Genomic DNA, 48,450 nt, shown 5'->3' with positions numbered 1-48,450 from the left:
AAGCCCGGCTCCCACATCCACCGCTGGTCTGCTAGGCTCCCGCCCTTCTTCGCCGCCCGTCATATGAGAACCCCCGCGTGCCCGACGCCATTTTGCGCCTCGCCCTGCCCTCGCCCCTGCGCCGCCTGTTCGATTATCGGGCCCCTGCCGGCGTATTGCGGTCGCAGTTGCAGCCCGGCATGCGCGTACGGGTACCGTTTGGCCGGCGGGAGATGATCGGCATCCTGGTGGAAGTCGCCGATCACAGCGAAGTGCCCGCCGAGAAGCTCAAGCCGGCCGTGGCCATCCTCGACAGCACGCCGCCGCTGCCGCCTGCGCTGTTCAAGCTGTGCCTGTGGACCTCGCAGTATTACCAGCACAGCCTCGGCGACACCTTGAGCTGGGCGCTGCCGGTGCTGTTGCGCCAGGGCGAACTGGCCGAGGCGCGCCAGGAGCGTTTCTGGTCGATGGTCCCGGGGGCGCGCATGGACGACCCGCGCATCGCCCGCGCCCCGCGCCAGCGTGAAGCCCTGGCAACCCTGGCCCAGCATCCCCACGGCGTCGCCCATCAGCTGTTAAGCAAGCTGATGCTGAGCAAGGACAGCCTGGACTTGCTGCTGGCCAAGGGCCTGGTGCAGGTGGAAATCCGCAAGCACGCCCCCGGCGAGCGCCACGAACACTGGCTGGCTCAGCCGGAATTGCCGCTCAACCCCGAACAACGCGCCGCCTACGAGGCAATTCGCGCCGGCTTCGACAGCTTCCACGCGTTCCTGCTGGCCGGCGTCACGGGCAGCGGCAAGACCGAAGTCTATTTGCAACTGATCCGCGAAACCCTCGAAGCCGGCAAACAGGCACTGGTGCTGATCCCCGAGATCAACCTCGGCCCGCAAACCCTGGCGCGTTTCGAGCAGCGTTTCAACGCGCGCATCGCCCTGGTGCACTCGGCGGTCAACGACCGCGAGCGCCTGGAATCCTGGCTCGCCGCCCGGGACGGCGAGGCCGACATTATTATCGGCACCCGTTCGGCGCTGTTCACCCCGATGAAAAATCCCGGGCTGATCATCATCGACGAAGAACATGACGGCTCCTATAAACAGCAGGAAGGCCTGCGCTACCACGCCCGCGACCTGGCGCTGGTGCGCGCCCGCCAGGAAAACATCCCGATTGTGCTGGGCTCGGCCACGCCTTCCCTGGAAAGCCTGCACAACGCCTACACCGGGCGCTACGGCCTGCTGCGTCTCAATGAGCGGGCCGGCGGCGCCAAGCAGCCCCGCTTCCTGCGCCTGGATGTAAAAAGTCGCCCGCTGGACAGCGGCATTTCCGGGCCGATGCAGCAAGCCATCGGGCAAACCCTCGCGGCGGGCCAGCAAGTGCTGGTGTTCCTCAACCGCCGGGGTTTTGCGCCGACGCTGCTGTGCCACGACTGCGGCTGGATGTCCGAGTGCAATCGCTGCGATGCGCGAATGACCGTGCACCAGCGCTCCGGCGAGTTGCGCTGCCATCACTGCGGCCATGTGGAACGGGTGCCGCGGCACTGCCCGCAGTGCGGCAAAGTCGACTTGCGACCGGTGGGCGCGGGCACCGAGCGCGCCGAAGAACGACTGGGCATCCTGTTCCCGGATTACCCGGTGCTGCGGGTCGACCGCGACAGCACCTCGCGCAAGGACGCGATGAATCAGTTGTTCGCCACGATCCAGAAGGGCCAGCCGTGCATTCTGGTGGGCACGCAGATGCTTGCCAAAGGGCATCACTTCCCACGGGTGACCCTGGTGTCGATCCTGGATGCCGACGGCGGGCTGTTCTCCGGGGATTTTCGCGCCAGCGAGCGCATGGCGCAGTTGATCGTGCAGGTCGCAGGCCGGGCCGGGCGGGCCGAAGAGCCGGGCAAGGTGATCATCCAGACGCACCTGGCCGACCACCCGCTGCTGATTCAACTGACAGAACAAGGCTACTTTGCCTTCGCCGAACAGGCCTTGAGCGAGCGACGCTCGGCAGGTTTGCCACCGTTTGCGCATCTGGCGCTGCTGCGGGCCGAAGCGCACAAGCCAGGGCAGGCCGAAGGTTTCCTGGATGAAGCGTGCAGCGAGGCTGAACGTTTGCTGGGGGAACTGGGTCTGACCGGCATCGAGCTATTGGGCCCGGTGCCAGCACCGATGGAACGCCGCGCCGGGCGCTACCGCGCCCAGCTACTCTTGCAAGCCAGTGCCCGCGCGCCGCTGCATCGTTTATTAAGCAGCTGGTTACTTGCGCTGGAGCAAATGCCCAGTGGTCGCCAGGTGAGATGGTCGCTGGACGTAGACCCGGTAGATTTGTATTAACCCCCTGTGGCGAGGGAGCTTGCTCCCGCTGGGCTGCGTAGCAGCCCCAAAAAAGCCGGGAGCGCTACGCACTCCAGCGGGAGCAAGCTCCCTCGCCACAGCAAGCTCCCTCGCCACAGGTTAATCGTCCGTCAAGGTCCCGCGAAGGTTGGCAAGCCCGCCCTCGCCACGGATAATGCCCAGTTTTTCCACCTGCGCATCGCGCGCCACCGCTTGCGGTCGAAAGAGAACACCATGAAAGACACCATTCGCCAGCTGATCCAACAAGCCCTCACCCAACTCGTCAACGAAGGTGTGTTGCCTGAAGGCCTGACGCCGGCGATCCAGGTGGAAAATACCCGCGACAAGACCCACGGTGATTTCGCCAGCAACATCGCGATGATGCTGGCCAAGCCGGCCGGCCTGAAGCCGCGCGACCTGGCGGAAAAAATCATCGCCGCGCTGCCGGCCGACCCGCAGGTAACCAAGGCTGAAATCGCCGGCCCAGGCTTCATCAACTTCTTCCAGAACACCCAGGCCCTGGCTTCGCGCCTGGACGCGGCCCTGGCCGACGCGAAAATCGGCGTGCGCAAGGCCGGCCCGGCACAGCGCGTGGCCATCGACCTGTCGGCACCGAACCTGGCCAAGGAAATGCACGTGGGCCACCTGCGCTCCACCATCATCGGTGACGGCGTGGCGCGGGTCCTGGAGTTCCTCGGCGATGACGTGATCCGCCAGAACCACGTGGGCGACTGGGGTACCCAGTTCGGCATGTTGATGGCCTATCTGCAGGAAAACCCGATCACCAGCAACGAGCTGTCGGACCTGGAGAACTTCTACCGCGCCGCCAAGAAGCGTTTCGACGAATCCGAAGAATTCGCCGACCGCGCCCGTGGCCTGGTGGTCAAGCTGCAAGCCGGCGATGCCGAATGCCTGGAACTGTGGGGCCGCTTCCGCGAGATCTCGCTGTCCCACTGCCAGGAAATCTACGAGCTGCTCAACGTCAAATTGACCATGGCCGACGTGATGGGCGAAAGCGCCTACAACGACGACCTGATCAACGTGGTCAACGACCTCAAGGCCAAGGGCCTGCTGGTTGAAAGCAACGGCGCGCAGTGCGTGTTCCTCGAAGAATTCAAGACCGCCGACGGCGACCCGCTGCCGGTGATCATCGTCAAGGCCGATGGCGGCTACCTCTACGCCACCACCGACCTCGCCGCCGTGCGCTACCGCAGCGGCGTGCTGAAAGCCGACCGTGCCCTGTATTTCGTTGACCAGCGCCAGGCCCTGCACTTCCAGCAAGTGTTTGAAGTGGCGCGCCGCGCCGGTTTCGTGACCCACCCGATGCAGATGGAACACATGGGCTTCGGCACCATGAACGGCGCCGATGGCCGCCCGTTCAAGACCCGTGACGGCGGCACCGTGAAGCTGATCGACCTGCTGAACGAAGCCCAGGACCGCGCCTACAACCTGGTGAAGGAAAAGAACCCGGAGCTGGCCGAAGCTGACCTGCGCAACATCGCCCGCGTCGTGGGGATTGGCGCGGTGAAATACGCCGACCTGTCCAAGCACCGCACCAGCGACTACAGCTTCAACTTCGAATTGATGCTCAACTTCGAAGGCAACACCGCGCCGTACCTGCTGTATGCCTACACGCGGGTGGCCGGTGTGTTCCGCAAGCTGGGCAAGGACTTCAGCGAAGTCGAAGGCCAGATCAACCTTGAGGCGCCACACGAGCAGGAACTGGCCGCCAAACTGGCGCAATTCGGCGAAGTGCTGAACAGCGTCGGCGAAAAAGGCACACCGCACATCCTCTGCACCTATTTGTACGAAGTCGCCGGTTTGTTCTCCAGCTTCTACGAGAACTGCCCGATCCTGACCGCAGACGACGAAGCCCAAAAGCAGAGCCGCCTGCGCCTCGCCGCACTGGCAGGACGGACCCTCAAGCAAGGCCTGGAATTGTTGGGCCTGGAAACTCTGGAGCGTATGTAAGTTGGCTGCCAAGAAAAAACCTGCACCCAAGCGCGGCGCCAGCCGCTATCAGGCACCGGCGAAGAAGCCTATTCCGGGCTGGTTGTGGATGGCCATCGGCCTGACGGTCGGCGCGTTTGTGGTGTTCCTGATGAAGCTCGACCCGGGCAAGGGCGATGACGTCAAACGGGTCAAGCAAGAACAGCAGAAGGCCACGAAAATGGCCGAGGCGAACAAGACACCGCCTAGCCCGACTGCGCCGGTGAAGCCGAAATACGACTTCTACACGCTGCTGCCGGAATCGGAAGTGATCGTGCCGCCGGACGCCGTGCCGGAGAAAACCCTGCCGACGCCGCAGCCGGTGCCGACTACGCCGGTTACCCCGGCCGAAGCAGCGAAGATCGACACGGCCCGGGCCCAGGCTGCGCTGGCCGGGATTACCCCGCCGCCACCGCCGCCGGTCGCCACCACCAAGGCCGCGCCCGTGACCAAGTTCTTCCTGCAGGCGGGCTCGTTCCCGAAACAGGCGGATGCGGACCGTGTGCGCGCGCAGATTATTTTGCTGGGGCAGGCGGTGACGGTGGAGTCCGGGACGGTTAAGGATGCGACCTGGTATCGCGTGCTGGTAGGGCCGTTCAGCAACCGTGAACAGCTGACCGTGGCGCAGAAGCAACTGGCCGGCGCCGGGTTTAGCAACCTGTTGTTACAACAACGCCAGAGCCGCTGATTCCGGAAACAGCATCGGGTTAATGTGGGAGCGGGCTTGCTCGCGAATGCGGTAGATCAGTCAATATTTCCAGTGACTGACACACCGCATTCGCGAGCAAGCCCGCTCCCACATTTGATTTTCAGCGGCCTCAGGACCGAGTCCGACACATAAACACCACTCGTCCGCCCTCCCGTCCTACAGTTGAAATCCCCCCCGCCACCCCCATATGAGTTCCATCAGGGCATTTTCGCCCCGCAGCGTGGAGACTCTCCCCTTGACCACCATCGTTTCAGTTCGCCGCCACGGCAAAGTCGTCATGGGCGGCGACGGCCAGGTTTCACTTGGCAATACCGTGATGAAAGGCAACGCGAAAAAAGTCCGTCGCCTGTACCACGGCCAGGTCCTCGCCGGTTTCGCCGGCGCCACCGCTGACGCCTTTACCCTGTTCGAGCGCTTTGAAGGCCAACTTGAGAAGCACCAGGGCCATCTGGTCCGTGCCGCCGTCGAACTCGCCAAAGAATGGCGCACCGACCGCTCCCTCAGCCGCCTGGAAGCCATGCTGGCCGTCGCCAACAAAGACGCCTCCCTGATCATCACCGGCAACGGCGACGTGGTTGAACCCGAAGAAGGCCTGATCGCCATGGGCTCCGGCGGCGGCTACGCACAAGCGGCGGCCAGCGCCCTGCTGAAGAAAACCGACCTGTCGGCCCGGGAAATCGTCGAGACTGCCCTGGGTATCGCTGGCGACATCTGTGTCTTCACCAACCACAACCTGACCATTGAGGAGCAGGACCTCGCCGAATAAGCCGCAGGCTTATTCCCGCTTGAGGACCGCCAATTACTATGTCCATGACTCCCCGCGAAATCGTCCATGAACTCAATCGCCATATCATCGGCCAGGACGATGCCAAGCGCGCCGTTGCCATCGCCCTGCGTAACCGCTGGCGCCGGATGCAACTGCCCGAAGAATTGCGCGTTGAAGTAACCCCGAAGAACATCCTGATGATCGGCCCGACCGGTGTCGGTAAAACCGAGATCGCCCGGCGCCTGGCCAAGCTGGCCAATGCTCCGTTCATCAAGGTCGAAGCCACCAAGTTCACCGAAGTGGGCTACGTGGGCCGTGACGTCGAGTCGATCATTCGGGACCTGGCCGACGCGGCCCTAAAGCTGCTGCGCGAACAGGAAATGACCAAGGTCAGCCATCGCGCCGAAGACGCCGCTGAAGAACGCATCCTCGACGCCTTGCTGCCACCGGCACGCATGGGCTTCAACGAAGACGCCGCACCGAGCTCGGATTCCAACACCCGCCAGCTGTTCCGCAAGCGCCTGCGTGAAGGTCAGCTGGACGACAAGGAAATCGAGATTGAAGTCGCCGAAGTGTCCGGCGTCGACATCTCCGCACCGCCTGGCATGGAAGAAATGACCAGCCAGTTGCAGAACCTGTTCGCCAACATGGGCAAGGGCAAGAAGAAAAGCCGCAAGCTCAAGGTGAAGGAAGCGCTGAAACTGGTGCGCGACGAAGAAGCCGGGCGCCTGGTCAATGAGGAAGAACTCAAGGCCAAGGCCCTGGAAGCGGTCGAGCAGCACGGCATCGTGTTCATCGACGAGATCGACAAGGTGGCCAAGCGCGGCAATTCCGGCGGCGTCGACGTGTCCCGCGAAGGCGTGCAGCGCGACCTGCTGCCGCTGATCGAAGGCTGCACCGTCAACACCAAGCTGGGCATGGTCAAGACCGACCACATCCTGTTTATCGCATCCGGTGCGTTCCACCTGAGCAAGCCGAGCGACCTGGTGCCGGAGCTGCAAGGCCGCCTGCCGATTCGCGTTGAGCTGAAAGCGCTGACGCCGGGCGATTTCGAACGCATCCTCAGCGAGCCGCATGCGTCGCTGACCGAGCAATACCGCGAGCTGCTGAAAACCGAAGGCCTGGGGATTGAGTTCCTGCCGGACGGTATCAAGCGTCTGGCGGAGATTGCCTGGCAGGTCAACGAGAAGACCGAGAACATCGGTGCCCGTCGCTTGCACACCCTGCTTGAGCGCCTACTGGAGGAAGTGTCCTTCAGTGCCGGCGACATGGCGGGCGCGCAGAATGGCGAAGCAATCAAGATCGACGCCGACTACGTCAACAGCCACCTGGGCGAATTGGCGCAGAACGAAGATCTGTCTCGTTATATCCTGTAAGCCTCACGCAGGAACCGCTCTGCTTTAATGTGGGAGCGGGCTTGCTCGCGAATGCGGTGGGTCAGTTTATGCAACGGTGACTGACCCACCGCATTCGCGAGCAAGCCCGCTCCCACAGTTTAAAGCCGGTTCCTTCAGGATCATCTCTGAGCGGTTCCCCAAATGACCAAACTGCCTACCGCCATCAACCTGCACAAAGCCTCCAGGACCCTGGGCCTCACCTACGGTCCCGACGAGGTGTATCAACTGCCCGCCGAATTCCTTCGCGTGCACTCCCCCTCCGCCGAGGTCCAGGGCCACGGCAAACCGATCCTGCAATTCGGCAAGCTCAATGTCGGCTTGACCAAGATCGAACCCGCCGGCCAATACGCACTGAAATTGACCTTCGACGATGGCCATGACAGCGGATTGTTCACCTGGGACTACCTCTATCAACTTGCCGTGCGTCAGGACGCGCTGTGGGCTGACTATCTTGCCGAGCTGAAAGCCGCCGGAAAAACCCGCGACCCGAGCCAGTCGGTCGTGCGGCTGATGCTCTAGCCCAGGCCTCTTGCTCATTAGTGGGCATTTTCTAATTCCATCTGCTTGAATGCCCCTCTGTCGTGGCCAACGATTGGCCCGCTTGCGAAAAAAATTAAACTCGGGTAACCAATGGAACTGGCAAGTTCCCTGCATTTGACGATGCGGTATTAACGGTCACCCGAGCAGTAGTACCAGGCTGTGCTGTGTGGCAAGTAGTGGTACACAGCGGTACCCGGTACTCGTCTGTCGGACAATGGAGCGTCGTAGATGAGTAACAAGAACAACGATGACTTGAAACGCCAGGCCTCGGAAAACACCCTGGGGCTGAACCCGATCATCGCGTTACGGAAAAAGGATTTACTGGCATCCGCTCGGATGGTGCTGACCCAGGCCATCAAACAACCGTTGCACAGCGTCAAGCACGTCGCCCATTTTGGCGTCGAATTGAAGAACGTGGTGTTCGGCAAATCACAGCTGACACCCGAGGCCGACGACCGTCGTTTCAACGACCCGGCGTGGACCCAGAACCCGCTCTACAAACGTTACCTGCAAACCTACCTGGCGTGGCGCAAGGAGCTGCACGACTGGATCGGTGACAGCAACCTGTCGGAACACGACATCAGCCGCGGCCACTTCGTCATCAACCTGATGACCGAAGCCATGGCGCCCACCAACAGCGCGGCCAACCCGGCGGCGGTCAAACGCTTCTTTGAAACCGGCGGCAAGAGCCTGCTGGATGGCCTGTCCCACCTGGCCAAGGACATGGTGCACAACGGCGGCATGCCGAGCCAGGTCAACATGGGCGCCTTTGAAGTGGGCAAGAGCCTGGGCACCACCGAAGGCGCCGTGGTGTTTCGCAACGATGTGCTGGAGCTGATCCAGTACCGGCCGATCACCGAGCAGGTGCACGAACGCCCACTGCTGGTGGTGCCGCCGCAGATCAACAAGTTCTATGTATTCGACCTGAGCCCGGACAAGAGCCTGGCGCGCTTCTGCCTGCGCAATAACCAGCAGACGTTTATCGTCAGTTGGCGCAACCCGACCAAGGCCCAGCGCGAGTGGGGCCTGTCGACCTACATCGAGGCGCTGAAAGAAGCGGTCGATGTGGTGAGCGCGATCACCGGCAGCAAAGACATCAACATGCTCGGCGCCTGCTCCGGCGGCATCACCTGCACCGCCCTGCTGGGCCACTACGCGGCGCTGGGCGAGAAGAAGGTCAACGCCCTGACCCTGCTGGTGAGCGTGCTGGACACGACCCTGGACACCCAGGTGGCGTTGTTCGTCGACGAACAGACCCTGGAAGCAGCCAAGCGCCATTCCTACCAGGCCGGTGTGCTGGAAGGCCGCGACATGGCCAAGGTGTTTGCCTGGATGCGCCCCAATGACCTGATCTGGAACTACTGGGTCAACAACTACCTGCTGGGCAACGAGCCACCGGTGTTCGACATCCTGTTCTGGAACAACGACACCACCCGCTTGCCGGCCGCGTTCCATGGCGACCTGATCGAACTGTTCAAGAACAATCCCTTGGTGCGGGCCAATGCCCTGGAAGTGTGCGGCACGCCGATCGACCTGAAGCAGGTCACTGCCGATATTTATTCTTTGGCCGGCACCAACGACCACATCACACCGTGGCAGTCCTGCTACAAGTCGGCGCAGCTGTTTGGCGGCAAGGTGGAGTTTGTGCTGTCCAGCAGCGGGCATATCCAGAGCATTCTGAACCCGCCGGGCAATCCCAAGTCGCGTTACCAGACCAGCGATACGATGCCGGGCAAGGCCCTGGACTGGCAGGAGAACGCCACCAAGCACACCGATTCGTGGTGGTTGCATTGGCAGGCGTGGCAGGCGGAGCGGTCGGGCAAGTTGAAGAAGGCGCCTGCGAACCTGGGCAACAAGACTTATGCAGCGGCGGAAGCGGCGCCGGGCACATACGTTCACGAAAGGTAGGCGGGAATGGGATCAAATGTGGGAGCTGGCTTGCCTGCGATGGCATCAACTCGGTGTGCCTGATACACCGTAGCGTCTGCATCGCAGGCAAGCCAGCTCCCACATTGACCGTATTCCCGCAGGGAAATAGCGCCATTTTGCAGGGTAAGCCCATGCCGCAACCGTTCATCTTCCGTACCATCGACCTGGATGGCCAAGCCATCCGCACGGCGGTACGCCCGGGCAAGCCTCACTTGACGCCGCTGCTGATTTTCAACGGCATCGGCGCCAACCTTGAGCTGGTGTTTCCGTTCGTCCAGGCCCTGGACCCGGACCTGGAAGTGATTGCCTTTGATGTGCCAGGCGTCGGCGGCTCGTCGACCCCCAGCCGGCCTTATCGCTTTCCCGGCCTGGCCAAACTCACCGCGCGCATGCTCGATTACCTGGACTATGGCCAGGTCAACGCGGTGGGCGTTTCCTGGGGCGGCGCGCTGGCGCAGCAGTTCGCCTATGACTATCCGGAGCGCTGCAAGAAGCTGATTCTGGCCGCCACCGCCGCCGGTGCCTTCATGGTGCCGGGCAAGCCGAAGGTCTTGTGGCTGATGGCCAGCCCCCGGCGTTATATCCAACCGTCCCACGTGGTGCGCATTGCACCGATGATCTACGGCGGCTCCTTCCGTCGGGATTCGAAACTGGCCGCCGAACACGCGAGCAAAGTGCGTTCGGCGGGCAAGCTGGGTTACTACTGGCAACTGTTCGCCGGGCTTGGCTGGACCAGCATCCACTGGCTGCACAAGATCAAGCAGCCGACCCTGGTGCTGGCCGGCGACGACGACCCGCTGATCCCGCTGATCAACATGCGCATGCTGGCCTGGCGCATTCCCAACGCCCAACTGCACATCATCGACGACGGCCATCTGTTCCTGATTACCCGGGCCGAGGCCGTGGCGCCGATCATCATGAAGTTTCTCCAGGAGGAACGCCTGAGGGCGGTGATTCACCCGCAACCCGCACTTTAGACGGCAGCGGTCAGGACGACCGCGCCGCGCAACTTGGCCAGAACCGACTATGGTTCTGAATTGGCGTGCTTGTTGATGGCTTGACGAAGGAGTGTTGGCGCATGCGAGAAAGACCCGTATCGAACCCGGTGCCCACACCCGCCGCGTTCATCAATATTGAAAGTGCGATCACCGGCCTGCGCGGCCGGGATTTGCTCTCGACCCTGCGCAGCGTCGCCGCACACGGCTTGCGCAATCCGGTGCACACCGCCCGCCACGCCCTGAAGTTGGGCGGGCAATTGGGCCGCGTGCTGCTCGGGGAAACGGTGCACGAGCCGAACCCGAAGGACAGCCGCTTCGCCGACCCGACCTGGCAGCTCAACCCGTTTTATCGGCGCAGCCTGCAAGCCTACCTGAGCTGGCAAAAACAGACCCGCCACTGGATCGACGACAGCAACCTCAGCGCCGACGACCGGGCGCGGGCGCACTTTGCCTTTGCCCTGCTCAACGATGCGGTGTCGCCATCCAACACCCTGCTCAACCCGCTGGCGATCAAGGAGCTGCTCAACTCCGGCGGCAACAGCGTGGTGCGTGGCGTCAGCAACCTGTTCGACGACCTGCTGCACAACAACGGCTTGCCGCGCCAGGTCACCAAGCAGGCCTTTGAAGTCGGCAAGACGGTGGCCACCACACCCGGTTCGGTGGTGTTTCGCAATGAACTGCTGGAGCTGATCCAGTACAAGCCCATGAGCGAAAAACAGTACGCCAAGCCGCTGCTGGTGGTGCCGCCGCAAATCAACAAGTACTACATTTTCGACCTGAGCCCGAACAACAGCTTCGTCCAGTTCGCTCTGAAAAATGGCCTGCAAGTGTTTATGGTCAGCTGGCGCAACCCGGATGTACGCCACCGGGAATGGGGCTTGTCCACCTACGTCGCGGCTTTGGAAGAAGCGCTGAACGTAACCCGCGCAATCACCGGCGCCCGTGAGGTCAACCTGATGGGCGCCTGCGCCGGTGGCCTGACCATCGCCGCGCTGCAAGGCCATCTGCAGGCCAAGCGCCAGTTGCGCCGTATCTCCAGCGCCAGCTACCTGGTGAGCCTGCTGGACAGCCAGATCGACAGCCCCGCCACCCTGTTCGCCGACGAACAGACGCTGGAAGCCGCCAAGCGCCGCTCTTACCAGCAAGGCGTACTCGACGGCCGGGACATGGCCAAGGTATTCGCCTGGATGCGTCCCAACGACCTGATCTGGAACTACTGGATCAACAATTACCTGCTGGGCAAGGAACCGCCGGCCTTCGACATCCTGTACTGGAACAACGACAACACCCGCCTGCCCGCCGCGCTGCATGGCGACTTGCTGGACTTCTTCAAGCACAACCCGCTGAGCCACCCCGGCGGCCTGGAGGTGTGCGGCACGCCTGTCGACTTGCAGAAGGTGACGGTGGACAGTTTCAGCGTAGGCGGCATCAACGACCACATCACGCCGTGGGACGCGGTGTACCGCTCCACCCAGCTGCTGGGCGGCGACAAGCGCTTCATTCTGTCCAACAGCGGGCATGTCCAGAGCATCCTCAACCCGCCGGGCAACCCCAAGGCCAACTACGTCGAGAACCTCAAGCTGAGCAGCGACCCGCGCGCCTGGTACTACGACGCCAATCATGTCGAGGGCAGCTGGTGGCCCAACTGGCTGGCGTGGATCCAGCAGCGCTCCGGTGTACAGCGCGAAACCCTGACCGCCCTGGGCAACCAGAATTACCCACCGATGGAAGCGGCGCCGGGCACCTATGTGCGAGTCCGCTGAGCCCCACGACGACTTTAAGAAGACTGGATGAAGACCCGCGACCGTATCCTTGAATGTGCCTTGCAGTTGTTCAACCACAAGGGCGAGCCGAACGTGTCGACCATGGAGGTGGCCAATGAAATGGGGATCAGCCCCGGCAATCTCTATTACCACTTCCATGGCAAGGAACCGTTGGTGCTCGGGCTGTTCGAGCGCTTTCAAAACGAATTGGCGCCGTTGCTCGATCCGCCGGAAGACGCACAACTGGCGGCCGAGGATTACTGGCTGTTCCTGCACCTGATCGTGGAGCGCATGGCGCACTATCGGTTTCTGTTCCAGGACCTGTCGAACCTGGCGGGCCGCTTGCCGAAACTGGCCAAGGGCATCCGCAACCTGCTGACGGCGCTCAAGCGCACGCTGGCCTCGTTGCTGGCCCGCCTCAAGACGGATGGGCAACTGGTCAGTGAAACCCAGGCGCTGGGGCAGTTGGTGGAACAGATCACCATGACCTTGCTGTTTTCCCTGGACTACCAGCGGATTCTCGACCGAGAAGGTGAGGTGCGGGTGGTGGTGTACCAGATCATGATGCTGGTGGCCCCGCATCTGCTGATGCCGGCGAGGCTGGCGACAGAGAGGTTGGCGCTGCGCTACCTGGACGACGCGGACTAAAATGTGGGAGCGGGCTTGCTCGCGAAAGCGGAGTGTCAGTCAATACATGTGTGACTGATCCACCGCTTTCGCGAGCAAGCCCGCTCCCACATTGGATTTGTGTTGTTCTGTAGATTCCATAAAAAACGCCCGACCTTCGCAGGCCGGGCGTTTTTATGTGTCCCGTAAAAATCAGGACTGACTGGTAGGCGTCGGGCTTGCCGGCGTTGCAGTCGGGGTAGCAGCAGGCGTCGGTGGCGTGACCGAGTTGGTCGCCGGCGCTGCAGTTGCAGGCTTGGCCGCTACCGCTGGCTTCGGCGCTGCTGGCTTTTTGGCTACGGCCGGCTTCTTCGCCGCAGCCGGTTTTGCAGCTGGCTTGGCCGCTGCAGGTTTTGCAGCCGCAGGCTTGGCGGCGGGTTTGGCAGCAACCGGCTTGGCTGCAGGTTTCGCAGCGGCTGGCTTGGCAGCAGGCTTCGCTGCAGCAGGTTTGGCGGCAGCGGTTTTCGCCGCTGGCTTGGCTGCTGCTTTTGCTGCCGGCTTGGCTGCAGGTTTCGCCGCAGGTTTTGCAGCTGCTTTAGCGGCCACTGGTTTAGCGGCAGGCTTGGCGGCCGGTTTAGCCGCTGCGGTTTTCGCCGCAGGCTTGGCAGCCGGTTTTGCAGCAGCTTTGGCCGGCGCCTTGGTGGCTGGCTTGGCTGCCGGTTTGGCGGCGGCCTTGACCAGCGGTTTAGCGGCGGTTTTAGCAGCAGGCTTGGCCGCTGCAGTTTTCGCCGCAGGCTTGGCAGCCGGTTTAGCCGCTGCAGTTTTAGCCGCAACTGGCGCAGCTTTAAGGCCAGTGAGTTTTTCGATTTGCCTGGTCAAGGTATCGACCTTGCTGTGCAGCGCTTTCACTTCAGTACGGCTAGGTACGCCGAGTCGCGAAATGGCACTGTTCAGGCGCTTGTCAAAAGCCCCTTCCAGTTCGCCCCACTTATCGCTGATACGTGATTTGGCAGAACCGGCGGAAGCCTTTGCCGCATCGACTTGTTTACCCACTGTGCTCTTGGTCAACTTCTCGGCCTTCTCGCCGTCCTTAACCAAAGTCTCGAAGTATTTACCGCCGTCACTGCTCACCTTCGAGTACACGCCTAAACCGGCCAGCCAGATCTTGCGGGAGTATTTTTCAACTTCCCCGATCCACGAGCTGCCTTCTTTATCAGTAGTCTTTTTACCAGCCATCCCGTTGTCTCCTTAGTGTTTACGCGCGACACGTTCGAGCAATGCCGTCAGCTCATCGAGCTTAGCAGAGAGTGTCTCCACGTCATGTTTAGACGGAATGCCGATCCGATTCAAGGCACTTCCAACACGACTATCAAAAGCGCTTTCAACTTTATCCAGTTGCACTTCGACTCGACCTTTGACGCCGAAGACTTCGCTCTTGACTTGATCAATCTGACTGTTGGCTGCATCAAGTTGTTCAATCACAACTTTTTTGCCTTTACTTTCAACATGTTGACCAGTCTTAACCAGCTCTTTGAAGTACTCGGCGCCCTCGCTTCCGACCTTGGCGTAAGCCCCCAAACCGGCCAGCCAGATCTTGCGGGCATAGGATTTAACGTCAGTCAGGGCGTTAGTTCCGGTAGCAATTTTTTTCTTCAAAATAACTTTGGCCATGGTGCACCTCACGCATAAAGGGGGGAGGAACTGCCCACAGAAGTTGGGGGCTTGGGCACAAAGTAGGCAGAAAAATTAGAATCGGCACCCTAAGAAGGTCGCAAATCAGGCCAGGGCTTTATCCAGTGCCTTCTCGATTTCGGACTTGATGGTGCCACTCATGGCCGACATCAACAGACCCAGCTCGACTTCAATCCGCAGGGAATCTTCCGCCACTTTCACGGTGCCTTTAACGCCCGAACGTTTGAGGTTCAGTGTGTCGCCGGCCCACGAAGACTCCAGGCCATATTGCTCCTTGAGTTTGCTCGCCAACTTGTCGGCTTTTTCTCGGGCAGCGTCTTTGCCCAGTGTGTGGGCACGTTCAACCTGTATACGGGCCATTTGAATGACTCCTCGTTATAGAGACTTGTCGACCCGCCATGCGGCAAAAGGTCTCGGTGACCACCTATCTTACCTTCAGCCTTGCCAAGACAAAGCATGCCTTGGGGATTAGAATGCCCCCATTCTCTTTTGGTGACAGCGATATGACTGATCAGCGCAAAGGCAGCGATGCCGAACCCACCACTCACTTCGGCTTCAAGAACGTCCCGGAAAGCCAGAAAGCGGAAAAAGTCGCCGAGGTGTTCCACTCGGTCGCCGCCAAGTACGACTTGATGAACGACGTGCTCTCCGGCGGCATGCACCGTCTGTGGAAGCGCTTCACCATTGAGTTGTCGGGTGTACGCACCGGCAACCGTGTGCTGGATATCGCCGGTGGTACGGGCGACCTGGCCGCCAAGTTCTCCAAGCTGGTGGGCCCCACCGGGCAGGTGGTACTGGCCGACATCAACGGCTCGATGCTCAAGGTCGGTCGTGATCGCCTGCTGGACAAAGGTGTGGCGGGCAATATCGAGTTCGTCCAGGCCGACGCTGAAAAGCTGCCGTTCCCGGACAACCACTTCGACTGCGTGACCATCGCCTTCGGCCTGCGTAACGTGACCCACAAGGAAGACGCACTGCGCTCGATGCTGCGCGTACTCAAGCCCGGCGGTCGCCTGCTGGTGCTGGAGTTCTCCAAGCCGACCAACGCACTGATGTCCAAGGTCTACGACACCTATTCGTTCGCCTTCATGCCGTTGATGGGCAAGCTGATCACCAATGACGCCGAAAGCTACCGCTACCTGGCCGAATCGATCCGCATGCACCCGAACCAGGAAACCCTGAAGTCGATGATGGTAGAGGCCGGTTTCGACCGCGTGACCTACCACAACATGACCTCGGGCATCGTCGCCCTGCACCGCGGCATCAAGCCCTGATGCTGTTCGCAGGCCTTCTCGCCAGCGTCGAACACGGCCTCAACCGTGTACTGCGCCTGGACAGCACCGCCCTGGCACGGCTGGCGCACCTGAACGGCAGGATCATCGCCGTCGACTGCACCAGCCCCGCCTTGCAGCTGTTTATCCTGCCCAGCGATGAAGGCCTGTTGCTGGCGTCCCACTGGGCCGCCGACGCCGACTGCACCCTGCGTGCTTCCGGCTCAAGCCTGCTGCGCCTGGCCCTGAGCCGGGACAAGACGGCGATCCTCCACGGCCCGGACGTGGAACTTGAAGGCGACAGCGCGGTGCTGATGGACCTGGCCGCCGTGCTGCAAGACCTGGAACTGGACTGGGAATACGAGCTGTCACGCTGGCTCGGCCCGATGGCCACCCAACTGATCAGCGGTCATCTGCGCAGCCGTACGCGCTGGTACCAGCAGGGTTTCGCCAGCCTGAACCAGAACCTCGCCGAATACCTGAGCGAAGAATCGCGCACCCTGGTCGGACAACGGGAAGCGGAAGCGCGCTTTCGCGAACTCGACCAGGCCAAACTCGACCTGGAACGACTTGAGGCGCGCTTCGAGCGCCTGAGCCGCTCCCTTGATTCAAGCGATAACGCATGAAGCTGCTCGCCGTCCGCCGTTTGTTTCGTATCCAGCGCGTCGTAATCCGCTACCGCCTCGATGACCTGCTGTTCGCCCTGCCGCTGCCGTGGTTTCTGCTGGCGGTGCGCTATGTGCTGCCGTGGCGCTGGTTCCCGCGCAAGACCCTCGAGCTGAGCCGTGGCGCGCGCCTGCGCCTGGCGTTGCAGGACCTGGGGCCGATCTTCATCAAGTTCGGGCAGATCCTCTCCACCCGCCGCGACCTGTTGCCCGAAGACATCGCCGACGAACTGATGCTGTTGCAGGACCGCGTGCCGCCGTTCGACTCGCAACTGGCAGTCACGTTGATTGAAGAACAGCTGGGCAAGAAGATCAGCGAAGTCTTCAGCCGCTTCGACATCGCGCCGCTGGCCTCGGCCTCGGTGGCCCAGGTGCATGCCGCGCAACTGAAAAGCGGCGAAGAAGTGGTGGTGAAGGTGATCCGCCCGGGCCTCAAGCCGATCATCGGCCAGGACCTGGCGTGGCTGTTCATCCTTGCCCGCGCCGCCGAGCGCTTTTCTGCCGATGCACGCCTGCTGCACCCGGTAGACGTGGTGCTGGACTACGAAAAAACCATCTACGACGAACTCGACCTGCTGCGCGAAGCGGCCAACGCCAGCCAGCTCAAGCGCAACTTCGAAGGCTCGCAGCTGCTGTACGTGCCGCAAGTCTATTGGGACTGGTGCCGCCCGAAAGTGCTGGTGATGGAGCGCATCTACGGCGTGCAGGTCACCGACCTGGCGACCCTGGCCGACCAGCGCACCGACATGAAGATGCTTGCCGAGCGCGGCGTGGAGATTTTTTTCACCCAGGTGTTCCGCGACAGCTTCTTCCACGCCGACATGCACCCCGGCAACATTTTCGTCAGCACCGTGAACCCGTGGAGCCCGCAGTACATTGCGATCGACTGCGGCATCGTCGGCAGCCTGACCCCGGAAGACCAGGATTACCTGGCGCGCAACCTGTTCGCTTTCTTCAAGCGTGATTACCGCCGCGTGGCGCAGTTGCACATCGATTCGGGCTGGGTGCCGGCCGAAACCAAGCTCAACGAATTCGAAGCGGCGATCCGCACTGTGTGCGAGCCGATCTTTGAAAAACCGTTAAAGGATATTTCCTTCGGTCAGGTGCTGATGCGTCTGTTCCAGACGGCGCGGCGCTTCAATATGGAAGTGCAGCCGCAGTTGGTACTGTTGCAAAAGACCCTGCTGAACATCGAAGGCCTGGGCCGCCAGCTGTACCCGGACCTCGACCTGTGGAACACCGCCCAGCCGTTCCTCGAGCGCTGGATGCGGGACCGTATCAGCCCGAAAACCCTGCTGGGCAACCTGCAAAGCCAGGTCGAGCAACTGCCGCACCTGGCCAACATGACCCGCGACCTGCTGGAGCGCATGTCCCAGCCCCACGCCAAGGACCCCGCACCGCCGTGGCACAAGCGCAAGGACGACTGGTTCCTGCGCCTGCTGGGCGCCGCGCACCTGGTGGGCGGTACGATACTGGCCGCCGGCGGGCCGCTGAATGAACTGGGCCACTGGCCGGCCGGCATCATGGTCGCGGTGGGCGTGTATCTGATCGTGCGTCGATAGCCAATCCGGTTATACACTGTCGCAAATTGCCGGAGCCGAAAATGAAAGACTGGCTGGACGAGATCAAGTGGGACAGTGACGGCCTGGTGCCGGCCATTGCCCAGGACTACAAGACCGGGCGCGTGCTGATGATGGCCTGGATGAACCGCGAGGCCCTGAGCCTGACCGCCGCCGAGAACCGCGCCATCTACTGGTCACGTTCCCGTGGCAAACTGTGGCGCAAGGGCGAAGAGTCCGGGCACGTGCAAACCCTGCATGAGATGCGCATCGACTGCGATGCCGATGTGGTGATCCTCAAGGTCGAACAGATCGGCGATATCGCCTGTCACACCGGCCGTCACAGCTGCTTCTACCGCGTGTTCCAGAACGGCGAGTGGAAGACCGTCGAGCCAGTGCTCAAAGACCCGCACGCTATCTATTCGGCAGGACACTGAACATGAGCGATACCCTCAACCGTGTGGCCCAGGTGCTGGAAGACCGCAAAGGCGCGGACGCCGACAGCTCCTACGTCGCCAGCCTGTACCACAAGGGTCTGAACAAGATCCTGGAAAAACTCGGCGAAGAATCCGTCGAGACGATTATTGCGGCCAAGGACGCGCAAATCAGCGGCGACTGCAGCGACGTGATCTACGAAACTGCCGACTTGTGGTTCCACAGTCTGGTCATGCTCGCCCAACTGGGGCAGCATCCACAGGCAGTGCTTGATGAACTGGACCGTCGCTTCGGCTTGTCCGGGCATGCCGAAAAGGCCTCGCGCCCGTCCGTCTGACCAACTTTTACAGAGGAATTGCAGCATGGGCATTTTTGACTGGAAACACTGGATCGTCATTCTTGTGGTCGTTGTGCTGGTGTTCGGCACCAAGAAACTGAAAAACCTCGGCACCGACGTCGGTGAATCGATCAAGGGCTTTCGCAAGGCCATGAACGACGACGAAAAGCCTGCCGACCCGGCCGTCAATCCGGTGCCACCGGCGCAGCCTGTACACCCGCAGGCCACTCAGCCGATCACTGAACGTCGCACCTTCGACGTGCAGGCCGAGCACGTCAAAGAGCAGAACCAAAAAGACTCGTGAGTACTGAATAATGTTTGGTATCAGCTTCTCTGAACTGCTGCTCGTCGGCCTCGTGGCCCTGCTGGTACTGGGGCCGGAACGCCTGCCCGGTGCCGCGCGCACGGCCGGCCTGTGGATCGGGCGCCTGAAACGCAGTTTCAACGCGATCAAACAGGAAGTTGAACGGGAAATCGGCGCCGACGAGATTCGCCGGCAACTGCACAACGAACACATTCTGTCGTTGGAGCAGGAGGCACGGAAGATTCTCTCGCCGGTGCAGGAAACGCCCAAGCCGGTCGAGCCTGTGGCCGAGCATTCGATTGCTCCGCCCGCCGCACCCGCGCCTGCACCGGTCGCTGAACCCGTGCACGCCGTCGAGCCCGCGCCCACTGCGCCCGTGACCCCGACCGAACCCGCGCCGACACCTGCCGTGTCGCCCGCGCCCCACGACCCTACATTGCCGCCGCGAGCCCCATGAGCGCTGATAAACCGGAAACCGACCAGCACATGCCACTGGTCTCGCACCTCACCGAGTTGCGCACCCGCCTGCTGCGCTGTGTCGCGGCGATCTTCATCATCTTTGCCGGGCTGTTTGCCTTCACCCAGCAGATCTACACCTTCGTCTCCACGCCGCTGCGCGACTACTTGCCGGCTGGCGCGACGATGATCGCCACCGACGTGTCGTCACCGTTCCTCACGCCGTTGAAGCTGACGATGATGGTTTCGCTGTTCCTGGCGATCCCGGTGATCCTGCATCAGATCTGGGGCTTTATCGCGCCGGGCCTGTACAAGCATGAAAAACGCATCGCCGTGCCGCTGCTGGTGTCGAGCATCCTGCTGTTCTACACCGGGATGGCCTTCGCCTACTTCCTGGTGTTCCCGCTGATCTTCAAGTTCTTCGCCGCCGCCACCCCGGCCGGTGTGGAAATGATGACCGACATCACCAGCTACCTCGACTTCGTGATGACGCTGTTCTTCGCCTTTGGCGTGGCCTTCGAAATCCCGGTGGCCGTGGTGCTGCTGGTATGGATCGGCGTGGTCGACGTCAAATACCTGAAGAAGATCCGCCCGTACGTGATCATCGGCTGCTTCGTGGTCGGCATGATCCTGACCCCGCCGGACATCTTCTCCCAGACCCTGCTGGCCGTACCGATGTGGATGCTGTTCGAGATTGGCATCCTGTTTGGCAGCCTGGTGAGCAAGCGTGGCGATCACCCCGATGACCAACCCGCCGACGACGACCAGCCGCCAGCGACCCAGCCGTGAACCTGCTGCTGCTTGAGGAGGCCGACTTTATCGCGGCCGACCGGGTGGTGCTGCGTGATCGGCGCCTGGTGCATATGCAGGAAGTCCACCGTGCCGCCGTAGGCGACAGCCTGCGGGTCGGACGGATTGGCGGCTTGATGGGCAACGCGCAGTTGCTGCGCCTGGAAGCCCGGGAAGCCGAGCTGGAAGTGACCTTCGACCAGCCGCCGCCGGCCAAACTGCCCCTGACCCTGCTGCTGGCCCTGCCCCGTCCGAAAATGCTCCGCCGGGTGCTGCAAACCGTGGCGTCCATGGGCGTGCCGCGAGTGGTGCTGGTGAACAGCTATCGCGTGGAAAAAAGCTTCTGGCAGACGCCGTTCCTGGAGCCGGAAGCGATTCGCGAGCAATTGATCCTCGGCCTGGAACAGGCCCGGGACACGGTGCTGCCCGAGATCGTGATCGAAAAGCGCTTCAAGCCATTCGTCGAAGACCGCCTGCCCGCCATGGCGCAAGGCACCCTCGGCCTGATTGGTCACCCTGGCGACTATCCGCCCTGCCCTCGCGGGCTGGATGAGCCGGTCACCCTGGCCATCGGACCGGAAGGCGGCTGGATTCCCTACGAGGTGGACCTGTTGGCCAAGGCCGGGTTGCAGCCGGTGCAACTCGGCGCGCGCATCCTGAGAGTCGAAACCGCCGTCACCGCGCTGCTCGCCCGCCTTTTCTAACACCGCCCTCTCCTGTAGGAGCGAGCTTGCTCGCGAAAAACTCAAGGACACCGCGCTCACTCAGAATGCCCGCGTTATCGTTGACGACCTTCGCGAGCAAGCTCGCTCCTACAGAAACATCCGAATCTGCCGATACGCTCTGAATAAGTCCAAGCCTTGTTCCAGGGGAGTTCGCAGCATGTATCGTTGGTTAGCCGAGAAACTGGGGAATGTCAGCGTCAACCGCAAGCTGAGCATAGGCTTCGGCCTGGTATTGGTCCTGACCCTATTAATCACCTTCACCGGCTGGACCGGCCTCAGCGGCGTGATCAGCCGTGGCGATAAGCTGGGCTACATCTCCAGCCTCAACGGGCTGACCAAGGACCTGCGCCTGGCGCGACTGGACTTCGAAATGCGCCGTGGCGAACAAGGCACCAGCGCGGTCAACGACCTGATCACCCAGCTGGACAGTGGCCTGAAAACCGCCGCAGACCTGATTGAGCAACCCGACGACAAGCTCGTGGTAGAGCAGCAACAGGATGCCTTGGGCCAATACAAAAAAGCCTTCGGCGCCATGGTGCAGGCCGGCCTCAAGCGTGAAGGCGCCCGCAGCAAACTGGGCGATACCGCCGACAACGCCGTCGCGAAAATCAACGAAGTGGAAAAATCCCTGCTGCAAGGCGACAGCGTCACCCTGTTCAACAGCGTGGTCGACCTGAGCAAACTGATCCAGCAAGCGCGCTTCCAGGTGCGCGGCTACACCTACAGCGGCAAGGTCGAGGCCGAACAGCCGGCGCTGGATGCCATCGACAACGCCCTGAAGAAAATCACCGACCTCAACGATCAGTTGCCCGAGCAATACCGGGCCAACCTGCAAGAGGCCAGCGTCTCGCTGCAGGCCTACCGCGCCGCCGTGAGCCAGTACCGCGACTCCCAGGTGGCCAGTGCCGCCGCGATGAAAATCATGGGCGAGCAGGGCGATATCCTGCTCGACCGCAGTAACAAACTCACCACTTCGCAAACCGTGGTGCGTGATACCGATGCCGCCCACGCCAAGAACCTGCTGTTACTGGCCACCGCCCTCGCGCTGGCGTTTGGTGTACTCGCCGCCTGGGCCATTACCCGGCAGATCGTGATTCCATTGAACCAGACCCTCAAAGTCGCCGAGCGCGTGGCGTCCGGCGACCTGAGCCACAACCTGATCTCCCAGCGCCAGGATGAACTGGGGCAACTGCAACGGTCGATGCAAAGCATGACCGTGGGCCTGCGGGAGCTGATTGGCGGTATCAGCGACGGCGTCACCCAGATCGCCAGTGCCGCCGAGCAGCTATCGGCCGTTACCGAGCAGACCAGCGCCGGGGTCAACAGCCAGAAGGTCGAGACCGACCAGGTGGCCACCGCCATGAACGAAATGGCCGCCACCGTGCAGGAAGTCGCCCGTAACGCTGAAGAAGCCTCGGAAGCCGCCGTAGCCGCCGACCAACAGGCCCGTGAAGGCGACAAGGTGGTCGGTGAGGCCATCGCCCAGATCGAGCGCCTGGCCAGCGAGGTGGGCAACTCCACCGAAGCCATGGGCCATCTCAAGCGTGAAAGCGACAAGATTGGCAGTGTGCTGGACGTCATCAAGTCGGTGGCCCAGCAAACCAACCTGCTGGCCCTTAACGCAGCGATTGAAGCGGCGCGCGCCGGTGAGGCCGGACGCGGTTTTGCGGTGGTTGCCGATGAAGTGCGCAGCCTGGCCCAGCGGACGCAGAAGTCCACCGAGGAAATCGAAGAGTTGATCGTCGGCCTGCAAAGCGGCACCCAGCAGGTGGCGACCATCATGGACAACAGTCGCGGCCTGACCGACAGCAGCGTCGAGCTGACCCGTCGGGCCGGCAATGCCCTGGAGAACATCACCCGTACCGTCTCGGCGATCCAGGCGATGAACCAGCAGATCGCCACCGCCGCCGAGCAGCAAAGCGCCGTGGCCGAAGAGATCAACCGCAGCGTGCTCAACGTGCGGGATGTTTCCGAACAAACCTCGGCAGCCAGCGAAGAAACTGCGGCTTCCAGTGCAGAGCTGGCGCGCCTGGGGGTTTACCTGCAAAGCCTGGTAGGTCGCTTCAAGGTCTGACCCGCTTGCGGCGGCCATCAGGGCCGCCGCTCCGACAATATGTGAAATTTCCTACGCGTTTTTCAGGTCGTGGATCACACACCTGGCGCCGAATAAAAGTAGCGTTTCAACTCCCCTGACCATTGTTGGCCGGACGCTTGAGACGCTCCTTTTGATTCGTTGGAGGTTCACCATGTTTCGTCCACTGACCCGCCTGCTCGGAAACATCAGCATCAGCCTCAAACTTGCCCTGGGCTTTGGCCTGGTGCTCAGCCTCAGCCTGATCATCGCCTCTACCGGCTGGCAAGCCTTGAGCGCATCCCTCGAGCGCTCCCAAAAACTCACGCTGCTCTCGCAATTGGCAGTCGTCGGCGAAGAGTTGCGCGCTGATCGCATCGTCTATCGCACCCTTAACGACCCGGCCAGCCTGTCCAAAATAGAGCTGCACATGGACAAGATCGACCAGTTCCTGGTGGATCTTTCCCCGCGATTCACCGACCCGGTCAACCAACAACAGCTGCAGGAAGGCCGACGCTTCGTCACCAGTTTCAAGACCGCCTTAAGCGGCCTGGAGGGGCTGATCAAGCAACGTGAAAACGCCCGTGAACAGCTCAAGCGCAGCTCAGTCCAGAGCAGTGACAGCCTCTCTGAACTGTCGAGCAACCTGCCCAATCAAGACGATGAAAAGGCCCTCGATGCCGTGGAACAATTGCGCCAGGCCCTGGAACAAGCCGAAGACCGCGCCCAGAGCCCCGCCTGGGCCGCTGCGTCATTGGACGCCTATGCCAAGGGCGTGGGTGATGCGCTACTGGCCCTGGATGGCGCCCAGGCGGCGGTAGGCGCGCTGCCGGTTGACGCCAGCGCCCTGAAAAAAGTCCTGCTCGATTTTCGGACTCACCTGACACGCCTCAAGGACGCCCAACTCAGCGCCGAAACCACCCAGAACCAGCTTGAACAGTGGCTGGATCAATTGCTCACGGAAAGCGACCTGCTGAGCCAGGACCAGACCGCCAAGCGTGACAACGAAGCCAGCCTCGCCCGCACCCTGCTGCTCAACGTTACTGCAGCGGCGCTGTTGCTCGGCGTCGTGGCCGCCTGGTTGATCGCCGGCCAGATCGTCGCGCCGCTGCGCCAGGCCCTGTCCGTGGCCAACCGGATTGCCGAAGGTGACCTGAGCCACGACATCCAGGCCTCGCGCCAGGATGAACTGGGGCAGTTGCAGCGCAGCATCGGGCAAATGACCCTCAACCTGCGGGGCTTGATCAGCGGCATCGGCGACAGCGCCCAGCAGATCGCCAGCGCCGCCGAGCAACTCTCGGCGGTCACCGAGCAAACTCGCGACGGGGTCGACGGCCAGAAGCAGGAAACCGAACAGGTGGCCACCGCCATGAACGAGATGCTCGCCACCTCCCAAGAAGTTGCGCGCCATGCCGAGCAAGCGTCGCTGGCTGCTGCCGAGGCCGACCGGCAGGCGGGCCAGGGCGATCAGGTGGTGGCTGAGGCCATTACCCACATCGAGCACCTGGCTCAGGAGATGGCTCGTTCAAGCCAGGCCATGCAAGGCCTGCAACAGGAAAGCCGGAAGATCGGCAGCGTGCTGGAGGTGATCAAGTCGGTATCGGAACAGACCAACTTGCTGGCCCTCAACGCCGCGATCGAGGCGGCCCGCGCAGGCGAAGCCGGCAGGGGGTTTGCCGTGGTCGCCGATGAAGTGCGCAGCCTGGCACAACGCACCCAGCAGTCGGCCGAGGAAATCGAGGAGTTGATCAGCGGCCTGCACCGGGGCACGCAGCAGGTGGCCGACATCATGGACAACAGTCGCAGCCTCACCGACAACAGCGTGCAACTGACCCGTCGCGCAGGAGAGGCGCTGGCTGGCATCACCCGTACCGTGTCAGTGATTCAGGAGATGAACCCGCAGATTGCCGCTGCCGCCGAGGAACAAACCGCGGTCGCCGAGGAGATCAACCGCAGCGTGTTGAAGGTCAAGGATGTATCGGAACAGACCTGGGCCGCGAGTCAGGACACTGCGGCGGCCAGTGTCGAACTGGCGCGCCTGGGGGCGGATTTGCAGGTGTGGGTGGGCAAGTTCAAGGTCTGAAAAAACCTAACCTGTGGCGAGGGAGCTTGCTCCCGCTGGAGTGCGCAGCGCTCCTATCTTTTTTGGGAGCCGCTACGCAGCCCAGCGGGAGCAAGCTCCCTCGCCACAAGAAGCATTCCCACGCATTTACAGAACCTGGCGCAGGAAGGCTTGGGCGCGAGGGTCCTTCGGCGCATCGAAGAATTGCGCCGGGGCGGCGTCCTCCAACAGTTTGCCGTGATCGAAGAACAGCACGCGATCAGCCACTTCCCGGGCAAAGCCCATTTCATGGGTGACGCAGACCATGGTCATGCCTTCCAGGGCCAGGGTCTTCATCACGTCCAGCACTTCGCCGACCATTTCCGGGTCCAGGGCCGAGGTGGGCTCGTCAAACAGCATCACCTTGGGCTCCATCGCCAGCGCGCGGGCAATCGCGACGCGTTGCTGCTGGCCACCGGAAAGCCGCGACGGGAACTCGTGGGCTTTCTGGGCAATGCCGACTTTCTCCAGGAGCGCCAGGGCCTTGGCCTCGCGCTCTTTCTTGCCGCGCTTGCGCACGACTTTTTGCGCCAGGCAGAGGTTTTCCAGCACGGTCATGTGGGGGAACAGGTTGAAGTGCTGGAACACCATGCCGACTTCACGGCGGTAGGCGTTCACGTCGGTCTTCGGGTCTGCCAGTTGCAGGCCGTCGATGCTTACCGAGCCGGAATCGAATTCCTCCAGGCCGTTAAGGCAGCGCAGGAACGTCGACTTGCCGGAACCGGACGGGCCGATCACCACCAGCACTTCACCCCTGGCCACCTGCGTGGTCACGTTATCCACCGCGCGCACGACGTGGCCACGGGTGTCGAAGACTTTTACCAGATCGCGGACTTCAATCACTTTGCGCGAGCCTCCGCTCAAGCCGGCTGGCGATTTTCGACAGCGGCAGGTTGATCAGCAGGTACAGGCCTGCGACGCAGAACAGGATTTCGAACGGCGAGAACGAGGTGGTGATGACCTCGCGGCCGCTTTTGAGCAGCTCGGTAATCGCGATCACCGACACTAGGGACGTGTCTTTGACCAGGCTGATAAATTGCCCGGCCAGGGGCGGCAGCACGCGCTTGAAGGCTTGCGGCAACACCACATGGCGCATCGACTGGCCAGCACTGAGCCCCAGGGAACGTGCCGCTTCATTCTGGCCCCGGGCAATCGACTGCACGCCGGCGCGGATGATTTCCGCCACATAGGCACCGGTAAACAGTGACAGCGCGGCGATCCCGGCGAATTCCCGGGACAGGTTGAGCACCGTGCCGATAAAGAAATAGAAAATGAAGATCTGCACCAATAGTGGCGTACCGCGCACCAGTTCGACGTAGATCGTCGACAGATCGCGTAAAGTCGGATTGTTCGACAGGCGACACAATCCGGTCGCCAGGCCGATCAACAGTCCCAGCACCCCGGACACCACCGATAGCCACAACGTAGTCCACAAGCCCCACAGCAGAGGGCCCGCAGCCCAATGCCGGGTGACGCCGACCACATCGCCCTCGGCTACGTCATCGCCCTTGGCCACTTGCAGGCTGTTCTCGGCCACGGTCAGGTGCTGTTCGTTGCCCTCGTCATTACGCAGGGTGACGTCAGCCACATCGCCCTTGCGCACCAACTCGCTGACGGTGGAAATGTCCGACGCACGCTGGGATTCTTCGGCCTGGTAGACGAAGTACTGCGGCACGCGGTTCCAGCGCCATTCGTAGGACATCAGCGAGGTGGCGTAATACAACGCGCCGGCCAGGCCGACCAGCACCAGCACCGTCAGCACGTGCCAGGGCCATTGGGCTTTTTTCTGTTTCATTACGGGTTCCGGGATATGTCGAGATCGTTCCCACGCTCTGCGTGGGAATGCCTCACTGGACGCTCAGCGTCCGCTTTGTGACGCAGAGCGTCACGGGCTGCATTCCCACGCGGAGCGTGGGAACGATCAATGCAGGTCAGCTTTTATTCCATGTCCTTGAGCCACTCAGAGCTCTTGAACCACTTGTCATGGATGCGATCGTAGGTGCCGTCGTTGCGGATCTGGTGCAGGAAGTTATTGATGAAGTTGATACTGTCGTAGTCGCCCTTCTTCAGGCCGAACGCCAGGGGTTCAAAGGTGAACGGCTGATCAAGGAACACCAGTTTGCCGGCGCCGACCTTGTTCACGGCCACCACGTTGTACGGGGCGTCATAGACGAAGGCGTCAGCCTTGCCGTTGACCACGTCCAGAACAGCTTCCTGCTCGTTGTCATAGCCGTGGTACTTGGCTTTGGAGATCAGCTTCTTGGCCACCATCTCGCCGGTGGTGCCGAGCTTGGAGGTCAGGCGGTATTTCTCGTCATTCAGGTCTTTGTAGGACTTGATGGTGCCCTCCAGCTCCTTGCGGATCAGCAGGGTCTGGCCGACCACGATGAACGGTTCGCTGAAGTTCAGGCGCAGGTTGCGTTCCTGGGTCAGGGTCATGCCGCTGCCGATCATGTCGAACTTGTCGGTCAACAGGGCCGGGATGATGCCGTCGTAACCGGTGGAAATCGGCTCGAACTTCACGCCCATCGACTTGGCCATGGCCTTGAGGATGTCGACTTCAAAGCCGATGATTTCACCGCGTTTGTTGGTCATCTGGAACGGCATGTAGGTCGGGTCCATGCCGACTTTCAGCGTACCGCGCTTGACCGCATCATCGATGGCGCCGGCATGTGCCGCGTTGACCGCCACCAGTGCGGTGACGCCCAGCAGCAGCATCGAAAGATACTTTTTCATCATCAAGTCCCCTGAACTCATTTTCTTGTGAGGTCGGCGCGCAAAAGGGCTGCACCATTTCGGGGTGCGATCCTAACTCACTCACCGCCGGGTACAAAGGTTTCGCCGGGATTTGTTGCCAAGGTATGACAGAAAAGCCCCATAACCGTGCAGAGAAAGGCATGGCTAGACACCTCGATCCACGGCCCAGCCAATTGCTTGATGTGTAAGCAGTTATGACTACCAGTCCACTTCCGCCATCCAGCCCGAGTCCTTGAACCACTTGTCATGCAGCCGATCGTAGGTGCCGTCCTGGGCCACCTGGTTGAGGAAATGATTGATCCAGTTGAGGCTGTCGTAATCGCCCTTTTTCAAGCCGAACGCCAGGGGCTCGTAGGTGAAGGGTTGCTCCAGCGCCAACAGCGCACTGTTCTGGGGCTTGGTAATGGCGATCAGGTTATACGGCGCATCATGGATAAACGCATCGGCCTTGCCCTCCACCACCTGGCGCACGCCTTCTTCAGGTGTTGGAAAACTGCGCAGCCGTGCAGTGCCGAGAAACCTTTTCGCCGCCGCCTCGCCTGTGGTGCCTTCGGCGGCCACGATCCGGTAACCGGCCTCGTTCAAGTCCTCGATGCTCTGGACCTTGTCGGCCAACCGAGGGTTCAGCAGCACGGTCTGGCCGACGATGATGAACGAGTCGCTGAAATTGAGGGTCAGGTTGCGCTCCTGCGTGACAGTCATGCCGCTGCCGATCAGGTCGAACCGGCTGGCCAGCAGGCCGGGAATCAGGTCGATATACGGTACCGAAACCAGCTCCAGCTTGACCCCCAGCGCCTTGCTCATCTCCCGAAGCAGGTCAATTTCAAACCCGACGATCCGGCCTTTCTTGTCGGTCATCTCAAAGGGCACGTAGGCCGGATTGGTGCCGACTTTCAACACCCCCCGCCGAACGGCCTCATCTATGGCTCCGGCATGCGCCAGGTAACCGTGGGAAAATGTGACGATGCCGAGCAGCAGCATCGACAAATACCTTTTGATCATGAAAAAAGCCCCTGTTCCATTAAACACTCCCACACCCGGCCACGCGCAAGTTCGCGTAAGCCGCAGGCTTCGAGTCAGATTTGGGGGGCGATGCTAACCCACTCGCAGGCACGGCAATATGCCTCGGAGAAGGGTCTTTTGTTTCGAAATAACAAGGAGTTAGCGCGATGCAGCAGAAGGGAAAAACAACGTAGGACGGTTATCGCAAACGCCCCCGAGGTGGCACCTCGGGGGCGTCGGAATCAGGCCGGTTGAGCCTGGGACGACAGCGGCTTCAATGGCAGCAATGGCGCATGCGGATCGGCCTTGACCGATTCGCGCCAGGCGCTCAGCCACTCGGCGTGGCCTTCGCTCCAGACCTGCTCGTGCAAGCGTGCCAGGGCGACCGGGTCGCTGAGCAAGGCCAGGCGTTCACCGTTGTTGAGGCCGGCCGGGCCGACTTTCAACGCGTGGCGAACCCGGTCAACACGCAGCCACTCAATCGGCTCCGCCTGCCCGTGACGGGAAGTTGCCAAGGCGCACGCCAGGGCGTTCTGCTGCGGATCGACCACCGCCCGCACAAAACCGTCATTGAGCGCATGCCAACGGTTTTCGTGGGTGTACTTGTCGGTCGACAACAGCGCCTGGGGCGGATTGTATTCCTCGGGGATCAGGAACAGGCTCTCGTCGCGAGACTTGAGGCCCAGTTTGACCCGGCTGGAAATCACCGACACCGGAATCGACAGCATCAGCGAACCGACGATCGGCACCAGCCACCACAGGAAGCTTGGGTTCAACCACACCACCAGCAGCGCCCAGAAGAAGCCGAGCAGGGTCTGCGGACCGTGGCGCTTGACTGCCTCGCTCCATGGCGTGGAGTCGTCGTCACGCTGTGGCGAGTTCCAGGTCGCCGCCCAGCCGAGGAACGCGGCCAGTACGAAACGGGTGTGGAAAATCATCCGCACCGGCGCCAGCAACATGGAGAACAGCATCTCCAGCAGCATCGACAGGGTCACCTTGAACTTGCCGCCGAACTCTTTCGCGCCCTTGGCCCAGATCAGGATGATGCTCAGCAATTTAGGCAGGAACAGCAGCACGATGGTGGTGGAGAACAGCGCCACCGCCTTGTCCGGATGCCATTGTGGCCACAACGGATACAACTGGCGCGGCGCCATGAAGTACTGCGGCTCCATCAGTGTGTTGACCGCCAGCAAGGCCGTGGACAGCACCAGGAAGAAGAACCACAACGGCGCCGACAGGTACGACATCACGCCGGTGAGGAACACCGCACGGTGCACCGGGTGCATGCCTTTTACCAAAAACAGGCGGAAGTTCATCAGGTTGCCGTGGCACCAGCGACGGTCACGCTTGAGTTCGTCCAGCAGGTTCGGCGGCAGCTCTTCGTAGCTGCCCGGCAAGTCGTAGGCAATCCACACGCCCCAGCCGGCGCGGCGCATCAGCGCCGCTTCAACGAAGTCGTGGGAAAGAATCGCACCGGCAAACGCACCTTTACCCGGCAACGGCGCCAGGGCGCAGTGCTCGATAAACGGCTTCATGCGGATGATCGCGTTGTGACCCCAGTAGTGGGATTCACCCAGCTGCCAGAAGTGCAGGCCGGCGGTAAACAGCGGGCCGTACACCCGGGTGGCGAACTGCTGCATGCGCGCATACAGGGTATCCATGCCCGACGCACGTGGCGCGGTCTGGATAATCCCGGCATCCGGCGTGGCTTCCATCAGGCGCACCAGGCTGGTCAGGCATTCGCCGCTCATCACGCTGTCGGCGTCGAGCACCACCATGTACTTGTAGTCACCGCCCCAGCGACGGCAGAAGTCGTCGAGGTTGCCGCTCTTGCGTTTGACGCGACGGCGACGACGGCGATAGAAGATCTTGCCGAAGCCACCGGCTTCGCGGCACACGTCGAGCCAGGCTTGCTGCTCGGCGATGCAGATGTCGGCCTCGTTGCTGTCGCTGAGGACGAAGAAGTCGAAACGGTCCAGGTCACCGGTGGCAGCCACCGATTCGAACGTCGCGCGCAGGCCGGCAAATACCCGGGGCACGTCTTCGTTGCAGATCGGCATGACCAGGGCGGTGCGGGCGTCTTTCGGAATCGGCTCGTCACCGGCACTTTTACCGGAGATACGGTATTTATCGTGACCGGTCAGCAGTTCCAGGAAGCCCATCAGCGCGGTCCAGAAACCGGCCGAGACCCAGCAGAACAGAATCCCGAACAGCACGAGGATGCTGGTTTGCAGGGCGTAAGGCAGTACCTGGGTCGCGGTTTGCAGCAGGGTCTGGTTGCGGATCTCGTCAAAGTCGACGAAGGACCAGCCCTGGTACGGCATGATGCCTTTCATGTACCAGCCGGCAACGATCGTCTGGCCGAGCATCAGCACCAGCAGGATATAGCGACGGATCGAACCGACGGTGCGCCAGCGGGCGGCCGGCAGTACGCGCTCATCCTTCGGCGGGGCCGGTGGATTCGTGCGGCCGGTCAGGCGGCGCCAGCCACGCACCAGGATATTGGTGCGCCACGGCTCAGGCACGACCTTGGTCCGACGGATCGGCGGCGTGGCCTTGAGGCAAACCCGGCCGCTGGCGTCGAGCACCAGCATTTCGGCGTCTTGCAGCTCTTCGGCAGTGTTGAGGGTCAGCCGGGCGCCTACCGATGCCTGGGCAGCGTCGGCAGGTGCGTCGAACGTAGACGATGACAGGCGCTTGTGCAATTCACTGAAGGACTCGCAGCCCGCCAGTTCGGCGCGCTGCTCATCGGTCATCGGTAGATGCGCCAGGTACTCGGCAAGAGTCTCTGGCTGGACTTGAGAATTACTCATCGGCAGGCAACTGATAGCTCCAGGTTTCGGTCAGGACTTGCTCTGTCTTGGCCTGATCCTGGGTAGGGAGTGGTGTGGCTGGGGCAGCCGCTTCCGGCTGCTTGGCGTCCTTGTCCTTGGCGTCTTTCTTGGCTGCTTTCTCGTGCTGCTTGGCCAGGACCTTGTCGGCTTTCAACACTTGGGTCGAAACCTTCTCCGGTTCCGGCTGCACGATGTCCTGAACCAGAGCAGCACGCATTTCAGTCGGCTTGCCTGCGTCCTTGATCTTCATGCGCAGGGTCAGGCGCCAGCCTTGGGTGTGCGGGTTGTAGCGCACGCTGTTTTCAACGATTTCGGCGTTGTCGCCCACGCTGACCTGGCTGCGAACCGGTGCGTCAGCTGGCAATTTCTTCAGGGACGGGCCCTCGAAGTCCACCAGGTAAGCCACGCTGCCGTCTGGCTGACGGATCAGGTTGGATTGCTTGACGTCGCCGGTGGAACGCAGGGTCTGCTTGACCCAGGCGCTTTCTGGCGAATGGAACTCGGCGTCTTGCAATGTCCAGTGCAGGCGGTAGGCAACGTCCAGCGGCTTGCCTGGCTCCGGCAGTGTTTCCGGGCTCCAGAACGCAACGATGTTGTCGTTGGTTTCATCGGCGGTCGGAATCTCTACCAGGTCGACGGAGCCCTTGCCCCAATCGCCTTCAGGCTCGATCCAGGCGCTTGGGCGCTTGTCGTAGTTGTCGTCGAGGTCTTCGTAGTGGCTGAAGTTGCGGCCGCGTTGCAGCAGGCCGAAACCACGCGGGTTTTCCACGGTGAAGTTGCTGACCGACAGGTGTTTGGGGTTGTTCAGTGGGCGCCAGATCCACTCGCCGTTGCCGGCATGGATCGACAGGCCGCTGGAATCGTGCAGCTCGCGACGGTAGTTGAGGACCTTGGACGGCTGGTTGGCGCCGAACAGGAACATGCTGGTCAGCGGGGCGATGCCCAGCTTGGTGACCTTGTCACGCAGGTACATCTGGGATTTGACGTCGACGATGGTGTCGGTACCCGGGCGCAGGATCAGGCGATAAGCGCCGGTGGCCCGCGGCGAATCCAGCAGGGCGTAGATCACCAGCTGTTTCTCACCCGGTTTTGGACGCTCGATCCAGAACTCGGTGAAACGCGGGAATTCTTCGCCGGACGGCAACGCAGTGTCGATCGCCATGCCGCGGGCAGACAGGCCGTAGACCTGGTCCTTGCCCACGACGCGGAAATAGCTGGCGCCGAGCATGGTCATGATTTCGTCTTGCTTGTCACCCTTGTTGATCGGGTACAGCACACGGAAACCGGCATAACCCAGCTGTTCGGTGGATTTGGGATCAAACTTGACGTCGCCGAAATCGAAGCGGGACGGGTCGTACTTGATTTCCTGAACGCTGTCGGCGGTGACTTCGTTGATTTTCACCGGTGTATCGAAATGCATACCCTGGTGGTAGAAGGACAGCTTGAACGGGGTGTTCTGATCGGCCCACTCGGCTTTTTCGTTGCGGAAACGAATTTTCTGGTAATCAGCGAATTTCATTTCGCGGAATTCGTTCGGCAAATTGCTGCGCGGAGCTTCGTATTTCTGCCCGGCCAGCTCTTTTGCCTTGGCCGACACATCATCCAGACTGAATGCCCACAGTTGACCCGCGCCGAACAGGCAAAACAGGGCAGAGCCCGTCACCAGTACGTTTCGTAACCGTTTGGCAGACAATTTTGGTGCATTACAGGGACTAACAATCACGAGCAACCCTCGCCGAAAACAGATCAAAAAACCAACGGCCAGCTATCTATATGCCAGGTTGGCGAGCATTGTTCCGACTCCCATGGGGCTAAATGATTCCCCAATGGCTATCGGACAAGTCTCTACCTAAGTCAAAAATGGACCAATTAACGCTGATCCCCGTAGCGCGCGATTATCTAGTAGCCCGCGTGACAACGCATCAGGGTCAGCGAAGTATTTGTAGCGAAAACCCGGTTTTTTGGGCATCACAAGTCGTTTTCAGTACATTCACGTCTGTAACAGGAAGGTGACCGGCCCATCATTGACCAAATGCACCTGCATATCAGCGCCAAAACGCCCTGCCGCTACCGTGCCATGCAATTGTTGCGCTTGTAACAGCAGATAGTCGAAAAGCGCCTCGCCCAACGCCGGCGGTGCCGCCGTAGAGAAGCTCGGCCTCAGCCCACTCTTGGTGTCTGCCGCCAGGGTGAACTGCGACACCAGCAGCAAACCGCCGCCAATGTCTTTCAAGGACAGGTTCATCTTGCCCTCGTCGTCGCTGAACACCCGATAGTTAAGCAGCTTATGCAGCAGCTTGTCGGCGCTGGCTCGCGTATCAGAAGGCTCGACAGCCACCAGCACCAGCAAACCCTGGTCTATCGCCCCTACCACCTGCCCTTCTACCTCGACCCGGGCGCCGCGCACCCGTTGCAAAAGCCCCTTCATGCTTCTTCAGGCGGCAAATCAAGCAGGCGCCGTGCCATTTCACTCGCCGCACGCACCAGCGCATCGGTAATTCCGGGTTCGGAAGCCGCATGGCCGGCCTCGCGGATGATCTGCAGTTCACTGTTGGGCCAGGCCTGATGCAGCTCCCAGGCATTGTCCAGCGGGCAGATCATATCGTAGCGGCCATGCACGATTACGCCAGGCAGGTGGGCGATCTTGTGCATGTCGCGGATCAACTGGTCAGGTTCAAGGAACGAGTTATTGGTGAAGTAATGGCATTCGATACGGGCAATCGAAAGGGCGCGCTGGGGTTCGGAGAAACGCTCGATCAATTGCGGGTTCGGGCACAGGCCCAACATGCGCCCTTCCCACGTGGACCAGGCCTTGGCGGCGTGCATCTGGGCGATCTGGTCGTTGCCGGTCAGGCGCTTGTGGTAGGCGCTGAGCAGGTCGTGCCGCTCCTCCGCCGGGATAGGCGCCAGGTAGTCCTGCCAGTAATCGGGGAACAGCCGGCTGGCGCCAGCCTGGTAGAACCACTGAATGTCTTGGGGGCGGGCCAGGAAAATGCCCCGTACGATCAGGCCGTGCACACGCTCCGGGTGGGTTTGCGCGTAGGCCAGGGCCAGGGTCGAGCCCCAGGAACCGCCGAACAGCACCCATTTTTCGATGCCCAGGTGTTCGCGAATCCGCTCAAGGTCGGCCACCAGGTCCCAGGTGGTGTTGTTTTCCAGGCTGGCCCGTGGGGTGGAGCGCCCGCAGCCACGCTGATCAAAAGTAACAATTCGGTACAGATTAGGATCGAAATAGCAGCGGCTATTGGCGTCACACCCGGCGCCGGGGCCACCATGGATGAACACAACGGGCAAGCCTTCCGGGGAACCGCTTTCGTCGACGTACAGGACGTGGGTTTCATCGACGGCCAGATCGTGCCGGGCGTAGGGTTTGATCTGCGGGTACAAAGTCTGCATTGCGCGCTCCGTAAGGGGTCGAGTTCATCCCTGGGGGGACGTCTATTATTTTGCCGTCTGGCATCATAAACCCGAATTGTGCAATGAGCATGTCCTCGTGGACCTAGACCTGTGTCAGCAGAACACCACGCAGGTAGTCCAGCAGATAAACGTACAGCCGGTCGACCTCCAACACCTGGCCCCGGGCCCGCAGGCAGCCGTGAACCAGGCCTTTGCCGGGATACAGCGTGGCCGCCACCCCGGCGCCTTGCAGGCGTTCGGCGTAGAGCATGCCGTCGTCCCGCAACGGGTCGAACTGGGCGACAGCGATCAAAGCCTGCGGCAACCCGCTGAAATCCACGGCCAGCAATGGCATGGCGTAGGGCGACGGCTTGCCCGGCCCACGCAGGTAAAGGGCGAGATAGCACTCGGTGTCGGCGGTACTGAGCAATGGCGCGTCGACGCAATCGCGGCGGGACGGCAGGTCGGCGGGGCCGCCCAGGCCGGGGTAGATCAGGACTTGCGCCAGGGGCTGCGGCTGATGGTCATCCCGCAGGCCCAGGCACAGCGCCGCCGCCAGGTTACCGCCGGCGCTGTCACCAGCCACCACCAGACGCTGAAGGTTGATCGGCTGGGGCGCTTCGCCCACCTGGATCGCCTGCCAGACCGCACGGCAATCCTCAAAGGCGGCCGGAAACGGGTGTTCGGGTGCCAGGCGGTAATCGATGGCGATCACCAGCACTTGCAGTGAGTCGGCCAGTTCAGCACACATGAAGTCATGGGAATCCAGGCCGCCGACCACCCAGCCGCCACCGTGCATATAAAAGATGCATGGCCAGCCGCTATCAGGGGTTGGCGTCGCCGGTTGATAAATGCGTACGCCCACGCCACCCAGGGAAACGTCTGACACCTGTAACCCTTCGGGCCGCGCCGGGGTGAACGCCTGGCACATGCGGTCATAGCCTCGGCGCAATCCGGCCAGCGATGTGTCGTCGCTGGTGAAGGATTCGGTTTTTTCGACGAAGGCGCACATCTGCGCGGAAATCGGGTAATGGGACATCGAAGGATCGTCCTGAAGATAAGGATTTAACAGCCGCCACGAATCCAATGTGGGAGCGGGCTTGCTCGCGAATGCGGTGTATCAGTCAATACTTGTGTGGCTGACCCACCGCATTCGCGAGCAAGCCCGCTCCCACATTTTGATCTTCATTTGCTCAGGGCTTGAGGCTGGCCTGCACCGCCGCCACGCCGTCTTTTCCATCCAGGGTCGTTACACCCGCCAGCCAGCGCTGCAAATCCTCGGGGTTGTCGCGCAACCATTGTTTGGCCACCTCCTGCGGCGTCTTGCGGTCCATGATCGGCACCATCAACTGGCTTTCCTGGGCCGCGGTGTAGGTCAGGTTTTCCAGCAGGCGTGTCACATTGGGGCAACGTTCGGCGTAATCCGGCGCCGTCACCGTGGAGACCGTGGCCATGCCTTCGTTGGCACCGAACACATCTTCACTGCCGGTCAGGTACGCCATTTTCATGTTGATGTTCATCGGGTGCGGGGTCCAGCCGACAAACACCACGAACTCCTTGCGATTCACTGCCCGCTGCACCGCCGCCAGCATGCCTGCCTCGCCGGACGCCACCAGCTTGAAGCCGCCGAGGCCAAAGCGGTTGCTGTCGATCATTTTCTGGATATCGGTATTGGCACCGCTGCCCGGCTCGATGCCATAGATCTTGCCGCCCAGCTTGTCCTTGAAGCGGGCAATGTCGGCAAAGGTTTTCAAGCCGGCGTCGGCAACGTACTGCGGCACCGCCAGCGTCGCTTGAGCGTCGGACAGGCTCGGCTTGTCGAACACCTTGACCTGCTTGGCCGCGAGGAATGGCGCGATGTTGTTGTCCATCGCCGGTTTCCAGTAGCCGAGGAAGATATCCAGGCGTTTGTCGCGGATGCCGACAAAGATGATTTGCTGCACGGCGCTGGTTTGCTTGCTGTCATAGCCCAGGCCATTGAGCAGCACATCGGCCATGCCGCTGGTGGCGATCACGTCGGTCCAGCTGACCACGCCCATGCGCACGACCTTGCACGAGGCCGGGTCGGCAGCCATCGCGTTGGCGCTCAAGAGTGCGGCGCCGGTGAGAATCAACAGACAACGGTTGAACAGTCTTTTCATCGATGCGGTCTCACTCGGCAGTTTTTATTGTGGGAGTGGCGTCTGACGCGCCGTGCCCAACACCTTACCCAGCGAGACCTTGATCAAAGCGAACTGTGGCGACAGGGATTTGCACACAGACGACTTGGGAGGTGTGTTGCTGTTGAGGGCCTCTTCGCGAGCAAGCCCGCTCCCACATTCGACCGTGTTCCTCCTGAAGAAACACGGTCGAATGTGGGAGCGGGCTTGCTCGCGAAGGCTATCTCAGCAGCGACGCCACTCAGGAGTAATGCCGCTTGCCCCACGCCAGGAACCCTTCCAGCAGTTCCTTCAACACCACCCGCGTCGGCTCGGCCAGGTCGGCGCGATAACGGAAGGGCTCAAACTCTTCCATGTAGGTGCACTGCCCCAACTCCAGCTGCACGGCGTGGATGTTCTCGGCCGGGTTGCCGTAGTGACGGGTGATGTGCCCGCCCTTGAAGCGCCCGTTGAGCACATGGCTGTACTGCGGGTGGCCGGCACAGATGGCTTCCAGTTCGCTGGCCAGCTGCGGATCGCAGGCCGCGCCGTTGAAGGTGCCGAGGTTGAAGTCCGGCAGCTTGCCTTCGAACAGGTGCGGGATCACCGAGCGGATCGAGTGCGCATCAAACAGCAGCGCATAACCGAACTCGGCCTTGAGCCGGGCCAGTTCGTTTTGCAGGGTGCGGTGATACGGCGTCCACACCTGCTCCAGGTACGTGGCGCGCTCGGCCTTGGACGGTTCCAGGCCTTCGCGGAACAGCGGCACACCGTCAAACAGTGTCGCCGGGTACAGGCCGGTGGTGGCGCCAACGTACAGCGGCTTGTCGTCTGAAGGCCGGTTCAGGTCGATGACAAAGCGCGAATACTCCGCCGCCAGGGTGCTGGCGCCCAGCGCTTCGGCGAAGTCGTACAGCGTGGGAATGTGCCAGTCTGTGTCCGGCAGGCTTTGCGCCTCGGGGATCAGCCCGGCTTGCACCGCCGGCGTCAGGCGCAGGCCCGCATGGGGCATGCTGATCAGCAGCGGCACACGGCCTTGTTTGAAGTTCAGAACCTTATCCACAGCGGTACTCCTTAAACGGTGACTTCGACGCCGTGGCGCACGACGCGTTTATCCAGCTCGCCACCCAGCCAGTAGGCCAGGTCGGCGGGACGATCAATCTGCCAGGCGACAAAATCCGCGACCTTGCCCACTTCCAGCGAGCCATGGCTGCCGCCCAGGCCCAGGGCGGTGGCCGCGTGTTGCGTGGCGCCGGCCAGGGCTTCTTCCGGGGTCATGCGGAACAGGGTGCAGGCCATGTTCAGCATCAGGCGCACCGACAACGCCGGCGAGGTGCCCGGGTTGAGGTCGCTGGCGATCGCGATCTTCACGCCGTGCTTGCGCAGGGCATCCATCGGCGGCAACTGGGTTTCCCGCAGGAAGTAGAACGCGCCCGGCAGCAGCACCGCGACGGTGCCGGAAGCAGCCATGGCGATGGCGTCTTCCTCGGTCATGAATTCCAGGTGGTCCGCCGACAGCGCCTGGTAACGCGCCGCCAGGCTGGAGCCATGCAGGGACGACAATTGTTCGGCGTGCAGTTTTACCGGCAAGCCAAGTTTCCGGGCGGCGATGAACACACGCTCCACCTGCTCCGGTGAGAACGCCAGGTACTCACAGAAGGCGTCGACCGCGTCCACCAGGCCTTCCGCTGCCAGCGCCGGGAGCATTTCGGTGCAGATGTGATCGATGTAGGCATCGGCCCGGTCCACGTACTCCGGCGGCAACGCATGCGCCGCCAGGCAGGTGCTGCGCACACTGACCGGCAACTCGGCGCCGAGGCGACGGATCACCCGCAGGATCTTGCGCTCGCTGGCCAGGTCCAGGCCGTAGCCGGACTTGATCTCGACGGTGGTTACACCGTCGCGCAGCAAACTGCGCAGGCGCTTGTGGCCGCTGGCAAACAGTTCATCTTCGCTCGCCGCACGCGTGGCGCGCACGGTGCTGGCAATACCGCCACCGGCCGCTGCGATCTCGGCGTAGCTCACGCCTTGCAGCCGCTGCTCGAACTCGCCGCTGCGATTGCCGCCGAACACCGTGTGGGTGTGGCAGTCGATCAGCCCGGGCGTGACCCACGCCCCTTGCAGGTCATGGGTGGTTGCGTAGTTCGCATCCGGCAGATCGGCGCGCGGGCCGATCCACTCGATGAGCGTGCCCGAGGTAACAATGGCGGCGTCCTCGATGATCGAGTAGTTGCCCTGGGCCATGGTTGCAACGTGGCAGTGTTGCCAAAGCGTTTTCATCAACGCCTCCATTAGGTTATCGATGAGACAAAGCCGGGTCGTAGTGAACCTTGGCCGTTTGCCCGGCGGCGGGCTTGACCCACAGCAGATAGGCGACGATCAGCAAGACGATCCACACGGCGCCGACCATAAGAGCGGCCTGGGTGTCCGGGAAGTAACCCAGCACGCCGAAGATGAACAGCATGAACACGATGGCGGCCGCTGGCGCGTAGGGCCAGAACGGCACCGGGAATTTCAGCTCGGCAATCTGTTCCCTGGTCATCGAGCGACGCATGGCCACCTGGGTGACCAGGATCATCAACCACACCCACACCGTGGCGAAGGTCGCAATCGAGGCGATGACCAGGAACACGTTTTCCGGGATCAGGTAATTGAGCACCACACCGCCGAGCAACGCGGCGCCCATCACCACTACGGTCATCCACGGCACGCCCTGGCTCGACAGTTGGGCAAAACCCTTGGGCGCCTGCCCTTGCTGGGCCAGGCCATACATCATGCGACCGGCGCCGAAAATGTCGCTGTTGATGGCCGAGACGGCGGCCGAGATCACCACAATGTTAAGGATGGTCGCCGCCGAGCCTATCCCCAGGTTGCTGAAGATCTGCACGAACGGGCTGCCCTGGCTGCCGATCTGCGGCCACGGGTAGATCGCCATCAGCACAAACAATGTCAGCACGTAGAACAGCAGGATACGCAACGGCACGGCGTTGATTGCCTTGGGGATCACCCGCTGCGGGTCCTTGGCTTCGCCGGCGGTGATGCCGATGATTTCGATGCCGCCAAACGCAAACATCACCACCGCGAAGGACGCGATCAAGCCACCCACGCCGTTAGGCATGAAGCCACCGTGGGCCCACAGGTTGCTGAGGCCGGTAGCGGGTGCTTCGCCCGCCGAGTGAATACCGAACAGCATGATGCCGAAGCCGCCGAGGATCATTGCGACAATGGCACCGACCTTGAGCAGCGACAGCCAGAACTCCATTTCGCCAAAGACTTTGACGTTGCACAGGTTCAGGCCGCCGATCAGCAACACGATGCCCAGCACCCAGACCCAGCGCGCGACTTCGGGAAACCAGAAGCCCATGTAGATGCCGAAGGCGGTGACGTCGGCGAGGCAGACGATGATCATTTCAAAGGCGTAGGTCCAGCCGAGGATAAAGCCGGCCATCGGGCCCAGGTAGGTACTGGCGTACTGGCCGAAGGAGCCGGACACCGGGTTATGCACGGCCATTTCGCCGAGGGCGCGCATGACCATGAACACCGCGGCGCCACCGATCAGGTAGGCCAGGAGCACGGCCGGGCCGGCCATCTGGATGGCGGAGGCAGAGCCGTAGAACAGCCCGGTACCGATCGCGGAACCGAGGGCCATGAAGCGAATATGTCGGGCGGAGAGCCCGCGTTTTAAACCTTTTTCCGAGTGCATTTCTCGTCCTTAATTATTTTTATCCTGAGAAAATTCGAAGCGGTGTGGACAAGCTTTTTGTGGCGAGGGAGCTTGCTCCCGCTCGGGTGCGCAGCGCCGGCAAGCTTTTGGGGCCGCTACGCAGCCCAGCGGGAGCAAGCTCCCTCGCCACAAAGAGGGGTTCGATGTCCTTAGAGGCTCGGCAACAACTTCGCCGGCACCAGCTCGTTCAGGCAACGCGTTGCCAGCAGCTCACTGGCGGCATTGATGTCCGGCGCAAAGAAGCGGTCCTTCTCATAAAACGCGACTTTGCTGCGCAGGATCCCGCGCGCCTTTTCCAGCGCCGGCGAGGTTTTCAAGCCATTGCGCAGGTCCAGGCCCTGGCAAGCCGCCAACCATTCCACCGCCAGCACACCGCGGGTGTTCTCGGCCATTTCCCACAGGCGCTTGCCCGCCGCCGGGGCCATCGACACGTGGTCTTCCTGGTTGGCTGACGTCGGCAGGCTGTCGACGCTATGGGGATGCGCCAGTGCCTTGTTCTCGCTGGCCAATGCCGCCGCCGTCACCTGGGCGATCATGAAGCCGGAGTTCACACCGCCATTGCCCACCAGGAATGGCGGCAGTTGCGACATGTGCTTGTCCATCATCAACGAGATGCGACGTTCGCTCAGGGAGCCGATTTCCGCGATGGCCAGCGCCATGTTGTCCGCCGCCATGGCCACCGGTTCGGCGTGGAAGTTGCCACCGGAAATCACGTCACCTTCAGCCGCGAACACCAGCGGGTTATCCGACACGGCGTTGGCTTCCACCACCAGTACTTCGGCCGCCTGGCGGAACTGGGTCAGGCAGGCGCCCATGACTTGTGGCTGGCAACGCAGGGAGTACGGGTCCTGGACCTTGTCGCAGTTCTCGTGGGATTGCGACACTTCGCTGCTTTCACCCAGCAGGGCGCGATACGCGGCCGCAGAGTCGATCTGGCCGCGTTGGCCCCGGGCAGCGTGAATGCGGGCGTCGAATGGCGAGCGCGAACCCAGCACGGCTTCCACCGTCAGGGCGCCACAGGCCAGGGCACCGGCGAACAGATCTTCGCCCTCGAACAGCCCACGCAATGCATAAGCGGTGGAAACCTGGGTGCCGTTGAGCAGCGCCAGGCCTTCCTTGGCCGCCAGGGTCAGCGGCGCCAGGCCGGCAACTTTCAGCGCTTCGGTAGCTTCCAGCCATTCGCCTTTGTAGCGGGCCTTGCCTTCGCCCAGCAGCACCAGCGACATGTGGGCCAATGGCGCCAGGTCACCGGAGGCGCCCACCGAACCTTTCAGTGGAATGTGCGGGTAGACCTCGGCATTGATCAGGGCGATCAGCGCGTCGATCACCTGCCGGCGAATCCCGGAGAAGCCCCGGCTCAGGCTGTTGACCTTGAGCACCATGACCAGCCGTACCAGCGCATCGCTGATGGGCTCACCGACGCCGGCGGCGTGGGACAGCACCAGGGAACGCTGGAGGTTTTCCAGGTCTTCGCTGGCAATGCGGGTCGAGGCCAGCAGGCCGAAACCGGTGTTGATGCCGTAGGCGGTGCGGTTCTCGGCGAGAATCTGCTCCACACAGGCGACACTGGCTTCGATCTGGGCCGAGGCGCTGTCATCCAGACTGAGGGTTACCGGCTGCTGGTAGATGGCCCGCAGTTGGGCAAGGCTCAGTTGGCCTGGAATCAGGTTTAGCGCAGTCACATTCATGCTCCTTTTGAGAGTGTTGTTAACTACCAGTCGCTCCGGATGCTTCCGTTATCCGCCGCTGTGCTCTTTTAGAGGATCAGTCGGCTTGGCACGCTGGTTATTGTTGGGAAAAGGTCAGTGCAAATTCGGTAGCGTGCGTTGCAGTAAATCGGCGTCCTTGAGCAACGCGGCGGTGGCTGCGATGTCTGGCGCCAGCCAGCGGTCCTGGTCGTAGGCCGGGACGTGTTCGCGCAGCAAACGCCAGGCGGCATCGGTGCCGGCGCCGAAGCGTTGGTCCTGGAGGAACTCGAACGCCTGGGCCGCCAGCAAGTACTCGATGGCGAGGATCTGGGTGACGTTTTCCAGCACCGAATACAGCTTCAGCGCGGCGTTGGTGCCCATGCTCAGGTGGTCTTCCTGCAGGCCCGAGGTGACGAAGTTGTCGAGCACCGCCGGTTGCGCCAACTGGCGGTTTTGCCCGCACAGCGAGGCGGCGACGTACTGCACGATCATCATCCCGGAGTTGACCCCGGGGTTGCTTACCAGGAACGCCGGCAAACCACTGACGTGCGGGTTGATCAGACGGTCCAGGCGACGCTCGGCGATGGAGCCGATTTCGGCCATGGCGATGGCCAGCATGTCGGCCGCCAGGGCCACGGACTGCCCGTGGGGATTGGCCTGGGACACCACGCGGTAGCTGTCTGGCGTGCCGAGCACCAGCGGGTTATCGGTGGCACCGTTGAGTTCGGTTTCGATCTGCCGGGTGGCGTGTTCCAGTTGGTCGCGGGCCGCGCCGTGCACCTGGGGAATCGAACGGATGCTCAGGGCGTCCTGGGTACGAATGCCTTTGCTGCTGGCGATCACTTCGCTGCCGTCCAGCAACGCGCGCAGGTTGATGCCCACTTGCTGCATGCCCGGGTGCGGCTTGAGCGCGATGATTTCTTCGTCGAAGGCGTCGATCTGGCCGCGCTGGCCTTCGAAGCTCATGGCACCGATCACATCGGCCCATTGCAGCAGGCGGTGCGCATCGGCCAGGGCCAGGCTGCTGAGGCCGGTCATGCACGGCGTGCCGTTGACCAGGCACAGCCCGTCCTTGGCACCGAGCACTACCGGCTGCAAACCTTCTTCAGCCAGCGCCTGGTGTGCGGGAACGATACGGCCCCGATAGCTGACGTCGCCGACGCCGAGCAAGGCGACGCCAATGTGCGCCATGTGGGTCAGGTAACCCACGGACCCCTGGGACGGCACTTGCGGCGTGATGCCATGGTTGAGCAGCCCCAGCAGCGAATGCACCACCTGCGGATGCAAGCCGGATTTGCCGTGGCTGTAGTTAATGATCGCCGCGCAAATGATCGCGCGGGTTTGCTCCACGCTCAGTGGCGCACCGACGCCGCAGGCATGGCTAAGCAAGGTATTGCGCGACAGCCGGCTCAGTTGTTCGTCCTTGAGCGACACGTTGCACAAGGCGCCCAGGCCGGTGTTGATGCCGTAGGCGCGCTCGCCGCTGGTGACGATGCGCTGGACGATGGCCTGTGCATTGTCGATGCGAGCCCAGGCCTGGCCCGAGAGTTCGAGGATCGCACCGTGGCGAGCCACGGCGACCACGTCCTGCCAACGCATCGGGGCGTCGGCGATGATGATTTTTTCAGCCTGGGACATCGTTGACCTCTTCATGAAATTCGCAATTGTTGTGCAGCTTCACTGGCCTCATCGCAAGCGAGCCAGCTTCCACAGGGGAAACGCATTCCAAATGTGGGAGCTGGCTTGCCTGCGATAGCGTCAGCCAACTCACCACAAATACCGGATCAAACCACCGCCACCCGCCGCTGGACAAACCGGTTCACGTACTCATCCGCCGGTGAATGCAAAATCTCGCGGGGCGTGCCGACCTGGATCAGCTTGCCGTCCTTGAGGATCGCAATGCGGTTGCCGATGCGCACCGCCTCATCGAGGTCGTGGGTAATGAACACGATCGTCTTGTGCAGGGTCTTTTGCAGCTCCAATAACTGGTCTTGCATCTCGGCACGGATCAGCGGGTCGAGCGCACTGAACGCCTCGTCCATCAGGATGATGTCGGTGTCGGCCGCCAGCGCCCGGGCCAGGCCTACACGCTGACGCATGCCGCCGGAAAGTTGATGCGGGTATTTGTTTTCATAGCCCTTGAGGCCCACGGTTTCGATCCAGTGCAGCGCACGCTCGGCGCACACTTGCCTGGTTTCGCCACGCACTTTCAGGCCGTAGGCAACGTTGTCCAGCACACTCTTGTGAGGCAGCAGGCCAAAGCTCTGGAACACCATGCTGATCTTGTGTCGGCGGAATTGGCGCAAGGCTTCCATGTCCAGTTGCAGGATGTCTTCACCGTCCACCAGGATCGCACCGCTGGTAGGGTCGATCAGCCGGTTGAAGTGACGCACCAGGGTCGACTTGCCGGAACCCGACAGCCCCATGATCACGAAGATTTCACCGGTGTCGACGCTCAGGGACAGGTCGTTCACACCCACCACGCAACCAGTCTCGGCCAGCACCTCGTCCTTGCTCTTGCCCTGGCCAATCAACGCCAGTGCATCCTTGGAGCGGTTGCCGAAAATCTTGAATACGTTTTTGACTTCAATTTTGCTGACAGTAGTCATTTGCTCGCCTCATGCCGTGGACGACCATAGGCTTGCGTAATGCGGTCGATGACCACGGCAAGAATCACGATCGCCAGACCGGCTTCAAGGCCGCGCCCAACGTTGAGGGTCTGGATGCCCACCAGTACATCTTCACCCAGGCCACGGGCGCCGATCATCGAGGCGATCACCACCATCGACAGGGCCATCATGGTGGTCTGGTTGATCCCGGCCATGATGCTCGGCAGGGCCAGCGGCAGTTGCACGCCGAACAGTTGCTGCCAGCGGTTGGCACCGAAGGCGTTGATCGCTTCCATGACTTCACCGTCCACCTGGCGAATGCCCAGGTCGGTGAGACGAATCAGCGGCGGTGCGGCGTAGATCACCGTGGCGAAAATCGCCGGGACCTTGCCCAGGCCGAACAGCATCAACACCGGGATCAGGTACACGAAGCTGGGCATGGTCTGCATGATGTCCAGCAGCGGCATCAGCACCGAACGCAGGCGGTTGCTGCGGGCCGACAGAATCCCCAGGGGAATGCCGATCAGCACCGAGATCACCGTGGCCACCATCATCAGCGCCAGGGTTTGCATCAGCTTGTCCCACAGACCGACCGCGCCCACCAGAAACAGCAGGCCGACGATCACGACGGTGGTGAACCACTTGCGAGTGGCATGCCAGGCAATACCGCCGACAATCAGCAACATCAACCACCAGGGCGCTGCGCGCAGCAAACCTTCCAGGTTAACGATGGCCCACAGCAACGTATCGGAGATGTGCCGGAACACATCGCCGTAGTTGGTCACCAGCGCATCGACCCAACTGTTGACCCAGTCGGCGATGGAAAACGTAAAACTCTCAGGAAACATAGTGTGCTCTCGATCCAGTGGATTGTGGCCGGGCGCCCGGTTGCCTGTGGCGGCAACCGGAAACGCTCAACCTACAAGGCCGCGTCGATTTTCTTGGCTGCGTTGTCGCTCACCATGCGTGCCAGAGTTCAGGATGTCCCTTGAGGAAAGTTTTCGCCAGTTTTGCTGTTTCAATTCGCTGTTTGTCATGCGTACCGGGTTCTGGTTAAGCAGGTTGAGCAGCGGCGCCCTGCACATCGGGCAGCACGAGGCGCTCAGGAATCGGGCTGTGCCATTTTTTCGCAGCCCAGTAGTACAACGCCGCCGGCACCACCAGCCCGATGATCCACGAGATATCGGTGTCGCCCAGGCTCGCGACCAGTGGGCCGGTGTAGAAATGCGTCGAGATGAACGGCATCTGAATCAGCACGCCGAACACGTAGATGCTGATGCCCATCAGGTTCCAGCGACCGTAGCGACCGTTGGGGTTGGACAGGGCCGGGATGTCATAGCGCTCTTTGGTGATGCAGTAGAAGTCCACCAGGTTGATCGCACTCCAGGGCGTGAAAAACGCCAGCAGGAACAGGATGAACGCGGAGAAATCCTTGAGGAACGAGTCCTTGCCCAGCAACGCCAGCGCGGCGGCAATCGACACCATCACGAAGATGTACAACAGCCGCGTGCCACTGCCGATATGCCGGCTGCCACGGAAACCACTGATGATTGTCGCGATCGACATGAAGCTGCCGTAGGCGTTGAGGGTGGTGACGGTGACCTTGCCGAAGGCGATGCTGAAATACAGCAGCGCCGCGACGATCCCGGTGCCGCCCAGGCCGACGATAAACGACACTTCGTGGTGAGCGAATTGCGAGCCTGCCAGGGCTGCCGCAAACACACCGAACACCATCGAAGCCTGCGCGCCGATCACCGAACCGAGGCCCACGGCCCAGAAGGTTTTCGAGGCCTGCGTGCTGCGCGGCAAGTAGCGCGAGTAGTCCGCTACATACGGGCCGAACGCAATCTGCCAGGACGCCGAGAGGGAAATCGCCAGCAGGAAACTGCTGAGGGAAAAATGCTTGTTGCCCAGCAACGCACCGATGTCGTTACCGGCCAGCAGCCTGTAGAACAGGTACACGAAGGCAACCACCCCCAGCACGCTGGCGATGCGACCAATGCCGTGGATCACCCGGTAGCCGAAGATCGTAAACACCATGATCAGCCCCGCGAACAATACGATGCCGACCCAGTCTTCAACGTGAAGCAACTGCGCCACCGCCTGCCCCGCCAGCAATGAGCCGCTGGCAGAAAAACCGATGTACATCAGGCACACCAGCACCAAGGGAATCACCGCGCCATACACGCCGAACTGCACGCGGCTGGAGATCATCTGCGGCAAGCCCAGTTGCGGGCCTTGCGCCGCATGCAGGGCCATGACGCCACCGCCCAGCAGTTGACCGATCAACAGACCGATCAACGACCAGAACACATCACCGCCCAGCACCACGGCCAGGGCCCCGGTGACAATCGCAGTGATTTGCAGGTTGGCACCCAACCACAGGGTGAACTGACTCAATAGACGGCCGTGTCTTTCCGCTTCCGGGATGTAGTCGATCGAACGCCTTTCGATCAACGGGGTGGTGCTTGCACGAGCGTCTTTTACTGCCATTTATGTTCAACCTCTGATGGATTGTTTTTGGGTGAAACGCAGTTCACATGTGGGAGCGGGCTTGCTCGCGAAAGCGATGGGTCAGCTAACGACTTCAGTGACTGATACACCGCATTCGCGAGCAAGCCCGCTCCCACATTAGTTATTTGATCATCGGGAGATTGAGGCCCTGCTCTTTGGCGCAATCGATAGCGATCTGGTAGCCCGCATCCGCATGACGCATCACGCCGGTCGCCGGGTCGTTGTGCAGCACGCGCGCGATACGCTCGGCGGCTTCGTCGGTACCGTCGCAGACAATCACCATGCCCGAGTGCTGGGAGAAGCCCATGCCGACGCCGCCGCCGTGGTGCAACGAAACCCAGGTCGCGCCGCTGGCGGTGTTGAGCAAGGCGTTGAGCAGTGGCCAGTCG

At 61.7% G+C, this 48,450-nt stretch carries 41 protein-coding genes and 4 pseudogenes; 22 read left to right on the top strand and 23 right to left on the bottom strand.

The window, feature by feature from the left end:
* Positions 1-77: 77 nt before the first annotated feature.
* The 10 genes from HX818_RS21925 (at position 78) to HX818_RS21880 (ending at position 13,036) form a co-directional block, all read left to right on the top strand.
* Positions 78-2,297, top strand: a complete 2,220-nt coding sequence (locus tag HX818_RS21925) for a primosomal protein N' (protein WP_008439257.1) — start codon at positions 78-80, stop codon at positions 2,295-2,297.
* Positions 2,298-2,531: 234 nt separating this feature from the next.
* The gene (argS, locus tag HX818_RS21920; protein WP_003209327.1) at positions 2,532-4,268 is read left to right on the top strand and encodes an arginine--tRNA ligase; all 1,737 of its coding nucleotides are present in this window, start codon (positions 2,532-2,534) and stop codon (positions 4,266-4,268) included.
* A 1-nt stretch (position 4,269) separates the two neighbouring features.
* Positions 4,270-4,974 (top strand): SPOR domain-containing protein, encoded by a 705-nt coding sequence (locus HX818_RS21915; RefSeq protein ID WP_003209324.1) that lies wholly within the window; start codon positions 4,270-4,272, stop codon positions 4,972-4,974.
* Between the two features lie 256 nt (positions 4,975-5,230).
* The gene (gene hslV, locus HX818_RS21910; RefSeq protein ID WP_003209323.1) at positions 5,231-5,761 is read left to right on the top strand and encodes an ATP-dependent protease subunit HslV; all 531 of its coding nucleotides are present in this window, start codon (positions 5,231-5,233) and stop codon (positions 5,759-5,761) included.
* A 38-nt stretch (positions 5,762-5,799) separates the two neighbouring features.
* Positions 5,800-7,137: an ATP-dependent protease ATPase subunit HslU gene (hslU, locus tag HX818_RS21905; protein WP_008439258.1), complete on the top strand. Its 1,338-nt coding sequence runs from the start codon at positions 5,800-5,802 to the stop codon at positions 7,135-7,137.
* A gap of 162 nt (positions 7,138-7,299) precedes the next feature.
* Positions 7,300-7,677 carry a gamma-butyrobetaine hydroxylase-like domain-containing protein gene (locus HX818_RS21900; protein WP_003209319.1) on the top strand — a complete coding sequence of 126 codons (378 nt, stop codon included), beginning with the start codon at positions 7,300-7,302 and terminating at the stop codon, positions 7,675-7,677.
* A 249-nt stretch (positions 7,678-7,926) separates the two neighbouring features.
* A complete protein-coding gene (gene phaC, locus HX818_RS21895; protein WP_003209318.1) occupies positions 7,927-9,606 on the top strand; it encodes a class II poly(R)-hydroxyalkanoic acid synthase in 1,680 nt (559 codons plus the stop codon).
* Positions 9,607-9,758: 152 nt separating this feature from the next.
* A complete protein-coding gene (gene phaZ, locus HX818_RS21890; RefSeq protein WP_003209316.1) occupies positions 9,759-10,604 on the top strand; it encodes a poly(3-hydroxyalkanoate) depolymerase in 846 nt (281 codons plus the stop codon).
* Between the two features lie 101 nt (positions 10,605-10,705).
* On the top strand, positions 10,706-12,388 hold the full coding sequence (gene phaC / locus HX818_RS21885) for a class II poly(R)-hydroxyalkanoic acid synthase (protein ID WP_003209314.1): 1,683 nt from the start codon (positions 10,706-10,708) through the stop codon (positions 12,386-12,388).
* 27 nt (positions 12,389-12,415) lie between these two features.
* Entirely contained in the window at positions 12,416-13,036 is a 621-nt protein-coding gene (locus HX818_RS21880) for a TetR/AcrR family transcriptional regulator (RefSeq protein WP_003209312.1), read from the top strand.
* Positions 13,037-13,207: 171 nt separating this feature from the next.
* On the opposite strand, the gene HX818_RS21875 is transcribed toward HX818_RS21880, so the two are convergent.
* The 3 genes from HX818_RS21875 to HX818_RS21865 form a co-directional block, all read right to left on the bottom strand.
* Entirely contained in the window at positions 13,208-14,230 is a 1,023-nt protein-coding gene (locus HX818_RS21875; protein ID WP_177020730.1) for a phasin family protein, read from the bottom strand.
* Between the two features lie 12 nt (positions 14,231-14,242).
* Positions 14,243-14,665 carry a phasin family protein gene (locus tag HX818_RS21870; protein WP_087692913.1) on the bottom strand — a complete coding sequence of 141 codons (423 nt, stop codon included), beginning with the start codon at positions 14,663-14,665 and terminating at the stop codon, positions 14,243-14,245.
* Between the two features lie 105 nt (positions 14,666-14,770).
* Entirely contained in the window at positions 14,771-15,046 is a 276-nt protein-coding gene (locus HX818_RS21865; protein ID WP_008439272.1) for a polyhydroxyalkanoic acid system family protein, read from the bottom strand.
* Between the two features lie 143 nt (positions 15,047-15,189).
* Here HX818_RS21865 and ubiE point away from each other — a divergent pair, with 143 nt between their 5' ends.
* The 12 genes and pseudogenes from ubiE to HX818_RS21810 all read left to right on the top strand — a co-directional run bounded on the left by ubiE (position 15,190) and on the right by HX818_RS21810 (position 25,381).
* The gene (gene ubiE / locus HX818_RS21860) at positions 15,190-15,960 is read left to right on the top strand and encodes a bifunctional demethylmenaquinone methyltransferase/2-methoxy-6-polyprenyl-1,4-benzoquinol methylase UbiE (protein WP_003209306.1); all 771 of its coding nucleotides are present in this window, start codon (positions 15,190-15,192) and stop codon (positions 15,958-15,960) included.
* Positions 15,960-16,583, top strand: a complete 624-nt coding sequence (locus HX818_RS21855; RefSeq protein ID WP_177020729.1) for an SCP2 domain-containing protein — start codon at positions 15,960-15,962, stop codon at positions 16,581-16,583. Before ubiE ends, HX818_RS21855 begins: the two co-directional genes overlap by 1 nt.
* On the top strand, positions 16,580-18,184 hold the full coding sequence (gene ubiB / locus HX818_RS21850) for a ubiquinone biosynthesis regulatory protein kinase UbiB (protein ID WP_003209302.1): 1,605 nt from the start codon (positions 16,580-16,582) through the stop codon (positions 18,182-18,184). Before HX818_RS21855 ends, ubiB begins: the two co-directional genes overlap by 4 nt.
* A gap of 41 nt (positions 18,185-18,225) precedes the next feature.
* A complete protein-coding gene (gene hisI, locus HX818_RS21845; RefSeq protein ID WP_003209300.1) occupies positions 18,226-18,618 on the top strand; it encodes a phosphoribosyl-AMP cyclohydrolase in 393 nt (130 codons plus the stop codon).
* Positions 18,619-18,620: 2 nt separating this feature from the next.
* Positions 18,621-18,953: a phosphoribosyl-ATP diphosphatase gene (locus HX818_RS21840; protein ID WP_008439273.1), complete on the top strand. Its 333-nt coding sequence runs from the start codon at positions 18,621-18,623 to the stop codon at positions 18,951-18,953.
* A 25-nt stretch (positions 18,954-18,978) separates the two neighbouring features.
* Positions 18,979-19,257, top strand: coding sequence for a twin-arginine translocase TatA/TatE family subunit (locus HX818_RS21835; RefSeq protein WP_003209298.1), 279 nt, complete (start codon positions 18,979-18,981; stop codon positions 19,255-19,257).
* 10 nt (positions 19,258-19,267) lie between these two features.
* Entirely contained in the window at positions 19,268-19,714 is a 447-nt protein-coding gene (tatB, locus tag HX818_RS21830) for a Sec-independent protein translocase protein TatB (RefSeq protein WP_003209296.1), read from the top strand.
* Positions 19,711-20,502 carry a twin-arginine translocase subunit TatC gene (gene tatC / locus HX818_RS21825; RefSeq protein ID WP_026078063.1) on the top strand — a complete coding sequence of 264 codons (792 nt, stop codon included), beginning with the start codon at positions 19,711-19,713 and terminating at the stop codon, positions 20,500-20,502. The genes tatB and tatC overlap by 4 nt, the downstream gene beginning before the upstream one ends.
* Positions 20,499-21,206, top strand: coding sequence for a 16S rRNA (uracil(1498)-N(3))-methyltransferase (locus HX818_RS21820; RefSeq protein ID WP_003209293.1), 708 nt, complete (start codon positions 20,499-20,501; stop codon positions 21,204-21,206). The genes tatC and HX818_RS21820 overlap by 4 nt, the downstream gene beginning before the upstream one ends.
* 178 nt (positions 21,207-21,384) lie before the next feature.
* Positions 21,385-22,443 (top strand): annotated as a pseudogene (locus HX818_RS31530) (methyl-accepting chemotaxis protein); the annotation flags it as partial.
* The gene (locus HX818_RS31525; protein ID WP_371103578.1) at positions 22,429-23,301 is read left to right on the top strand and encodes a methyl-accepting chemotaxis protein; all 873 of its coding nucleotides are present in this window, start codon (positions 22,429-22,431) and stop codon (positions 23,299-23,301) included. The pseudogene HX818_RS31530 and the gene HX818_RS31525, both read left to right, overlap by 15 nt.
* Positions 23,302-23,473: 172 nt before the next feature.
* Positions 23,474-25,381: a methyl-accepting chemotaxis protein gene (locus HX818_RS21810; protein ID WP_177020727.1), complete on the top strand. Its 1,908-nt coding sequence runs from the start codon at positions 23,474-23,476 to the stop codon at positions 25,379-25,381.
* Between the two features lie 126 nt (positions 25,382-25,507).
* Here the strand turns inward: HX818_RS21810 and HX818_RS21805 are convergent, their stop codons facing one another.
* The 20 genes and pseudogenes from HX818_RS21805 to HX818_RS21710 form a co-directional block, all read right to left on the bottom strand.
* Positions 25,508-26,242 carry an amino acid ABC transporter ATP-binding protein gene (locus HX818_RS21805; protein WP_087692909.1) on the bottom strand — a complete coding sequence of 245 codons (735 nt, stop codon included), beginning with the start codon at positions 26,240-26,242 and terminating at the stop codon, positions 25,508-25,510.
* Positions 26,235-27,194 (bottom strand): amino acid ABC transporter permease, encoded by a 960-nt coding sequence (locus tag HX818_RS21800; RefSeq protein ID WP_177020726.1) that lies wholly within the window; start codon positions 27,192-27,194, stop codon positions 26,235-26,237. The genes HX818_RS21805 and HX818_RS21800 overlap by 8 nt, the downstream gene beginning before the upstream one ends.
* Positions 27,195-27,337: 143 nt before the next feature.
* Positions 27,338-28,135 carry a transporter substrate-binding domain-containing protein gene (locus tag HX818_RS21795; protein ID WP_003209284.1) on the bottom strand — a complete coding sequence of 266 codons (798 nt, stop codon included), beginning with the start codon at positions 28,133-28,135 and terminating at the stop codon, positions 27,338-27,340.
* Between the two features lie 219 nt (positions 28,136-28,354).
* Complete coding sequence (locus tag HX818_RS21790) at positions 28,355-29,158, bottom strand: transporter substrate-binding domain-containing protein (RefSeq protein WP_043226395.1); 804 nt, start codon at positions 29,156-29,158, stop codon at positions 28,355-28,357.
* Positions 29,159-29,395: 237 nt separating this feature from the next.
* Positions 29,396-31,971: pseudogene (mdoH, locus tag HX818_RS21785) on the bottom strand (glucans biosynthesis glucosyltransferase MdoH); the annotation flags it as partial.
* Complete coding sequence (locus tag HX818_RS21780) at positions 31,964-33,715, bottom strand: glucan biosynthesis protein G (protein ID WP_008439280.1); 1,752 nt, start codon at positions 33,713-33,715, stop codon at positions 31,964-31,966. The gene HX818_RS21780 and the pseudogene mdoH, both read right to left, overlap by 8 nt.
* A 267-nt stretch (positions 33,716-33,982) precedes the next feature.
* Positions 33,983-34,420 carry a D-aminoacyl-tRNA deacylase gene (gene dtd, locus HX818_RS21775; protein ID WP_003209278.1) on the bottom strand — a complete coding sequence of 146 codons (438 nt, stop codon included), beginning with the start codon at positions 34,418-34,420 and terminating at the stop codon, positions 33,983-33,985.
* Positions 34,417-35,388, bottom strand: coding sequence for a prolyl aminopeptidase (gene pip, locus HX818_RS21770; RefSeq protein WP_008439282.1), 972 nt, complete (start codon positions 35,386-35,388; stop codon positions 34,417-34,419). The genes dtd and pip overlap by 4 nt, the downstream gene beginning before the upstream one ends.
* 103 nt (positions 35,389-35,491) lie before the next feature.
* Entirely contained in the window at positions 35,492-36,427 is a 936-nt protein-coding gene (locus HX818_RS21765; RefSeq protein WP_177020725.1) for an alpha/beta hydrolase, read from the bottom strand.
* A gap of 154 nt (positions 36,428-36,581) precedes the next feature.
* On the bottom strand, positions 36,582-37,529 hold the full coding sequence (locus HX818_RS21760; protein ID WP_177020724.1) for a choline ABC transporter substrate-binding protein: 948 nt from the start codon (positions 37,527-37,529) through the stop codon (positions 36,582-36,584).
* 259 nt (positions 37,530-37,788) lie between these two features.
* Positions 37,789-38,589, bottom strand: coding sequence for an N-formylglutamate deformylase (gene hutG / locus HX818_RS21755; protein WP_087692905.1), 801 nt, complete (start codon positions 38,587-38,589; stop codon positions 37,789-37,791).
* An 11-nt stretch (positions 38,590-38,600) separates the two neighbouring features.
* Positions 38,601-39,806 carry an imidazolonepropionase gene (gene hutI / locus HX818_RS21750; RefSeq protein ID WP_177020723.1) on the bottom strand — a complete coding sequence of 402 codons (1,206 nt, stop codon included), beginning with the start codon at positions 39,804-39,806 and terminating at the stop codon, positions 38,601-38,603.
* A gap of 16 nt (positions 39,807-39,822) precedes the next feature.
* Positions 39,823-41,229 carry an amino acid permease gene (locus HX818_RS21745; protein WP_008430271.1) on the bottom strand — a complete coding sequence of 469 codons (1,407 nt, stop codon included), beginning with the start codon at positions 41,227-41,229 and terminating at the stop codon, positions 39,823-39,825.
* A 170-nt stretch (positions 41,230-41,399) separates the two neighbouring features.
* Positions 41,400-42,938 (bottom strand): histidine ammonia-lyase, encoded by a 1,539-nt coding sequence (gene hutH, locus HX818_RS21740; protein WP_102605843.1) that lies wholly within the window; start codon positions 42,936-42,938, stop codon positions 41,400-41,402.
* A 114-nt stretch (positions 42,939-43,052) separates the two neighbouring features.
* The gene (gene hutH / locus HX818_RS21735) at positions 43,053-44,576 is read right to left on the bottom strand and encodes a histidine ammonia-lyase (protein WP_177020722.1); all 1,524 of its coding nucleotides are present in this window, start codon (positions 44,574-44,576) and stop codon (positions 43,053-43,055) included.
* Between the two features lie 146 nt (positions 44,577-44,722).
* A complete protein-coding gene (locus HX818_RS21730; protein ID WP_003209262.1) occupies positions 44,723-45,547 on the bottom strand; it encodes a glycine betaine/L-proline ABC transporter ATP-binding protein in 825 nt (274 codons plus the stop codon).
* Positions 45,544-46,395 carry a proline/glycine betaine ABC transporter permease gene (locus HX818_RS21725; RefSeq protein ID WP_003209260.1) on the bottom strand — a complete coding sequence of 284 codons (852 nt, stop codon included), beginning with the start codon at positions 46,393-46,395 and terminating at the stop codon, positions 45,544-45,546. Before HX818_RS21725 ends, HX818_RS21730 begins: the two co-directional genes overlap by 4 nt.
* 71 nt (positions 46,396-46,466) lie before the next feature.
* Positions 46,467-46,614: pseudogene (locus HX818_RS21720) on the bottom strand (histidine ABC transporter substrate-binding protein); the annotation flags it as partial.
* A complete protein-coding gene (locus HX818_RS21715; RefSeq protein ID WP_087692903.1) occupies positions 46,601-48,040 on the bottom strand; it encodes a cytosine permease in 1,440 nt (479 codons plus the stop codon). The pseudogene HX818_RS21720 and the gene HX818_RS21715, both read right to left, overlap by 14 nt.
* 142 nt (positions 48,041-48,182) lie before the next feature.
* Positions 48,183-48,450 (bottom strand): annotated as a pseudogene (locus HX818_RS21710) (urocanate hydratase); the annotation flags it as partial.

The organism is Pseudomonas sp. F9001 (genome assembly GCF_013385435.1).
In the GTDB taxonomy this organism is placed as follows: Bacteria; Pseudomonadota; Gammaproteobacteria; order Pseudomonadales; family Pseudomonadaceae; genus Aquipseudomonas.
Note: the sequence above shows the minus strand (reverse complement) of the source record. Positions and strands in the feature narration are given on the sequence as shown.

What these genes read in the sequence shown, in the direction of transcription:
- argS (WP_003209327.1), top strand. Translation starts at nt 2,532, where the DNA reads ATGAAAGACACCATTCGCCAGCTGATCCAACAAGCCCTCACCCAACTC.
- hslU (WP_008439258.1), top strand. Translation starts at nt 5,800, where the DNA reads ATGTCCATGACTCCCCGCGAAATCGTCCATGAACTCAATCGCCATATC.
- HX818_RS21900 (WP_003209319.1), top strand. Translation starts at nt 7,300, where the DNA reads ATGACCAAACTGCCTACCGCCATCAACCTGCACAAAGCCTCCAGGACC.
- phaC (WP_003209318.1), top strand. Translation starts at nt 7,927, where the DNA reads ATGAGTAACAAGAACAACGATGACTTGAAACGCCAGGCCTCGGAAAAC.
- phaZ (WP_003209316.1), top strand. Translation starts at nt 9,759, where the DNA reads ATGCCGCAACCGTTCATCTTCCGTACCATCGACCTGGATGGCCAAGCC.
- phaC (WP_003209314.1), top strand. Translation starts at nt 10,706, where the DNA reads ATGCGAGAAAGACCCGTATCGAACCCGGTGCCCACACCCGCCGCGTTC.
- HX818_RS21880 (WP_003209312.1), top strand. Translation starts at nt 12,416, where the DNA reads ATGAAGACCCGCGACCGTATCCTTGAATGTGCCTTGCAGTTGTTCAAC.
- HX818_RS21875 (WP_177020730.1), bottom strand. Translation starts at nt 14,230, where the DNA reads ATGGCTGGTAAAAAGACTACTGATAAAGAAGGCAGCTCGTGGATCGGG.
- HX818_RS21870 (WP_087692913.1), bottom strand. Translation starts at nt 14,665, where the DNA reads ATGGCCAAAGTTATTTTGAAGAAAAAAATTGCTACCGGAACTAACGCC.
- HX818_RS21865 (WP_008439272.1), bottom strand. Translation starts at nt 15,046, where the DNA reads ATGGCCCGTATACAGGTTGAACGTGCCCACACACTGGGCAAAGACGCT.
- ubiE (WP_003209306.1), top strand. Translation starts at nt 15,190, where the DNA reads ATGACTGATCAGCGCAAAGGCAGCGATGCCGAACCCACCACTCACTTC.
- HX818_RS21855 (WP_177020729.1), top strand. Translation starts at nt 15,960, where the DNA reads ATGCTGTTCGCAGGCCTTCTCGCCAGCGTCGAACACGGCCTCAACCGT.
- ubiB (WP_003209302.1), top strand. Translation starts at nt 16,580, where the DNA reads ATGAAGCTGCTCGCCGTCCGCCGTTTGTTTCGTATCCAGCGCGTCGTA.
- hisI (WP_003209300.1), top strand. Translation starts at nt 18,226, where the DNA reads ATGAAAGACTGGCTGGACGAGATCAAGTGGGACAGTGACGGCCTGGTG.
- HX818_RS21840 (WP_008439273.1), top strand. Translation starts at nt 18,621, where the DNA reads ATGAGCGATACCCTCAACCGTGTGGCCCAGGTGCTGGAAGACCGCAAA.
- HX818_RS21835 (WP_003209298.1), top strand. Translation starts at nt 18,979, where the DNA reads ATGGGCATTTTTGACTGGAAACACTGGATCGTCATTCTTGTGGTCGTT.
- tatB (WP_003209296.1), top strand. Translation starts at nt 19,268, where the DNA reads ATGTTTGGTATCAGCTTCTCTGAACTGCTGCTCGTCGGCCTCGTGGCC.
- tatC (WP_026078063.1), top strand. Translation starts at nt 19,711, where the DNA reads ATGAGCGCTGATAAACCGGAAACCGACCAGCACATGCCACTGGTCTCG.
- HX818_RS31525 (WP_371103578.1), top strand. Translation starts at nt 22,429, where the DNA reads ATGCAAAGCATGACCGTGGGCCTGCGGGAGCTGATTGGCGGTATCAGC.
- HX818_RS21810 (WP_177020727.1), top strand. Translation starts at nt 23,474, where the DNA reads ATGTTTCGTCCACTGACCCGCCTGCTCGGAAACATCAGCATCAGCCTC.
- HX818_RS21800 (WP_177020726.1), bottom strand. Translation starts at nt 27,194, where the DNA reads ATGAAACAGAAAAAAGCCCAATGGCCCTGGCACGTGCTGACGGTGCTG.
- HX818_RS21795 (WP_003209284.1), bottom strand. Translation starts at nt 28,135, where the DNA reads ATGAAAAAGTATCTTTCGATGCTGCTGCTGGGCGTCACCGCACTGGTG.
- HX818_RS21790 (WP_043226395.1), bottom strand. Translation starts at nt 29,158, where the DNA reads ATGATCAAAAGGTATTTGTCGATGCTGCTGCTCGGCATCGTCACATTT.
- dtd (WP_003209278.1), bottom strand. Translation starts at nt 34,420, where the DNA reads ATGAAGGGGCTTTTGCAACGGGTGCGCGGCGCCCGGGTCGAGGTAGAA.
- pip (WP_008439282.1), bottom strand. Translation starts at nt 35,388, where the DNA reads ATGCAGACTTTGTACCCGCAGATCAAACCCTACGCCCGGCACGATCTG.
- HX818_RS21765 (WP_177020725.1), bottom strand. Translation starts at nt 36,427, where the DNA reads ATGTCCCATTACCCGATTTCCGCGCAGATGTGCGCCTTCGTCGAAAAA.
- HX818_RS21760 (WP_177020724.1), bottom strand. Translation starts at nt 37,529, where the DNA reads ATGAAAAGACTGTTCAACCGTTGTCTGTTGATTCTCACCGGCGCCGCA.
- hutI (WP_177020723.1), bottom strand. Translation starts at nt 39,806, where the DNA reads ATGAAAACGCTTTGGCAACACTGCCACGTTGCAACCATGGCCCAGGGC.
- HX818_RS21745 (WP_008430271.1), bottom strand. Translation starts at nt 41,229, where the DNA reads ATGCACTCGGAAAAAGGTTTAAAACGCGGGCTCTCCGCCCGACATATT.
- hutH (WP_102605843.1), bottom strand. Translation starts at nt 42,938, where the DNA reads ATGAATGTGACTGCGCTAAACCTGATTCCAGGCCAACTGAGCCTTGCC.
- hutH (WP_177020722.1), bottom strand. Translation starts at nt 44,576, where the DNA reads ATGTCCCAGGCTGAAAAAATCATCATCGCCGACGCCCCGATGCGTTGG.
- HX818_RS21730 (WP_003209262.1), bottom strand. Translation starts at nt 45,547, where the DNA reads ATGACTACTGTCAGCAAAATTGAAGTCAAAAACGTATTCAAGATTTTC.
- HX818_RS21725 (WP_003209260.1), bottom strand. Translation starts at nt 46,395, where the DNA reads ATGTTTCCTGAGAGTTTTACGTTTTCCATCGCCGACTGGGTCAACAGT.
- HX818_RS21715 (WP_087692903.1), bottom strand. Translation starts at nt 48,040, where the DNA reads ATGGCAGTAAAAGACGCTCGTGCAAGCACCACCCCGTTGATCGAAAGG.